Origin of the sequence: Polaribacter sp. Z014, assembly GCF_023555435.1 — a bacterium.
Taxonomy (GTDB): domain Bacteria; phylum Bacteroidota; class Bacteroidia; order Flavobacteriales; family Flavobacteriaceae; genus Polaribacter.
Window position 1 is genome coordinate 1 of sequence record NZ_JALCZP010000006.1, and the last position, 57,671, is coordinate 57,671.

Below are 57,671 nucleotides of genomic sequence, written 5' to 3' on the forward strand. Positions count from 1 at the left end.
TAAAACCATATTTATTTATAGATATGGTTTTTTGTTTTTTTAGATTCTTTATAAGGCTTCATATCTAAAAATTGAACTTCCATTTTTTATTGTTATTTCTATTCGTTTATGTGCTGCTGCAGCTGTTAAAAAGTGATAGATCTAATGAATTTTGAATAAATAAAAGAGGTGTTTTTTTTACTAATTATTTGTTATCCAATTGTAGGTGAGTGTGTTGAGTTCTGGTTTAATGGTTTTTATCTAAGGTTAAAATGTTTTTTGTTATTTAATATGTTAATTAACGAATTAGAACCGCCGTTTATCTTTAGTTAATGTTTAATGGTCTGTCTTGGTAGGTTTTAGGTTTTAATCCGTTGTATCTTTGAAGTAACAAAAGAAAAAAGAATAATACATAGAATTTATATAGTCCCCCAATTTTCCCCCTAATTTAATCCCCCAACTTTTCTAAAACCATATTTATTTATAGATATGGTTTTTTTTGTTTTTAGATTCTTTACAAGGATTCATATCTTAAAAATAAATTTCTATTAGTTAAGAAGTGATTCGGGATAGTTTTAAAGGATTATTCTGATGTTTATCTTGTAATTTGGAAGCAAACAAGCTTGCGTGAAGGATTGAAGCAATTGTTTGAGCTCTCACGCTTTTTAGCGTGAAGCGAGTGCGGAAAGCCTGACCTTTAGGGCACGCCCAAACAAAAAAAAATCCACCTAAAAAAGATGGATTTTAATATTGATAAATAACGATCTTGTCAATCTGAACTTGTTTGAGATTCTGAAATAAATTAAGAATGACAGTTTAAGTTTAGCTTAACGCTTCTTTAATTCTTTTGATTGCTTCTCTAATTTGTAATTCTGATGCTGCATAAGAAATTCTAATACAGTTTGGTGTACCAAAAGCATCTCCAGTTACTGTTGCAACGTTTGCTTTTTCTAAAATAAATAAAGAAAAATCACTTGCAGTTTCAATTTTCATTCCTTTAATAGTTTTACCAAAGAAAGCAGAAACATCAGGAAAAACGTAAAATGCACCTTCAGGAACATTTACTTTAAATCCGTCTATTTCTCTTAACAATCCAATAATGATATCTCTACGAGTTTTAAACTCGTCTACCATAAATTGAATTTTAGAAACCGGTGCTAAAACTGCTGTAATTGCAGCTCTTTGTGCAATACAGTTAGTACCAGAAGTAATTTGCCCTTGCATTTTTGTACATGCTTTTGCAATCCATTCTGGAGCACCTATGTAACCAATTCTCCAACCTGTCATAGCAAATGCTTTTGCCAAACCGTTTACAGTAATGGTTCTGTCGTACATGCTTTCAATTGCTGCAAAACTAAATGGTTTTGTATCGTAATTGATATGTTCATAGATTTCATCTGATAAGATAAAAATCTGTGGGTGTTTTTCTAAAACTGCTGCCAACGCTCTATATTCTGCTTCACTATAAATAGTTCCGCTAGGGTTGTTTGGAGAGTTAAAGAAAATCATTTTTGTTTTTGGCGTAATTGCCGCTTCTAATTGCTCTGGAGTGATTTTAAAATCGGTCTCTATAGAAGAAGGAATTTCTACATATTTAGCTTCACATAAAATTGCAATTGCAGAGTAGCTTACCCAATATGGTGCTGGTAATAAAACTTCATCACCAGGGTTTAACAATACTTGTGCAATGTTTGCAATAGATTGTTTTGCTCCTGTAGAAACTACAACTTGACTTGGTTTGTAAACTAAGTCGTTATCGCGTTTAAACTTGGTGCAAATAGCTTCTTTTAAATCAGCATATCCATCTACTGGAGAATACGAATTATAATTTTGATTGATAGCTTCAATGGCAGCGTCTTTAATAAAATCTGGTGTATTAAAGTCTGGTTCTCCCAAACTTAAACCAATAATATCTTTTCCTTCTGCTCTTAGTTCTCTTGCTTTAGCAGCCATTGCTAAAGTTTGAGATACAGGTAAACTGTTAATTCTGTCCGATAATGGATGTTTCATCTTACTGATAGTTGTTGTTGTGTTACTTATGCTATTTCAGGGTTTTTACCCAAAACTCCCAAATGTCTAAAATGTTCTATAATTGCTTTACGCATGGTAGCGTATTCATTATAAGGCAAATTAAATTCCTTGGCGGTTTCTTTTACAATTTTAGCTAATTTATCATAATGTACATGAGAAATATGAGGAAAAATATGATGTTCAACTTGATGATTTAAACCTCCTGTATAGAAGTTTACCAATGAATTAGTAGGTGCAAAGTTAGATGTTGTGTATAATTGGTGGACTGCCCAAGTGTGTTCTAAATTTCCTTCTTTATCTGGTAAAGGCATTTCTGTATTTGGTACAATGTGTGCTAATTGAAAAACCAAACTCAAAATCATACCTGCAGTATAATGCATTACAAAAAAGCCAATTAGAACTTTCCACCAAGCAATGTCTAAAACCAATAAAGGTAAAACAATCCAAAGTGCATAATATGCAATTTTAGAAATGACTAATTTGGTCCATTCGGTTGTAGGGTTTGGAAACTTACCATAAGATAGTTTACGTTTTAAATAACGGTGCATTTGCTTAATATCTGTGGTAATTGCCCAGTTAATGGTTAATAATCCGTACAAAAAGATAGAATAATATTTCTGAATTTTATGAATAGGTAACCATGTAGAATGTTCAGAGAAACGAATAATTCGTCCAGCGTCAATATCTTCATCATGTCCTTCTACGTTTGTAAATGTATGGTGTAAAACGTTGTGTTGTACTTTCCAATTATACACGTTTCCGGCAAGAATATAAATACTGCTTCCCATTAATTTATTAACCCATTTTCTTTTAGAAAAAGAATCGTGATTGGCATCGTGCATTACATTCATACCAACACCGGCCATTCCTATTCCTGTAACCACCATTAAAAGTGCCATTACCCATTGAGGCATAGAAACTGTTAAGATTAAAATAAAAGGAACCAGGAAAAGAGAAAACATTATAATTGCTTTTGTGTACAATTTCCAGTTTCCTGTTTTTCTTAATTCGTTTTCTTTAAAATAGGTATTTACTCTTTTGTTTAGAGTTCTAAAGAATTTTGCTTTATCTACTCTCGAAAAGTTTATTGTTTTCATTAATTTTATATATAGTTTACAAAAATAAGATTTTTAAAATATCTTTGTGTAACAAAGGTTGCATTTTGTTGCTAATTGTTTGTTGACAATAACTATTTTTGCATCATATACTTTTTTATGGAAATAATACACAAATATTTTAAAGACTTAACAGCAACTCAAATAGAACAATTTTCTAAACTTCAAGAATTATACCAAGATTGGAATTTAAAAATTAACGTTGTTTCTAGAAAAGATATAGACGAATTGTATCTGCGCCATGTGTTGCATTCTTTAGCAATTGCAAAAGTGATTCAATTTAAACCAGGTTCTAAGGTAATGGATGTTGGTACAGGTGGAGGTTTTCCTGGTATACCATTGGCAATTTTGTTTCCAGAAACACAATTTCATTTGGTAGATTCTATCGGAAAAAAAATTAAAGTGGTTGATGAAGTTGTAGCTGGTTTAGGTTTAGAAAACGTAAAAACTACAAACGGTAGAGTAGAAGAAGTAAAGGATACGTATGATTTTATTGTGAGTAGAGCAGTAGCACAAATGGAAACTTTTGTGGGGTGGACCAAAGGTAGAATTTCTAAAAAACAAAATCACGATATAAAAAATGGAATTTTATATTTAAAAGGTGGCGATTTAACAGAAGAATTAAAACTCTATACGTCTGCAACGATTTATGATTTACCAGATTATTTTGAAGAAGATTTTTACGAAACCAAAAAAATTGTTCATTTAGGAATGAAGTTTAAGGGGTAAATCTCTTTAAGAAATAAAAAATTATTAATTATTTAGATTTTAAAGGTTGCTATTTTTAGCAGCCTTTTTTGTTGCCACAATACTAATTATTAAAATTTGAGTAGCGTGAAATAACATAAGTGGTAATAGCATAATACCAATAGTTGACATGTTTCCAAAAAGTATTTTAGAAAATACGGTGCCGTGTACTAATGACTTTTTTGTACCACAAAATTGTGCTGTAATTTGATCTTCAGTATTTAGTTGTAGTTTTTTTGATAAAAAACCAGTGAGATAAAAAGCGGTAGCAAACAAGAGTAGCACACCAACTAAAATTAATGCCAAATCTAAAAAAGAAACAGCACTAAAAATGTTTCCTTCAAAAGATGCTGAAAAACTTTTGTAGATAATTAAAAGGATAATAGATTTATCAAAAAGGGTGAGTTTACTATTATGCTTCTGCGCAAAATCACCTAAAAAACGTTGTAAAAAAAGTCCAATAACAACGGGTACAATTATTTGAAGAATTAGTTTTAGATAGATTTCTGTAAAATCGAAATCTGATTGTACTTCATTTACAAATAATCCCATCCATAATGGAGTTATGGCAATACCTATAATGCCAGAAATACTGGCATTAAAAATTGCTCCTGGGATATTTCCTTTAGCTAAAGATACCATTACAACCGAAGAAGATACGGTAGATGGTAAGGCAGCCAAGAAAAAGAAAGCCAACCAAATGGTTTCTTGTTCTGAATTTTGAATAAAAGGATGTAATAATAAAACGAGGATTGGAAAAATTAAAAAAGTAGATAGTTGTACTAAAACATGTAATTTCCAGTTTTTAAGTCCTGCTTTTAACTTACTCGGACTTAATTTTAGTCCGTAAAAAAAGAAGATAAGTGAAATACCAATGCTACTGATAGTGTTAATTGGAAATTTACTTTCTTGTGTTCCCCATTGCGGAAATATATAGGCTATTAGTATTACGATTATTATAGATACTACAAACTTATCAATCTTTATTTTCATTTATTTTTATTGAATTAGCAGATCATCATTAAGCGTGGTTCCCCTGTGTTTTCTTTGGGAGCGCGATGTAAACAAGGTAAAACGTTGCTTTCTGGATGATCAATGGCTAGTTTCCATAAGTTTCCAATACCTAAATTAATTGGATATGCTTCTGGCTTTGCTTGATAATGTAAATCGAAGAAATATTCGGTTAAAAAAGATTCAAAACCATCTTCTGGTCCATCATAAAGTTTTTTGAGTTCAGTTCTTATTTTTGGAATTAATATTTTTTGAGTGCCTTGTAAATTTGGCAAAATATCGCTCGAAGCTCCATGATAGGTGCATAAAAAAGTGTCAGCAGGTATTGGTGAACGATCTACGTGAAAAGAATATACATCGGTAGGGAAAAAAGGAAATGCATCATCTCTCTCATAGTTTTTAATGATATTTAGCGTTGGAATTTTACCATTTTCTTTTAATATTTTAAAGTCATTTAAGAGAATTTCTCGGGCAAGTTGACCTTGTTCACTTAACTGAAGTTCTAGAAGTTTCTCAGGAAGAAGTTCAATCATATTTCCACTGAGTGCAACCTTTTTAATAATTTCAGAAAAATCACCTTTTAATTCACGATTCCAACAAAGAGCATTCACTTCTCCCTGAAAAGGAGTAGAAAGTAAGTCTTTAAAATTAGCAACACATTTAATTTGATGCTCAGTGGCAGATAAATTGACCATAATTATTTATACTTTTTTCTGATGTTACATATTTATGATAGCAATAAATACATCTAGATCAAAATTCTGCTTTTTAATTCAATCTAGACATTTCTTTTAGAAAAAATAATAGAAATTTTTCTAAAGAAGCATTTTTTTTAGTTTTAACTGTAAGAAAGTAAGAAGATTTAAGTTCAATAGATTTGTTAGTAAGGGCTGCTTTTGTATTTAATTCATGCCATAAGGCATCCCAAGTATCAATCACTTCTTTCGGGTTATACTCAGTTTTTGAAGCCAAATAAGCCGATTTTAGTTTTTCTTCACAATTTAAAAACCTACTTCTAGCATCTCCCGTTTCAATAAAAAGTTTTTCTATCAAGCCCAAAAGTTGTTCCTTATAATATTTTACGTTGGCATTCATTTTTTTCTGAAACAATACCATCATAGAAATAGGAGGTACAATTACATTGTCGGTAACACTTTCTTTTCCTTCAAAATCAAAGTTGTCTTTTAGGACTGCAATTTTCCAGGTTTGGTCTAACTCATAATTTATCTCATGGGTTTGTGCATTAAAAATCACTAATATTTTAGACCAAGAATCAAAATTTGCATTGTTCCTTAGTTGATAAGAAACCAAACCATCATCTATTTTTTTAAACCTTAAGTTGTCTTGAACTTCTTTTGCTGTTGGCATTCTAAAAGCAGGGTGCTCTTTTCTTAACTTAATTAGGTTTTTATAATAATCCAAAACATCACTGTTTTTTACTTTTAAATTCCAATCAATTTCATTGATGGAATCTGGAGATTTGTATGAATTATGATCTCCTTTTTTAGTACTCATCATTTCTGAACCTTCATGTAAAAAAGGTGTTCCTTGAGATGTAAGTACAATTGCTGTAGACAATTTATGCATTGCCTTAATTTCATAAGAAGAGGCATCTGGTCTAGATATTTTTAATTTATCATATAAAGTAAAATTATCATGACAAGAAACATAGTTTATCGCTTGCCAAGGTTCTTTTGCCCAAGCATCATTTGAATAATTTACGTATTGGTAGTTTACTTGCGGGTGTTGTATGGCACCTACGATTCCGCACTTTATAGACTCTTCGGTAAATTTTGCACCACTAACAAAACCAGTACTGGTATCATGAAAAACGGCTCCTTTTATGGCATCTCTTATATTGTCTGAAAAAGCAGCAATTTTTGGCATTTGAGGGATGTGCTTTTTTAAGGCACGTTTTTCTTCTGGTAACGGAGAATCTCCTCCAACCCAACCTTCTCCATAAATAATTGCATTAGGATTTATTTTATTAACCTCGTCGGCAATTAAATTCATGGTTTCAATATCGTGAATAGCCATTAAATCGAAACGAAAACCATCTAAATGATATTCCTCAGTCCAATATTTTACAGACTCAATCATAAATTTTTGAGTCATTTTTCTTTCGGATGCAGTTTCATTACCACAACCAGAAGCGTTAGAGTAACTACCGTCCTCATTAAAACGATAATAATAACCAGGATTTTCTAGATTAAAATTAGAAGTTTCTTTTACGCCTGTATGATTATATACTACATCTAAAACAACACCAATTCCGGCATCATGAAAAGCTTGTACCATGGTTTTAAATTCTTTGATACGAACTTCTGCTTTAAAAGGATTGGTAGAAAAAGAGCCTTCCGGAACATTGTAGTTTTGCGGATCGTAACCCCAATTGAATTGAGGCGTGCCTAAATCTGTTTCATCAATAGAATACTGATCGAAAGTAGGTAGTAAATGCACATGAGTAATTCCTAATCTTATGATGTGATCGATAGCAGTAGGAACATTTTGGGTGCTTTTTACGCCTTTTTCTATCAATCCTAAATATTTACCTGGATAAGATGAGTTTGCTTCTTTTTGAATGGTAATATTTCGGATATGTAGTTCGTAAATAATGGCATTATTTGCTACGTCTAGTTGCACATATGTATCTTGTTCCCAATTTTTAGGATTTGTATTTTCGGCATTAAAAACCATGGCTCTGTTACCGTTTACACCTACTGCTTTTGCATAAATACCAGGAGTTTCGGTCAACCAATTATCATCTATATAGGTTTGATATGTGTAGTAAATTCCGTCTAAGTCCTTTTCAATAGTTTTAAACCAAACACCGTTTTCTTCAGGGGATAAATCTAAAGTTTCAAAAACTTCAGAATCATTTCCTGTTTTATATAAGTTTAGTTTTACTGCAGTTGCTCTTGGAGACCAAATTTTAAAAGTAGTTTGTTCTTTAGAATAGTCTAACCAAAGACTTTTATCTGTTGTTGGGTATTCTTCAAAAGAAGAAAAAGTGTGAGGATTTTGTTCCATTTAATTCTGATTGAAAGTAGTAGAAAGTTCCTCATTTTTATTGAAATACGCAACAGAATTATTAAAAATATTTAATAGGAAATAAATAGGTTATTCAGGTAAATCGAAAGGATGTTGAAAACCTGTTTTTGTTAAATCAACGCTGTATAAATTTTTAGTGGCAGTTACAAATAATGTTTTTTTATCAGGTTTTCCAAAAGTACAATTGGTGGTTTGTTCTGGAAATAAGATAGACCCCGTTTTAGTTCCTTGTTTATCGAAAATTTGAATTGTTAATTTAGAACATACATATAAGTTTTCTTCTGTGTCTAAAGCCATTCCGTCTGCTTGAGATTTTGGTTCACCATCTTTAGCATTGGTTAAAGTAGCAAAAACGGTTTTGTTTGTAATTGTTCCGTCTGTTTGGTTGATGTCAAACTTATAAATATCATGTGTATCAGAATCGTTTACAAAAAGATGTTTTCCATCAATAGAAATTAAGACACCATTTGGGAATGTAAATCCTGATTCGGCTGCAACTGTTAGTTTTCCTTCTGGAGTGATGTAATACACTCTTCTCTTTGACTGAAAAGGAGGGTTTCTTCTTGTTGGGTCTGTAAAGTAAATTCCGCCTTTTTTATCAATACAAACCTCATTTGGGTTGTCAAAACGTTTTCCTTTATATTCTGTAAATAAGGTTTCAATTAAAGTTCCATCTACTTTTCTTCTAGCTATATTTCCTGCTCTAAATCCGCAGACTACTAAATTAAAATCTTGGTCAAACATCAATCCATTGCAACCATCTGTATTATTATCAAAAGCAAGAGAAAAAGTATTATTGGCTACAGCATATTTGTATACTTTCTTAGCAGGAATATCTGAAAAATAAATAAATTCAGAACCATCCCAAGCCGGACCTTCAATAAATCGAAATTGATCTGTACTTAATTTTACAGGCGTTTGTGCTTTGCTTTGGTAAGAAAAAGCAATGATAAGTAGAAGTGATAAGATTCTTGATTTCATAAGACGTTTTTAGAATTACGAAAATAGGAACTAAGAGAAGTTATAAAAGGATTCTTATTATCCTTTAATTGGCTGAAATTACCTTTAGGTATCGGTTTTACTGTTTTATAATTTTAAAAGTATAGGTGTCTAGTGGGCTATTTCCGGGAATCGTTAAAATATAAAGTCCATTTTGTAGATTAGAAAAATCGAAAGTACTATTTTCAGAAATACCTTTTTTTACGAGTATTGATTTAAAATTATAAATTCTGAATTGATAATTTTTTTTAGACAAATTTTTAATATATACTAAGTCCCTTGTTGGGTTTGGATAAGCATACGGTTTCGCTTTTAATGTAATTATTGGGGTAGCATCTTTTTTTGAACAAGCGCTTTCTAGGTAATATTCTATGTCATTTCTATCATGCTTTTTTACATAATTTAATGCTGCAGATTTTGTTAAATAAGTACATGATTTTTCAAAATTTTCTAGATCATATTGTATTATTCCTAAATATTTATAAGCAAAAGAATTATTTGGGTTTAATTCTAACGCTTCATTTAAATCGTTAATTCCGAGTGCTGTTTCGCCTAATTTGTGATATAAAAAACCACGAATTGTTCTTAAGTCATTCTCGCTGCCAGCAAATCCAAATTTATACAATGCTTCTTCTCTGTCAAAAGCCAAGTTAACTAACTCAAATGCTTTTTCGTACTCTTCAAATTCAGTATATATGGCCGCTAATGCTCTGTTTGAAAAAGCATGTTTTTTCCATTCAGATTTAACTTCTTCTAAATAATTGATAGCTAATCTATATTCTTTAATACCAAATAAATAAGATCCCATATTATATTTGTAAATATTGTTTTTAGGATCTTTTTCAATGGCTAAATTTCTATAATGTATGGCTAAATTTTCTTTTTGATAATATGCATTAATACCACCTAAGCGGTTGTAAAGACCTGCTTTTATTTTGTCTGGTACCGGTTTTTTCTGTTTTTCTGTATATTTAAAATAGCGTTCAACTTTTTTGAAGTTTTCTCTAGCTAAAAAGTGCTCACCAATTAGATGTCTTAAAATACCTTGTTGATAGATGTCTTGTATACTCTTTACATTGTAGTTGGTTTTTGAGTAAAGATCCTGAAGTATTTGTTTTTTTTCTTGAATATAAGGAGCGTTCTTTTTATTTATTTGGGTTTTATAGTCTATTCTTTTGGTAAGTTTACCATTGTCAAAAATATAACTAACAACCTTTTCACCTAGATCATTATATTTATAGCATTCACCATGCATGCGTTTATTTTTAAAGAAAAAGGTTTCATTTTTATTCCCAGATCGGTGATACGTTTTAATACTATCGATAGCCTTATCATTTCCATACCATCTTTCTATAGAGACAACTTTATTTTTAAAGTAACTCTTCAAAACCCTATTTTCTCCCTCTTGACTTATTAATTGATTGTAACTAAGTAAGGAAGTGAAGGTAAGTAGGGTAAATAGAATCTTTTTCATTTTATAAATTTACAGATAAAAATATAAAATAGAAGATTTTTTTTTAACTTATAAAACTTAAAAGATTGAAGAAGTTGTTTTAGAGGTAAACTTCTCTAAGAACAACATTCCTTTATAAGAATTTCCTTTAATATTTAATTTAGGACTCCAAACTGCAATGCAATATTTATCTGGGTGAATGGCAACAATTCCTCCGCCAACACCACTTTTTCCAGGCAAACCAACACGAAATGCAAACTCGCCAGATTCATCATAAAAACCACAAGTAAGCATAATGGCGTTTACTCTTTTTGCTTGACTCATAGTAAGTACTCTATTTCCTTTAACGGTAGTAAAATTGTCATCCGTTAGGTATAAAAATATTTGCGAAAGTTCTTTGCAGGTCATTTCTAAAGAACACATGTAGAAATAAAAATCCAATACGTTATCTACATCATTTTTAATGTTTCCAAAAGATTTTATAAAGTTACATAAGGCTACATTTCTATAGCCAGAAGCTTTTTCCGATAGCGCTACTTCCTCGTTATATGCTAAAGTAGGAATGTTAGAAACTTCTTTACAGAAGTCTAAAAAGTCTTCTTTTGGGTTTTTAAGATGACTAAGTAAAACATCACAAATAACAATGGCACCGGCATTTATAAAAGGATTTCTAGGTTTTCCTAAATCTGCTTCTAATTGTAATAAAGAGTTAAACGGATTTCCAGAGGGTTCTACATCCACTCTTTCCCATAATTTGGCACCTTCAAATTTGTAAGCTAAGGTTAAAGAAAGAATTTTGGTAATACTTTGTACAGAGAATTTTTTATTAAAATCGCCAACTCCAAAAGAGTTCTTATCGATGGTGGTAATACTAATGCCAAAATTATTTGGATCTACAAATGCCAATTCCGGAATATAACTGGCCACTTTACCAATATCATCTACATTTTTAACGTCGTTATAAACGCATTCAATTACTTCTTTATAATTTTCCATAGATTTTTGCTGATATTAGGTATCGCAAACTTATTCGAAAATTCTTTAAGAAACAACAAAAGGGTATAAAGTATAAAAGGAACCACGATACTGTAATTCCTTTTTAGTTATCGATGTCATTCCGAAATGAGACTTTTTTATGATTGAGAAATCTCATGATTTAGATCTAGAAAAAATGAAAAAAAAATAAGATGTTGAAACAAGTTTAGGATGTTAAGGTTTAGTCTTTTTAGATCTTTGTGCAACTTGTAGGTAATCACTCAAGAGTACACGTTATAGTTCTGGAAGTAATTTTTTTCCTTATTGAAATATTCTTGTATCAAAAGGAAAATTCTGTATTTTAGTTATTTTTATCTTTTTAAAGTCTTTATGATATGGGTTTATCAAATAATTAAAATCTCCTTGTACCACTGCAGACGGAACTTTTAAGAGACAAGCTTCCATGGCATCTATAAAGTCATCTCCAATTTTTTTTGTAACGGAATTAAAAGGATTACTGTTCCAATTTTCAATTAGTTTTTTCACATCAATTTTTTGGATAGAAACAGCATCCGGAACATCAATAGTAATCATCACATAGTCTTTAGGCAAAGTAGCAATTGTTAAATGTACGGCAACTTCTGCCATTGCCAAAGCTCTGCTTTCTGCTGTATAAATAATTTCAGTTCCTTTAGAATTCCATCTATTGTTAGATTTTTCGGCTCCTTTTCCGTTAAATTCCGTAGCGTATTTTCGTTTAGATAGTCTAAAGATATTCATTAGGCAAAAACTCCGTGCTCTATTCTATTTAATTCTTCCATCACCAATTCTTTACCGTAAGAATCTTTTATGAGTTCTGCAGGTTTTAAATTATGAAGCGCATAAGAGGGTGTATTTAACCATAAATAAAATTGTTCTTTAGAATCGAAAACCTCTTTACCAAGGTTATTAACTTCTGCTAATTCTATTATTTTTTCTGTATGTATTGGTTTAAAAACAAAAGTAGCATCGTTACTATATCTTTGTAAAGACTTTGTAGAAATATTTAAATAGCTAGCCCAATCTTCTTCAGTAAACGGAATAATACTTTTTATAGTATTAAATATTTTAAAAGGTAAACCGTTTTTAATAACCTGAATAATAAGCATTTTGTTTTCAAAGAATTCTGAAAATGTGATGTTTTCTTTGTTAAAACTAAAGGGAGAATTTAATACATAACTACTTATTGCTTCGTTAACAGCGGTAAAATCTGATGCGTTTTCTTTATAAACCATAACTTAATACATTTGACTACTAATTTAAGACTTTTGTCTTTATTTAAAAAACATTTTTACACTTTTTTTCTTTAATAAATATTATTTAAAAGGATTTTACTATTGATTTACAGTGTGGTATGAGATATTTTAACATAAAAAAAGGAACTACATTGCTGTAATTCCTTTTATTTATCGATGTCATTTCGAAATGAGACTTTTTTGTTCTTTCGACTTCGCTCAAGATAAACTAATGAGAAATCTCAGTATTTTTATCTAAAAATTACTATTATTTGGACTATTTTTAATAGAATCTACACAAATTTAATTTCAATTTACTTTTGATGTTTCACCAATTTTCAAAGGGCTACAATCAGCGATAAAGCAACTGAAATAGAATCATTTTTAAACGAATTTTATTTTGAGTATAAAATATTTAAGTTTTAATACTAAATAACAGCGAGTGTATTTAGTGTCGTTTTTTAAGTAATTGAAGCTTTATAAATACTGTCTATAGCACTGTCTAAAGTCAATGAAAACTCATCTGTACTTTGTTGAAATTTTAAATTGTTTAAAAGAGCTCTAGAAAAACTAGCTATTACGCCTTTATTTTTAGCTAACAATGTGTTTGCTGTTTCAATATCATACCCTCCAGAAAGTGCAAATACTCTAATAACTTTAGGGTGGTTTACTAAGTCTTTATAAAAATCTGGAACTGTTGGTAATGTTAATTTTAAAATAACAGATTGATTTTCGTCTAACTTATCTAATTCTAACAGAATATTTTGCTTTAAAAGGGCTTCAATTTCAACTTTGTCTTTCGCATGAATGTCAACTTCTGGTTCTAGAATAGGAATTAAACCACATTCAAGAATATCTAAACCAAAAGCAAATTGTTGTTTTACAATATCTCTAATTCCGTTTAAATTGTTTTCATAAATTACAGAACGCATTTTTGTTCCGAATATGCCTAATTTCTTAGCTTCAGATAAACGAGACTTCATGTTTGGTATGGGTTTCATTAATTTAGCACCCTCTTTAAGATTTTCCAATCCTTTATCAATTTTTAAAAAAGGGACAATATGTTTTTCTAATAAATAAGAAGGTACGGGCTTTTTATCTATTAAACCATTCATTGTTCTTTCAAAAAGAATAACACCTAAAATTTTATTTGGAGTAAAGTTTTTATCAGAAATTACTCGAGTACGCATATCATGAATGAGTTGGAACATCTCTGTTTCATCTTTATATTGATCCTCTTCAATACCGTAACCTAATAGTGCTTTTGGTGTACTTCCTCCACTCTGATCTAAAGCGGCAATAAATCCTTTACCTTCCTTAATACTTTTTAATTGCTCTTGAAATGTGTACATAAGATTATAGTTTTTTAGCTATATAAAGGTCTAAAAAGTTAATTCATTCAACAACAAAAAGAACATAAAAAAACCGTTAAATTTTATTTAAAAATTTGCTGTTTTTATTTGCTGACATGATTACTTTATTTTGATAGTGTGTGTGTTATAGGTAATAAAAATGATGAAGGTAATAGAATTATATTAGAGGCTGTAGTATCTTATATTGTAAATAATTTTATTCAAATTATATTTATTAAATAACGGTCTTAGTTCTAATTTTTTTATGTAAATAACTATAATTCAGATAGTTGTTATATGTAATGGGAGTTTCTTATAAAAAAAGAGCAATAAAAAAAGGAACTACATTGCTGTAATTCCTTTTGTGATTTATAAGATTCCTCAATCGCCTAAAAGGGCTCATTTCGGAATGACATATGTATATTGTAGTTAAACAATCTCTACAAACAAACCTTCGTCTGTTTTAGAAACTTTAGCTACTTTATGTTTTGTTAAACCTTTAATGGTTTTATCCCATTTTTTGTTAGACAAGCCAGATTTTACTTTTAAATCATTTAAATCTATTTTTTCTACTTTGATAATAATTGCCAAAAGTGCTTTTTCATCATCATTCAATTCAACAGAAGCCGCCTTTTTCTCTGGTCTCATTTGAGGGAAGAAAAGTACTTCTTGTATCGATTGATTGTTAGTTAAAAACATAATTAAACGGTCCATTCCAATTCCCATTCCAGACGTTGGTGGCATTCCATATTCCAGCGCTCTTAAGAAATCTTCATCAATAAATTCGGTAGCTTCATCATCACCTTTCTGAGCCAATTTAAGTTGATGCTCAAAACGTTCACGTTGGTCAATTGGGTCATTTAATTCAGAATATGCATTTGCAATTTCTTTACCACAAACCATTAATTCAAAACGCTCTGTTAATTCTGGGTTGTCTCTGTGTTCTTTACAAAGAGGAGACATTTCTTTCGGGTAATCTGTAATAAAAGTTGGCTGAATGTAATTTGCTTCACATTTTTCACCAAAAATTTCATCAATTAATTTTCCTTTCCCCATGGTTTCATCAACAGGAATATTCATTCCTTTTGCAGCCGTTCTAATTTCATCTTCAGTTTTTCCAGTAATGTCAAAACCAGTAAAATGTTTAATAGAATCTGCCATTGTAACTCTGGCGTACGGTGCTTTAAAATCTATTTTATGTTCACCAAAAGTAGCTTCAGAAGTGCCGTTTACAGCTATTGCACAATGCTCTAAAAGTTTTTCAGAAAAGTCCATCATCCAATTGTAATCTTTGTAAGAAACATAGATTTCCATGGCTGTAAATTCAGGATTATGAGTTCTGTCCATTCCTTCATTTCTAAAGTTTTTAGAGAATTCATACACACCATCAAAACCACCAACAATTAGTCTTTTTAAATACAATTCATTAGCTATTCTCATGTATAAGGGAATGTCTAATGAGTTATGGTGTGTCATAAAAGGTCTTGCTGCAGCTCCTCCAGGAATTGGTTGTAAAACCGGAGTTTCAACTTCAAAATAACCAGCATCATTAAAGAAAGAACGCATGGCATTAAACAATTTTGTTCTTTTAATAAACACCTCTTTTACATGAGGGTTTACAACTAAATCTGCATAACGCTGTCTGTATCTTAATTCTGGATCTGTAAAAGCATCATACGTAACACCATCTTTTACTTTAGGTAAAGGCAATGGTTTTAAAGACTTACTTAACAACGTAAAATTCTTAACACGCACTGTTTTTTCTCCCACTTTAGTGGTAAACAATTCACCTTCAATTCCTACAAAATCACCTAAATCTAGTAATTTTTTAAAAACATCATTGTACAAGGTTTTATCTTCACCAGTACAAATTTCATCTCTGTTAAAATACACTTGTATTCTACCTTCTCCATCTTGCAATTGCGCAAAAGAAGCCTTTCCTTGTATGTTGATAGACATTAATCTACCAGCAATAATTACCTTTTTTCCCTCAACATAATCCTTCTTTATTTCTTTAGAATTAGAATCTACAGGATATAAATCTGCAGGATATGGATTGATGCCTAAAGCGCGTAATTTTACAAGCTTTTCTCTACGTACAACTTCTTGTTCTGATAATTGCATTTGCTGTTTAGTTTTCTGATGTTTATTTAAGAACGCAAAGATACAATCAAATGCATTAATAGCCAATTGAGAATAAAATAAAAAACAGCAACTTTATTTGAGAATATTTAAAAACATCGTATATTTGTCGGCTGCTTTTTGTTAGGGCAGCATTAGTTGTGTTGTTTTGGCGCTTTAGTAAAAGCGTCGTGGTTTTGTTAACCAATGGAAAGCTTCCCTGAAACGGGACGCTTTTTTTTTACCCTGAATTTATTTCAGGGGCTCACTTTTTTATGTGATGTGGCAATTTTACTATTAAGTGTAATTCTTTTTTTTGTAGCTATTTCCAGCTTTCCGTTATATCTTTTTTCTGAAAAAGAAAAAAGGATGCCACTTCAATCTGGGCTAGACTTGTTTGCAAACTTATTGTATTAGAATCATTTTATTCGGAATCTATGTTTTCTATGTTTCTATTTGTTCGTTGTTGTATATGGTTTGTTGCGTGTTTCAAGCAACTAATTTAGTAAATAATTACCAACCAAGAAAGTCCGCGAGGACTTTCGTAAGTAGGGAAGAAGCCAGCAATAAATTATATACGGTGTTGTAACCAGTTATTTTATTTCTTTTTCAAAACAAATACTATTTTCAGCGTTTTTATATTCGCCAAAATTAGGGATTTCTTTATATTTATTCTTTTCGTAAAATGCAATTGCGTAAGGTTTTTCCTTCAGTGTTTCTAAAATACATTTTTCAAATTCCAAATCTTTACTCCAATTTTCCAATTCCTTCAATACTATTGTCGCAATTCCTTTCCCACGATATGCTGTAGGAACAAATATTCGTTTAATTTCTACTTCATTTTTAGAGTATTTTTTAATTCCTCCACAACCGACTGGTTTTTCGTTTTCATTGTAAGCAACAACTGCGTATTTTATTTTGTCAATATTATTTAATTCTTCATAAAATGATTTTTCATCCTTATAATATACTCCTAAACTTTTATCTAATTCTTTAACTAATTTTATAAAATCTATATTGTCGGAATTTGTTCTTTTGATTGTTATCATTTTCTGTTTTTCTTCTGAAGTGAGATGTTTTTTTAATTGGTTACAAAGGTTTTTAAAAGAAGTTTTCTTTAAACTCCCAAAACTGAATAACAAATAGCACAAAATAAATAACAGAAATAGAGAATTTAATCGTCGTAGAAGCTAAAAATCCAATAAAGGCCCCAAATGATGCTTTTAAAGCTCGGTTGGTGTCTTTGCTATCATAAAGCAATTCCCCAATTAGCGCACCCAAAAAAGTACCAATCAACATACCAAACGGAATGGGAGAGAGTAGGCCAACAATTAATCCAATAGTAGTTCCGTAAACGCCATATTTAGTGCCGCCAAACCGTTTCGTTCCCATAGCAGGAATAAAGTAATCGAGAATCCAAATTAGAATGGCTAATCCTAAAGTAATACCTAAGAAAGTCCAATCCATTGGAATAATCTTGGTAAAATGTAATAAAAGTAAGCCTATCCAACTTGTTAAAGGTCCGGGTAAAACCGGTAAAAATGAGCCGATAATTCCAAGACAAACAAAAAGAAAGCCTAGAAGTAATAAAAATATATCCATAGTTTTTTAAATAGTTATACTGGCCTAAAGTCAATAATCGCGCCAGTTTTCTAATTATAAGACGATTCAAAATAAACTTTGTTACCATTATTTAGCTATAAACCTTGTTTTAATAATGACTAAAATATTAACAGAAGTAGAATAGCAGATTATTGAAGTGATTTGGTATTTGTAAGAAGCTTCTTTAAAAGAAGTAATCGATAGATTACCTATACGAAAACTTGTATATAATACCATTTCTATAATTATTGGAATTTTAAAAAATTGTTATTGAGGAGTTTTCTGTTTGGGGTAATATAAATCTACAGCAACCAAAGTTTATATAAATTATAGATTGGTTATTTTTATGGGTTTAAATGAGGAGTTTTTTGAGTGTTAAATCTTTAGAATAAAAGTCGTTAAAGTTTTGTAAATTCACACTTTAATTAAAAGTATGTATTTAAGGTTTTTATCTTTTTTAATAATGATGGTTTTTATCACTTCGTGTGATTTATTTTGTCCTTCGAAAAGCAATAATACTGTAGCTTTAGATACGATTGTAGATTTTTCTTCTGTAGATACTTTTCCCTCTTTTAAAGGTTGTGATGCTATTATTGATAAACAACAAAAAGCAGATTGTTTTAGAACAACCATTCATCAGAAAATAGGAGAGGAGTTACAACAGCATAACTTGTCTGTTAAAGACTCTATTAACGAAATAGTATATGTAGACGTACTTATTAATTCTGAAGGAGTTTTTAGTTTAGATACCATTCAGTCTTCAGAAAACCTTAAAAAGGAATTACCAGAATTAGATAGTTTACTAAAAGCCAGTGTAGAGAAACTTCCAAAAATCTATCCAGCAAACAAACGAGGCATTCCAGTAACTACAAAATATAGATTACCAATTAGAATTCAATTAACTGAATAACTTTGCTACCGCAAAACTTAGCAACAACAATTGTCATTTCGACGAAAGGAGAAATCTCATAACAGTGATCACAAAATCCCAATCAAACTTTATTTGGTTTCTCTCTCTGTTTGAATAGACAAAACCGAACGTTAAAAACACAACCGTGTAATTTTGACGAGAGGAGAAATCACATAACAGTGATCACAAAATCCCAATCAAACTTTATTTGGTTTCTCTCTCTGTTTGAATAGATAAAACCGAACGTTAAAAACACAACCGTGTAATTTTGACGAGAGGAGAAATCACATAACAGTGATCACAAAATCCCAATCAAACTTTATGAGATTTCTTTCTACGTTCGAAATGACAAAACTGTATGTTATCCTTTTTTTTTGCATAAAAAAAACTCAAACAATTGAATGTTTGAGTTTCTATTTTTTAATAAATATTAAAAGAATACAAATGGTAACTTGGTTGCCGTTGCCTTAATTCAACATTTTCCAAAGTTTGTCTTTCAATTCTTGTAATCCTTTTTGAGCAACAGAAGATATAAATATAGCTTCGACACCTTTTGGTAAATCTGCTTTTATTTCTGCCTCTAATTCCTCATCTAACATATCTGTTTTAGAAATGGCTAATAAACGGTCTTTATCTAACAATTCTGGATTGTGTTGTTTTAGCTCGTTTAAAAGAATTTGATATTCTTTATTAATGTCATCACTATCCGCAGGAACTAAGAATAACAACGCCGAATTACGTTCTATATGACGTAAAAAACGATGTCCTAAACCTTTTCCTTCTGCAGCACCTTCTATAATTCCTGGAATATCTGCAATTACAAATGTTTGATGATTTCTATGTTCTACAATTCCTAAATTAGGTTTTAAAGTAGTAAAAGCATAATCTGCAATTTTTGGTTTTGCAGAAGTCAATACTGATAATAAAGTAGATTTTCCTGCATTAGGGAAACCAACCAAACCAACATCTGCCAATAGTTTTAATTCCATTCTAAACCAGCCATCAAAACCATCCATTCCAGGTTGTGCATATCTTGGTGTCTGATTTGTAGAAGATTTAAAGTTCCAGTTTCCTAGTCCTCCTTTTCCTCCACGTAATAAAATTACTTCTTTTTGATGTTCTGTAATTTCTATAATTACTTCATCTGTATCTGCATCTTTAATAATGGTACCTAAAGGCACATCAATATAAATGTCTTCTGCATCTGCACCAGAACTTCTACTAGCACTTCCGCCACCACCACTTTCGGCTCTAAAGTGACGTTTGAATTTTAGGTGAAATAAGGTCCACATGTTTTTATCACCTCGTAAAATAATGTGTCCTCCACGTCCACCATCTCCTCCGTCAGGTCCACCTTTGGTAATATACTTTTCTCTATGTAAGTGCATAGAACCTTGTCCGCCTTTACCAGAAGAAGCGTATATTTTTATGTAATCGACAAAATTTCCTTCAGTCATTTTTGTTGTGTAATTGTGTAAATGTTTAAATGTGTAATTGTTCGTGTTTGTTTAAACAATTAAACGCTTAAACAGTTACACTTTTTATAAAGTATCAAATACTTTTGCAATTCGTTGCGTAATTTCTTCAATAGAACCCAAACCATTAACGCCATAGTATTTATTTTGAGCATCAAAATAATCTTTTAAAACAGCTGTTTTTGTGTTGTATTCGTTAAAACGGTTTCTAATTTTACTTTCATCAGTATCGTCTGTTCTACCACTTGTTTTTCCTCTTTCTAATAAACGAGTTACTAAAGCATCTTCAGGTACCTCTAAAGCTACCATTCCGTTTATTTGTTCCCCTTTTTCAGCTAAAAAAGCATCTAAAGCTTCTGCTTGAGACTCTGTTCTTGGAAAACCATCAAAAATAAAACCGTTGGCATCTGCATTTTTTTCTACTTCTGCTTTTAGCATATTAATAGTTACTTCATCCGGAACTAAATCTCCTTCATCCATATATTTTTTAGCTAACAAACCTAATTCTGTTTGGTTTTTAATGTTAAAACGGAATACATCTCCTGTAGAGATATGTACTAAGTTGTACATGTCCTTTAAAAAATCTGCTTGTGTTCCTTTTCCTGCTCCTGGAGGGCCAAATAATACGATGTTTTTCATTTTAGGTTGTGTTGATAGTTGATAAATTGCTGGGTAATTTCTACCTAAACCATTATAATCTAATCCGTAACCAACAATAAATTTATCTTCAATTCCTTTTCCGATATAATCTATTGGTAATTCTTTTCTAAATACGTCTGGTTTAAAAAATAACGTTGCAATTTTTAATTGTTTTAAATTTTTATCCCTAAAGATATTATAAATTTCTTGAAGTGTGTTTCCTGTATCAATAATATCTTCTAAAATAATTACAGTTCTTCCTGTTAAATCTTCATTAATACCTACCAACTGTTTTACGTTTTCTGTAGAAGACGTACCATTATACGAAGCTAATTTTACAAATGAAACTTCACAATCTCCATTAAACTCCCTTATAAAGTCGGCAGCAAATAAAAAGCAACCATTTAAAATACCTACAAAAATAGGAACTTCTCCTTTAGGTAAGTCTGCTTTTACTTGAACGGCTAATGTTTTTACTATTACTGCTATTTCTTCCTTGTTGATAAAAGGTTTAAAATATAGATCTTGAAGTTTAATAATGCTCATTAGAATGTAAATTTTATATCTATTTGTGTAATGAAAAAACCGTTTTTAATCTGATAGTTACAAATTAAAAACGGTTTCAATATATCTAAAAATTAGTTTAATTATTTTTTTCTTCTTTTTTAGAAGTATCAAACATAATTGGTGTTGCTACAAATAATGATGAATATGTACCAACTACTACTCCAATAATTAAGGCAAACATAAATCCTTTAATAGAATCTCCTCCAAATAAGAAGATAGATAACATTACAAGTAATGTTGTTAAAGAGGTGTTTATGGTTCTACCTAATGTAGAGCTTAATGCTTTGTCTACAACCTCGCTATATTTCCAGTTTGGGTGTGTTCCTGTAAATTCTCTAACTCTATCAAAAATTACTACCGTATCATTCAGGGAGTATCCAACCACCGTTAGTATGGCGGCAATAAATGATTGACCTATTTCCATATCAAAAGGCATAAATTTATATAAGATAGAAAACAAACCTAATACAATTAATACATCATGAAAAACGGCAACTACTGCACCAATACTAAATGATATTTTTCTGAATCTTAATAAGATGTATAAGAAAACTACTAATAAAGAACCAAAAACGGCATATAATGCTGATGTTTTAATATCATCTGCAATAGTTGGTTCTACTTTCATATAACTCATTACACCAGAACCTTCTTTTTCGAAACCTGGTTTAAAGTTTTCGTAAGTAGTAGTTCCTAAATAAGGTTTTAAACCTGTAAATAAAACGGTCTGAACTTGATCATCTACATCTTGTCCTTCTTCATCAATTTTATAAACTGTTGTAATTTTTAATTGATGATCAGAACCATACGTTTTTACTTCTGGAGCTGTGCCAAATGCATCTTTTAAGGTAGAAGCAACTTCTGTAGCGTTCATTGTTTGATCGAAACGAACAACATAAGAACGTCCTCCTTTAAAGTCTACACCTTGTTTTAATCCAATAGAGAAAATAGAAATGATACCTGCAATAATTACAGTACCAGACACGATGTAAGCAATTTTACGTTTTCTTAAGAACTCTACATTTATATTTTGGAACCATCCTTTAGAGATAGAAGTATTAAAAGTTAAGCTATTTCCTTTATTAATAGATCTGTCAATTAACAAACGAGTAATAAATACCGCTGTAAATAATGAAGTTAAAATACCAATCATTAATGTTAAAGCAAAACCTTTAATTGGTCCTGTTCCAAAAACATATAAGATAATACCAGTTAATAAAGTTGTAATATTTGCATCAATAATTGCAGATAAAGCTCCTTTAATAGAGAAACCTTCATCTACAGATTGTTTTAATCCTTTTTTAATAGATAAACTTTCTTTAATCCTCTCAAAGATAATAACGTTTGCATCTACAGACATACCAATAGTTAAGATAATACCTGCAATACCAGGTAATGTTAACACGGCGTTGAAAGAAGCTAAAATTCCGAAGATAAATAAGATGTTTACAGCTAAAGCGATGTCTGCATATAAACCAGCTTTACCATAGTATAAAATCATCCAAACTAATACTAATAAAATAGCTAAACCAAAAGATTGAATACTGTGATCTATAGATTCTTGTCCTAAAGATGGTCCAACAACTTCTGCTTGAATTATTCTAGCTGCAGCTGGTAATTTACCTGCTTTTAAAACGGTAGCAATATCTTCTGCTTCTGTAATAGTCATACTTCCACCAGAAATACTAGACATACTTCCAAGTTTTTGATTAATTGATGGTGCAGTATATACATAATCATCTAAAACTATGGCAACAAACTTACCAATATTTTCTCCTGTTAGTTTTCCCCATTGTTTAGTACCAGAACTATTCATAGTCATACTAACCTCTGGTTTATTCATTTGGTCAAATACTTGAGAAGCATCTAAAATAACATCACCTTCAATATTCGCTTTACCACTACGGGTTCCTTTAATGGCATATAAACCAATTAATTCTGTTCCGTCTGTACCTTTATTAGATTTATAATCCCATAAGAATTTAACGTATTTTAATTCTTTAGGTAATAATGCTTTAACTTCTTTTCTTTTTAATAAACTATTTACAGTAGCAGTATCTAAAACCCTAGCTTGTGCAACTAAAGAACTCATTTGTTGTTGAGATTGTGCTACGTTAGGAAATAAATAAGAAAAAAGATTTTTTTGATTTACACTTGTAGAATCTTTTGTTTCTCCTAATAAATCATCAATATCATCTGTTTTAGTAGAATCTACAGCTTTTTTTAGAACGGTGTTGTCTTTTAAAAGTTCTGCAACTTTAGCATTTGCAGTAAAAAAGTAATTTTGAACTTCTGCATTGGTATATACTTCCCAAAACTGTAATTCTGCTTTACTAGTAATTAAACGAGTAACACGCTCAATATCTTTAGCACCTGGCAATTCAATCTGAATTCTACCAGAGTTTCCAATTCTTTGAATGTTTGGTTGTGTAACACCAAATTTATCAATTCTACTTCTTAATACTTCAAAAGCAGTACCAATAGAACTGTTAATTTCTTCTTGTAATGTTTCTTTTACAGTAGCATTTGCTTCATTAAAAGTTATTTTTTCGCTTAAAGCTTTTGTTCCAAATATAGAAGGATCACTTAATTTAGTATCACCAGCAACTTTTTCAAATTCTTCAAAGAATAAGTCTAAATATGTAGCATTACTGTTTTTTTGAGCTTCGTCTGCAGCGTCTAAGGCTTTGTTAAAAGCAACGTTTTTAGAATCGTTAGCTAAGCTTTTTAAAACTTCTTTTACAGATACTTGTAAAATAGCGTTAATACCACCTTTTAGATCTAGACCAAGATTCATCTCTTTGTCTTTAACATCATTGTAGCTGTAAGATGTAATACCTAAATTAATAATGTCTTTGTTTGCAACACTGTCTAAGTACTTTCTTTCAAAAGCAGCTTTCTGTCTTGCATCAATATTATCACCTTTACTTTCGGCATAACTAATTGCATTATCTTCTACTTTGGTAGCTAAGAATGTAAATGATAATTGGTATAAACTCACTAATCCAAAAAGGATAGCAAATAACTTTATAAGTCCTTTATTCTGCATTTTATATGTATTTTATAATCAAATTTTTAAAAACGAGCAAATATATAGTTTCTCGTAAAACCTGACAATTATTTTTGTTGATTGTTTTTTGTTATTATGAGTTTGGTACTCATGATTTTAAAGTAGTATTTTAAAAATGTAAATGAATACATTTTTTTTAGCTATAGAAGCTTTGCGGACCTGCTCTAACTTCAGGTTCATTGTAAGAAGTTCTATCCTTTATAAAAGGATGATTTTTATGAATTTTATAAGAAGTTTTAAAGAGTTGATTTTCTTTATCTTGTGTTGTTTTTTTTACAAAAGCAACATAATTAAAAGTGCTAATTTTATCAGAATAATATTTAACATCAAGAACAAAATTGAAATCAGAATTAGAAATATCACTTTGGTTGGTTAACTCATGAATATCAATATTGTAATTAGAAGAATGCTTGTTTTTTTCTTTATGATCAGAACTTTGATTTAAAACTAAGTTATGATCCTTGTAAAGCTCTTCTTTAATGTTGTTAATATGAGAAGTACTATAGTACGAAATTTTTAAGGTACCGTTGTGCGTTTTATTAATTTGAATATTTGCAACACCGATTTCTAGTAGTTTTTCTTTTACTTCGGCTATTGTGTTATCTATGTCTTTTTTGTTGATTTTTACATCAACAAATTCAAGAACAATTTCTTGATTAGGTAAAGTAACCTCTTCGTGAAACGCTCCGAAACAAATAAATAGTAAGAATAAAGTACAGAGGTACCATTTTGCTTTCATACGTCAAATATATAAAAAAGATTGCGTTATGGTTGTGCGATCATACATCTTATTCATTTTTTAAAATTAATGTAATACTTAACCTTATTTCCCCATAAGAAATTTCTTCGTTTAGTTTGTCGTAAATGGGTTTCAATTCTATTTTTCTTTCCAATTCATTAAAAGCAATTCGTACTTTATCTACAACTTCTTTATCTACAAGTTCTTCTAAATCCACTTCTTTGCCTTCCATATATAATTGTGATAGATGTGAAAAAATGGTGGTAATAGATAAACTTCTTTCTTGGGCAATTTCGGCTGGTTTTAAACCTTTTTTAAATAAATTAAATGTGTTTTGAATGGTGCTAATTTTTCTCGGTTTCGCTACATTTTTAAAGGTACGAATCACACTCATAAATTCTTCACCATATTTTTCCATTTTATTCATTCCAACTCCGGAAATTGCTAAAAATTCATTTTCTGTTGTAGGAAGTTCGCTAGCCATTAATTTTAGAGATTTGTCATTAAAAATAATATAAGCAGGCATTTTCTCTTCCTTGGCTATGGCGTATCGTATTTTTTTGAGCTCTGTAAATAAGTCCTTATTTACTGCTCCTTCTGTTGCTGTCTTTACTACTTTTTCTTTTTTCTTTTTATCTTTAGAGGCAATAGGAGTTGTTAAGCGAATTGTTTTTTCTCCTTTTAAAACTTTCCACCCAATGGGTGATATTTTTAGAGCAGAATTTTCGCTGTACATAATTTCTATCAATCCTTGATTTGCCATTTGAATCACATAATCTCGCCAATCGAAAAAACTGACATCTTTTCCTATGCCGTACGTTTTTAGATTAAAATATTGTTTAGAATGGATGTCTGCATTATTACTTCCTCTTAACACGTTTATTAACATGGTAATTCCATCTTTTTCACCCATTCTTGCAATTCCAGAAAGTGCTTTTTGTGTTAAAATAGTGCCTTCAAAGTCTTTTGGCGGATTTTCGCAAACATCACAATTGCCACAGTTTTCAGAAAGGTGTTCTCCAAAATAAGATAATAGTATTTTTCTTCTACACGATTTAGCTTCTGCAAATTGAAGCATTCTATTTAATTTTTCTTTTTGCATGGCGGTATTTGCTCCGTCGTCGGCAAATTGACTATACAATACAAAATCTCTCATATTGTAATACAGTATGGTTTCTGATGGCAATCCATCTCTTCCTGCTCTTCCTATTTCTTGATAATAGCCTTCTAAGTTTTTTGGTAAATTGTAATGAATTACAAAACGAACATTAGATTTGTCAATTCCCATTCCGAAAGCAATGGTAGCAACCACTATTTTTATATCATCATTTATAAAATCAGTTTGTGTACTTTCTCTTTCTTCATGATTCATTCCTGCATGATAAAATGCTACAGAATGTCCTTCTGCTTTAAGATAACTGGCTACTTCTTCTGTATTTTTTCTACTTAAACAGTAAATAATACCACTTTCGTTTTTTCTTCGTTGTATAAAATTGGCAATTTCTTGTAGTTTTTTCTTTTTAGCGACTTGTCCTCTAACTTCTATGCTTAAATTTTTTCGATCAAAAGAAGAGATAAATAATTTAGAATTTTTTAAACCTAATTGTTCTTCAATATCTTTTCTAGCAGATTTATCCGCGGTAGCGGTTAATGCCATAAAAGGTATTTCTGGTAAAGAGTTTCTAAAATGTTTTAATTGTGTGTATTCTGGTCTAAAATCATGTCCCCACATACTAACACAATGTGCTTCGTCAATAGCTACTAATTTTATGTTTAATTCTTTTAACCAAGTATTGCTTACGGATATTAATTTTTCTGGGGATAAATAAAGTAGTTGTAATTCTCCATTAATTGCTCTGCCAATTACATCGTTTTCTTCTTGTGGAGAAATAGAACTGTTAAAAAAATCGGCTTTTATTCCGTTAGATTTTAACGCTTGTACTTGATCTTTCATTAAAGATATAAGCGGTGAAACTACAATGGTAATTCCATCAAAAATTAATGCTGGAATTTGGAAGCAAATAGATTTTCCTCCTCCAGTTGGCATTAAAACAAAACTGTCTTTTCCGTCTATAGTTCTGGTGATAATTTCTTCCTGTAAAGGACGGAAATTTTCATAACCATATACATTTTTTAATAGTGTATGTATTTGTTTTTTCAATTTTTAAGCAATTAGGTAACAAATATACGTGTTTTACATTTTTGAAAATAGATAAGATGTTTATTTGAATTACAGAAAATAGGACGTAAAAAAGCCTCAAAGAAGATCTTTGAGGCTTTTTGCATTTTAGAAAATATATTGAGTAAGCTTTTAAGGCTTATTACAATTCTAATAATCCGTTTGTTTTAGAAACACCTTCTGCAGATTTTTGCATGTGAGCTTTTTCAGCATCAGTTAAGCTAATCTCTACAATGCTTTCAATTCCGTTTTTACCTAAAACAACAGGTACACCAATACAAAGGTCATTTAAACCATATTCACCTTCTAATAAAGTAGAACAAGGGAAAACTTTCTTTTGGTCGCAAGCAATTGCTTGTACTAAAGCGCTTACTGCAGCACCTGGAGCATACCAAGCAGAAGTACCTAATAAACCAGTTAATGTTGCACCACCAACTTTAGTGTCTTGCATAACTTGTTCTAATCTTTCTTCAGAAATAAATTCTGAAACAGGAACAGAGTTACGAGTAGCTAAACGAGTTAAAGGAACCATACCTACATCAGAGTGACCACCAATTACCATACCATCAACATCAGAAATAGGTGCTCCTAAAGCTTCTGCTAATCTGTATTTAAAACGAGCTGAGTCTAATGCACCACCCATTCCAATAATTCTGTTTTTAGGTAATCCTGTAGTTTTATGAACTAAATAAGTCATAGTATCCATAGGATTAGAAACCACAATAATAATTGTGTTTGGAGAGTGTTCTATTAAATTAGATGAAACTGTTTTTACAATTCCTGCGTTTATTCCAATTAATTCTTCACGAGTCATTCCTGGCTTACGTGGAATACCAGAGGTAATTACACAAACATCAGAATTTGCTGTTTTAGAATAATCATTTGTACTTCCAGAGATTTTGGTATCAAAACCATTTAAAGAAGCTGTTTGCATTAAGTCCATTGCTTTTCCTTCTGCAAAACCTTCTTTAATGTCTAAGATAACAACTTCTGAAGCGAAGTCTTTAATTGCGATGTATTCTGCACAACTTGCACCTACTGCACCTGCTCCTACTACGGTAACTTTCATATTTATTATTTTTAGATTTATAATCAATTTTAACTCTAACAAAAGTACGAAATTTACTTAAGTTTTAATTGCTAAAAAAGCAAAAAGACACCTTAATAAGGTGTCTTTTTACGAAATGGATTTCGAACTATTTTATCTGAAGCTAAATGCAATACCTGCAGAAACAGCATTGTATTCTTGTAATGTATAATCTGCAAATATTTTAAAGAAACCTAAGCTTATTCTTGCTCCTACAGTAGTTTTAAAACCTCCTGCAGTAAATTTTAAATTAGGTGTTGTCAAAGGTTCTCCATTGTAAGTGTAGCTACCATTCATTTTAAAGTCGCTATTTCCAGAACCGTATCCAAAACCACCATAAACGTTTATGAAAGGAAAGTTTAAAGAAGCTAAAGCTTGTACATTAAATGCTTTTAAATCAAATTCTGCAGATCCGTTTTCTACATCGAAACCGGAGTTGTTAGCGTCGTTTTCAAAACCGTAATTTACGTTTAAGGTAGTATAAGAAGCTAATAAAGAAACATGTAAAGGTAATTTGTCTAAAGGGCCAAACCAACTAGTAATTTCTTTTTTTAATCCTAAACCAAGCATTTTAGCACTTCCTCCATCGTCTCCGAAATCTGTATCTGGGAAAAAACGAACCATTGCTTCTAATTTGTAAGGTAAACCTACGTTTAATTGTAATGTTGGTGCAGGTACAGCGTTTATTGGTAAATCTTCTGTAATTCCTCCTGGCATTTCTATTTCAATAGTGTTTCCGTCTTTCTGTATCGTATACGTATTACCATCTCCTTCTCCCATAATAGTTGGTCCTTCGTATGAGCCTCCGTTATGAGTAAGTCCAGTAACCTTAAAAATTTCTTTTGATGATGGTACTAGTGCTCCACTTGCTCCAATGGTTATATCGAAACCAAATTTTTTGTGCACTTCCGCTGTATGCGCCCATCCGTTATTCATGGCATAAATAAAACCTTCCATTGCTGGGGTAAAATAGCCTTCTAGAAGTAATTTTGAATCGTTTTCTCCTCCTTGAATAATTTCTTCAAAACCGCTTTGAGCTTTTGCGTTAAATGTTAAGGCGAATACGCCGATAAAAATTAAAATACTCTTTTTCATGGTAATGGGGATTTAGTTGGTAATTGGTTAAATGTTTGTTAATTTTTTTGCTAAAATAGATAAATAAATCAATAATAAAAGTTTAGAGTCATTATATTGGTTGTAAGAAGTCAAATTTCACTATATCTAGGTATTGATTTTTTTTAGTTTGATGAGGAATTTATAAGCATAATTTTAAAAAGACTTAGGTCTGCAATGCTAAAAAGATATAAGGTTTTATAAACTCATTTTATTTTATTCAGAATTTTAATCGACTCAAAATAAATTCTATGTAAAGAAATAAGGTAATTTAATTTTAGAATGTTGTGAAAATAGATTGAATTATTTTTAATGAAAAGTAATCGGAAAAGTAACGATTTATTGACTTGTAAAATGGTTAAATCAGTATTGCGTGGTTAACTACAGTATTTGATGATTATAGTGGGGCTTGTGGCGAACTTTATCAAAAAAAATACACATTCCTATTACTAGAAATGTGTATCATATAAATTTATTTAGATAAAAATACTATACGTCTATGTTAGCGTATTTAGCGTTTCTTTCTATAAAGTCTCTACGTGGTGGTACATCGTCTCCCATCAACATAGAGAAAACTCTATCTGCTTCTGCAGGACTGTCTATAATCACTTTTCTAAGAGTTCTAAATTCAGGATTCATGGTAGTATCCCATAGTTGTTCTGCGTTCATCTCTCCAAGACCTTTATAACGTTGGATTGCTGCAGATCCACCCATTTTTTGAACGATTAAATCACGTTGATTGTCATCCCAAGCATATTCTCTTTTTTGTCCTTTTTTAACTAAGTATAAAGGAGGTGTTGCAATATAAATATAACCTTGCTCTACCATCTCTCTCATATATCTAAAAAAGAAGGTTAATATTAAGGTAGCAATATGCGATCCATCTACATCGGCATCACACATAATAACTACTTTATGATAACGAATTTTAGAAAGGTTTAAAGCTCTTGGGTCTTCTTCTGTACCAATAGAAACACCTAAGGCAGTAAACATGTTTTTGATCTCTTCGTTTTCAAAAACTTTATGTTGCATTGCTTTTTCCACGTTCAAAATCTTTCCACGTAGTGGTAAAATTGCTTGAAAGTTTCTATCTCTACCTTGTTTAGCTGTTCCACCTGCAGAATCTCCCTCAACTAAGAAAATTTCACATTGTTCTGGGTCTGTTTCTGAACAGTCAGATAATTTACCAGGTAAACCACCAATAGACATTACTGTTTTACGCTGTACCATTTCTCTGGCTTTACGTGCAGCGTGTCTTGCGGTTGCAGCTAATATTACTTTCTGAACAATTGTTTTAGCATCATTTGGGTTTTCTTCTAAATAATCAGTTAACATTTCTGAAACTGCTTGCGAAACTGCAGCAGAAACTTCTCTGTTCCCTAATTTTGTTTTTGTTTGCCCTTCAAATTGTGGTTCTGCCACTTTTACAGAAACGATTGCCGTTAATCCTTCACGGAAATCATCACCAGCAATATCAAATTTTACATTTTTTAATAAACCAGATTCATCAGCATACTTTTTTAAAGTTCCTGTTAATCCACGTCTAAAACCAGATAAATGCGTTCCTCCTTCGTGTGTATTAATGTTGTTTACATAAGAATGTAAGTTCTCTGCATACGAAGTATTATATACCATGGCAACTTCAACAGGAATTCCGTTTTTCTCGCCTTCCATAGAAATTACTTGCGATGTTAATTGTTCGCGAGTAGAATCTAAATATTTAATAAATTCTGGTAAACCTTCATCAGAATGAAAAATTTCAGAAATAAAGTTTCCTTCATCATCTGTTTCACGTTTGTCTGTTAAAGTAATGGTAATCCCTTTATTTAAAAACGCTAACTCGCGCATACGAGTTGCAAGTGTTTCGTAGTTAAATATTGTAGTTTGTTTAAAGATAGATTTGTCTGGTAAAAAAGTAACAATTGTACCTGTAAAATCAGTTTCTCCAATGGTTTTAACTGGGTATAATGCTTTACCTTGAGAGTACTCTTGTCTCCAAACTTTACCATCTTTATGCACTGTTGCTACTAAAAGGTCAGAAAGTGCGTTTACACAAGAAACACCAACACCGTGTAAACCACCAGAAACTTTATAAGAATCTTTATCGAATTTACCACCAGCACCAATTTTTGTCATTACTACTTGTAATGCAGAAACGCCTTCTTTTTCGTGCATTCCAACCGGAATTCCACGTCCGTTATCTTTGGTTGTAACAGAATTGTCTTCGTTTATGGTAACATCAATTGTATCACAATAACCACCCATTGCTTCATCAATAGAGTTATCTACAACTTCGTATACTAAATGGTGTAAACCACGTACACCAACATCTCCAATATACATGGAAGGACGCATTCTTACATGCTCCATTCCTTCCAGTGCCTGAATACTGGAAGCATCATATTCTTTTTTAATTTCTTCGCTCATTATATAAAAGTAAATTAATGTTTTTTAGATTGATGAAATTCAGCTTTGAAAAGCGAAATTCACAATCTCAAATTTACAATTAATAAAGCGCTTTTAAAAGCTTTTTAGTGATTTTAGTCTAAAATTATCAACATTTATTAATTTCATAAAAGTGCTTTAAATCGCTTAAAAATGATGTTAAATTTAATTTTGATGTTTTTTGTTTTAATGTCAAATTTAGAAAATTTTAAAATCGCTTAAAACTTTTGTTTTAAAACTATAAAATAGCAGACATTCTTCGTTTGAAGGAATATTAGTACGATATTAAGGTGTTGTTAATATGAGTAAGTTAAGTTTATGATTCTTGGTTTAAAGTAGCTTATTTCACTGTTAAATTGATTAATAATTTATAAATCAGTAATTAATGTAAAAGTGTTTTTTTGGTTAAGGCAAACAATATTAATATTCTGAAACCTTGGTGTTATTGTTTTGTAAACTATCTATATAGAATAGGTTCTAATGATTAAAAAAGTAACCATTGTATGATTTTAAGTTAACAAATGTCTCGTAGTACTAAGATAAATTTGTGTTCTAATTTAATTTTAAACTCAAATAGATGCAATTTAAATTTTTACTTACATTTTTAACACTTTTTAGTCTAATTAGTACAAACGCACAAAATACAGGCGTGTTAAAAGGAACTATTACTACAGAGCAAGGAGAACCAATAATGGGAGCTAATGTTCATATAAAAAAAATAGCAAAAGGAACAACTTCAAATGAAAATGGTGCGTTTTTATTGAATAAGATTGCAAAAGATAGTTATTTGGTAGAAGTATCTTATTTAGGTTACAATACAATCGTCAAAAAAGTAGTAATTAATAAGGTAGAAACAATATTTAATGTTGTTTTAAAAGAAAGTGCTTATCAGTTAGAAGGTGTTGTGGTAACATCTCAAAAAAGAGAACAAAAAAATAAAGATGTGCCTATTGCAATCACCTCTTATGGAACAGATTTTTTAGAAAACCAAGGTACTTTTGAATATGATGCTTTGTCGGAATATGTACCAGGTTTTCAAGTGCAAATTCAAAGTGTAAATAACCCAGGAATTGTAGTTAGAGGAATTACAAGTGATAGTGGTGATTCTAGAGTAGAACCAAGGGTCTCTATTTTTCAAGACGGAGTTTCAATTAGTAAATCTAGAGGTTCTGTTGTAGAATTATATGATATAGAACGTGTAGAGGTTTTAAAAGGACCACAAGGTACGTTGTTTGGTAGAGGAGCTCAAATTGGGGCAATGCATATTATTCAGAATAAAGCAAAAAATGAAACTTCTGGTGCTGTTAAATTAGGGTATGGTAATTTTAATCAATTTTTAGCAACAGGACATTTTAATGCTCCCTTAGTTGAAGATAAATTGTTTTTTAGAGCTGCTGCTATATATAATAAAAGAGATGGATATATAGAAAACCTTTCTGGTGGAGATTTAAACGGAAAAGAAACAGTTGCTTTTAGAACCTCATTTAGATATTTATTAAATGATGATACCTCTTTAGATGTAATTGCAAACTGGCAACAAGATACGCCTCCGGGAACTTCTTTTAAAAGTGGAACTTATGCACCTTTAGGTGGAGATACAAACCCAAATACTTTTACAGATTTAGAAAGGGGAGAAGAATTAGGTTTAGACAGAACTGTTTGGGGTGTTACTGCAATTTTAAAACATGAATTAAATGATGTTTGTAATGTAACTTCTACAACAGCTTACAGAAAATTTAATTCTGATGAAGCTTTTGATGCAGACGGAACTGCGGCTCCTGCTTTATTTTTCCATGAGATATCAGAAGGAAAGCAATTCAGTCAAGAAGTTAGATTTAATTTTGATACTGATGCTGAATTTAGAGGATTTTTTGGAGGAAACTTCTTTTATGAAAAAGGTTCTCAAAGAGTGCCTTGGGAATATAATGAGCAAAGTGTAGCAATGTTATTCTTAAATCCTGCTTTTTTGGTTTCAAACGGATTTCCAATTTTGGCGTCAAATTTACCAGATGATCCAGCTACTTTTGGACCTCTTGCGGGTGCTACTTTAAAATCTTTTAATACTGAATCCAATAAAAATTTTGGAGAAAACTATTCGGGAGATATTTTTGCTGATGCTTCTTATGATTTCACAGATAAATTATCTGTTACTTTAGGATTAAGAGCTACTTGGGAAAACATTAATGCGGGGTATCAAGTAACGGATTCAGAAAATCCTTCTGTTTTAGGTCGTTTATTAGGGAATTATCCTAATGTGTTATTTACGACTACAAACGGAGGAAAAATAGAAGCGAGCGAAAACTTTTTATCAGCAGTTGGTCGTTTTGCCGTAAATTATGATGTGAATGAGGCAATTACATTATTTGGTACCGCTTCTAGAGGGAGAAGACCAAATGTTATTAATGTAACGGCAACAGAAACAAATGTATTATCAGATGAAACTGTTTGGTCTTATGAGGTAGGTGCAAAATCATTGTTTTTAAATAATAAATTACAATTTGATATAAATGCATATATGTATGAGTATTCAAATTTTCAAACAACTATTTCTAAATTTGAAGATGGGGTACTTACGTCAACGCCAGAAGATAGTGGAAGTGCAAGTTCTTTTGGTTTTGAAACGGCTATGCAGTATGCGTTTTCAAAAACATCAAGCTTTTTTGCAAACTATAGTTATATAGACGCTTCTTTTGATGACGAAGACTCTAATGGAAATGCACAAGCTTTAGCAGGAAATACATTTAGATTAACACCTAAGAATTCTTTTTCTGCAGGATTTAATATCAATATAGATGCTACTAAAAACTTACGTTACTTTTTTAGACCCACTTATACGTATAAATCTAAAGTATTTTTTGAAGAGACTAATTTGCCAGATATTTCTCAAGACGGTTATGGTATCTTAAATTTTAAAACAGGTCTTGTAATCAACAAAGATTATGAACTTACCTTTTTTATGAATAATGCTTTAAATAAAGAATTTATTGTTGATGCAGGTAATACTGGTGGTGCTTTTGGTATTCCGACTTTTATTGCAGGTGCGCCAAGATTTTTTGGAGTACAAGTAAAAGCGAACTTTTAAGAACGCTTATAATTTAATAGAAAAGCTATCTTAATTTATTTTAACAAATATTTTTGATAGCTTTTTTAAAAACACAATTTATCATGCAAAAAACATTTTTAACTTCGCTTTTATTAATCGCCTTTAATTTTGCAGTTTTAGGTCAAGAAGTAAAAACGATAATGACCATTGAAAGTATTGTAAAAAAGAAAGAGGATAGTAATAAAAACATCAAACCCAATAATGATGCTAGAATTATTTGGGCAAATAATTATAAAAATAAACAATCTAATATAGCGTTTGTGTATTTGCATGGTTTTGGCGCAAGTAGTAGGGAAGGAGAACCAATAATGAGTATGCTTTCTAAAAAATACAATGCCAATGTTTACTTATCTCGTTTAAAAGAACACGGCATACAGAGAGACGATAGTTTTAAGAAACTAACTCCAGAAAATTACATAGAAACAGCAAAAGAAGCATTATCAATTGGTAAAATAATTGGTAGGAAAGTAATTTTAGTAAGTACGTCTACTGGCGGAACTTTAAGTCTAAAATTAGCATCAGAAGATACTTCTATTTTAGGTTTAGTAATGTATTCTCCGTTTGTAGGACTTATAAATCCTGCTTTTGCGGCCATTACTACTCCAGAAGGTAAAGCCGGATTTATCAAAATGAACGGTAGTGAAATTACAAAACAAATAAGACCCGAAGAAGAAGCGAAGTATTGGTCTACTTCGTATCATGTTAATGGTTATGAGGCTTTAATAAAAATGTTACTAGATAACATGAAACCAGCAACTTTTGCTAAAGTTAAGATTCCTGTATTTGTTGGGTATTATTATAAGAATGACAAAGAACAAGATCAAGTGGTTTCTGTTGCTGCAATTTTAAAAATGTATGATGGTTTAGGAACTCCTGCGGATAAAAAAACAAAAGTTGCTTTTCCAGAAGCAGGAAACCATGTAATTGCGTGCGATTTAAGATCTAAAGATTGGCAAGGTGTTTATAATGAAACGGTAACTTTTATTGATGAGGTGATTTTAGGGAAAGAACAAAAGTTCTATTTTGATTTACAAGGTCATCGTGGAGCAAGAGGTTTATCACCAGAAAATACAATTCAGGCTTTTGAAAAGGCATTAGAATTAGGTGTAAATACGTTGGAATTAGATGTGGTTATTAGTAAAGATCATAAAGTGGTTGTTTCTCATGAGCCTTGGTTAAATGAAAATGTTACTTTAGATGCTAAAGGAAATCGTATTACAAAAGAAGAAGCTTCTGCATTTAATATGTATAAGAATAAATACAAAAAAATTAAAAGTTATGATGTTGGTTCTATCGGAAATCCAAAATTCTTAGAGCAGAAAAAAGAGAAGGCTTACAAACCATTGTTGTCTGAGGTGATTGCTTTTGCCGAAGCTAAAAATGAGGAGATTCGTTATAATATCGAAATTAAAAGTACGCCTGATGATGAAAAAAGAGAATTTCAACCTGCTGTAGCTGAATTTTCTGATCTTGTTATAGCGGAATTGATAAAAGCAAAAATTCCTAAAAATAAAATAACGGTTCAAAGTTTTGATCCTCGTATCCTAGAATATATTCATAAGAAATACCCTGAGTTTATATTGGCGTTTTTAACGTATCAAAATGATTTTGAAACGAATATGAAAATGTTAAGTTTTGTGCCTGAGATTTACAGTCCGTATTTTGTTTTATTAAATAAAGATGAAATAAAAACGATTCACAATAATAAGATGAAAGTAATTCCTTGGACTGTAAATAAAAAAGAGGATATGGTAAATCTACTAAAAATGAGTGTTGATGGAATTATTACCGATTACCCCAATATTGCAATTCCTTTAAGAAAATAAGTTTATTTTAATAAAAACTGTAAAATCCCCCAATTTTATCGTGATGTTTATTTGAAGCTTACTATTTAATTAGTAAGTTTCTTGTAAATATGCTTTAATCTATTGCTATATCAATAAATAAATATCAATATTTTATAAATTATGTAAAGGCTGTATAAAATCTTAAAAAAGAAGAATGTATACAGTTTTTTCTATTTATATTTGTCATCAGTATAACAAAAATGACAAACAATAATAACAATCGTAATTTCAATAATCCTAATTGTTAGGATGGGAAGGTTGTTGTTTAGAAATATATAAATAAAGCCTTCCAAATTTTGGAAGGCTTTTTTTTTGAATCTAAAAATTAAAAACATGAGCAAAATAATGACGGTAGACATTTTGTCTAGCATTAAAGGAGCAAAACCATCGGAATCGGTGAATCAGTTATTTGAAGTAATTAAAAAGGCAAATACATCAAATTCTACTTTTAATACCAATCATAATAATGCGGTGTCTTTAGATGATTTAAGAGAAGATGTGGTTATTGATAGTCCGCAAGCGGAAAAACAAATCATTATCGAAAACTTCCCGAAAGAGAAAAACGGATTTTTAGTAGTTTCTAAAGTGATAGAAGAATAATTATGGAATCGCAAATACGTAAAATTCATCAGCAATTGGTGAACAAAGAAATTTCGTGTACAAAATTGGTGCAAGAAAGATTAGATTTATTAAAATCGAACACCCACAATACCGTCAATTCACTTTTAGATACGTTAGCGTTAGAATTGGCTGCAAAAGTAGATGCTAAAATAGCAGACGGACAAGAAATTGGTTTGTTGGAGGGAATTCCATTCGGAATTAAAGATGTGTACATGGTACAAGGAACTTTAACAACGGCAAGTTCAGATTTATTAAAAAAATACAAATCGCCATATACAGCAACTGCCATTCAGAAATTATTTGATGCAGGTGCCATTCCTTTAGTAAAAGAAAATTGTGATTCTTTTGGACATGGTTCTTCTTCTGAAAACACCATTTTCGGAGCTGTTAAAAATGCGATTAATACAGAGTTGGTTTCTGGAGGATCAAGTGGAGGTTCTGCAGTAAATGTAGCCAAAGACTTTACGGTATTTTCAATTGGTGGAGACACAGGAGGTTCTGTTCGTCAACCAGCAGGTTACAATAAAATATACGGATTAAAACCAACCTACGGAAGAATTTCTAGATTTGGATTAATGGCATACGCGTCGTCTACAGATTGTGTTGGTCCGATTGCAAAATCTATCGAAGATATTAGAATTGTTTTAAATGTAATGAGTGGTAAAGATATTAAAGATCTAACTACGTATCCATCAGAAGCAATATCCGAAGAAACTATTTTAAATGCTGATGGAATTAAAACTGTTGGGTATTTTAAAAATTTCATTGAAAATGATGCAATTGATGCGCAAGTAAAAGCAGATTTTTTATCAGCCATCAAAAAAATAAAAGCCAAAGGAATTGAAGTTAAAGAATTAGATTTCTTTGAATCTGATACCTTAGTTTCTACATACTATACATTGGCAATGGCAGAAACAGCATCGAATCTTTCTAGGTTAGATGGTACCAATTACGGAAATAGAATAGAAGGCGATACTTTAAAAGATACGTATTCTATTACACGATCAGAAAATTTCTCTGAAGAATCTAAACGTAGAATAGTTGGTGGGAATCAAGTATTATCGCAAGGTTTTTCTGATGAAATCTATTTAAAAGGATTGAATTTAAGAGATCAAATTGTAACTAATTTCGAAAAAGATTTTAAAGTGGTAGATATTATTTTATCACCAGTAACCCCTAATTCGCCACCAAAAATCGGTGATAGTTTAAATGATCCGTTGGCAATGTATTTGTCGGATGCGTATACGGTTGGTTTTAGTTTAGGGCAATTACCAACATTAACAGTGCCACAAGGAACGGAAACAGGATTACAAATTACGGCAGCAAAAAATAATGACGAACTTGTTTTGAAGTTTGCTAACTTCTTAAAAGATACGATATAATGGAACTGGAACAATTAAATGAGCTTATTAAAAAGCACGACTTAGAGTTAGTAATCGGTATTGAAACACACGTTCGATTAAATACAAAAACAAAGTTATTCTGTTCTTGTGCAAATCAAGAAATAGAAAAACCAAATCAGAATATATGTTCGGTTTGTACTGGGCAAATGGGCGTTTTACCATCGATAAATAAAGAAGCAATTACCAAAGCTATTTATTTTGGAAAAGCGGTAAAATCTACTTTTTCTAATGAAGTTATTTCTTGGGATCGTAAACATTACGAATATCCAGATAACCCAAAGAATATTCAAATTACACAGTTTCACAATCCTGTAATTCCAGACGGACAAGTTTCTTGTTATAGAAATGATGGTTCGCAATTTACAGTGAGTTTAACGCAAGTTCATATTGAGGAAGATGCTGCAAAATTGATGCACGAAAAGAAAATTTCTTTAGTCGATTTTAACAAAGCAGGTGTTCCGTTAATAGAAATTGTTACCGATCCTTGTATTCGTAATATTGAAGATGCTTCTACGTATGCGCAATACATTCAAAGAATTGTTCAGAATTTAAAAATCTCTGAAGCAAATCTTGAAAAAGGTGAGTTTAAATCGGATGTTTCTGTATCACTTAGAAAAAAGCGTACGTATGATTTAAACCCAAGAACAGAAATCAAAAACTTAAATTCTTTTAAGTTTATGGTAGATGCGTTAAAGGAAGAAGTTGAAAAGCAATTAAATTATTACGTAGAAAATAAAGCGTTTAGACCAGACCAAACTACGGTTTTATGGGATGCTGATTTAAAGCAAACCAAAACCATGCGTAAAAAGGAATTTGAAGCAGATTATCGTTTCATATCTGAGCCAGATTTACCTTTTGTCAACATTAAAAAAGTAGTAGAAAGTATTGATGTAGATATTAGTTCTTTGCCTTTTGCCGTAGAATCTATTTTGATAAATGGTGGCGTTTTACCACAGGATGCAAAGTTTTTTACAGCAGATTCTTTACGTTCTGCAGTATTTGTAGCTATCAATAATAAAATTAACGATGCTTCTTTTGTAGCCAAAACATTGGTGAATAATATTGGTGCAGATGAGTATGAAAATATTCATGATGTAGCCCAATTAACAGAAATTTTCCAATTATTTAAAGATGATAAAATTACGTCTGTTTTAGTACAAAACGGAATTACATCATATTTAAAAGATAGAAATTTCGATTACAATAAGTATTTTGAAGACAATACTATTTCTGAAGATAAAATTAAAGATGCCGTTAAAAAAGTAATTGCAGAAAACGATGCCATTGCAAACGATATTAAAGCAGGAAATCAAGGGAAAGCTGGTATTCTTGTTGGTAAAGTAATTGGTATTATTGGTAAAGGAGCTTCAGGGAAAGTTATCCGTGAGGAGATATTAGATGCACTTAGCAATTCGCCTTTAGCGGTTAGCGAAGAGCCAATAGCTAATAGCCAACAACAGCAAATAGCCAATAGCGAAAAGCCAAAAACGGAAGAAGAATTACCTAAAGTTCCTATAATAATCAAGGAAAACTACAGAACGCATAAAATTTCTCAGTTATCAGAAGAAACAATTAATGAAGAAGTTACTTTGTCTGGTTGGGTTTCTAGTGTGCGTGATCATGGAGAGTTGATTTTTATCGATTTAAGAGATTCTAGCAATCAAGTTTTTCAAGTACGTTTAAGTAGAGAAACTTTTCCTAATTTAGATGAACTTGTGAAGTTGAAATCAGAATCTGTTATTTCTGTAACCGGAGTAGTGGTTCAGAGAAATGAAGATGATTATAACGCAGGTTTAAGAACCGGAAAAATAGAATTAGAAACATCTGTATTAGAAATTTTAAACCTATCTAAAACCTTGCCTTTTGAGATAAAAAGAGCAATGAAAACGAATGAAACTACTCGTTTTCAATACAAGTTTTTAGATCATAGAAATGATGAGGTTCGTAAAGCAATTGTAAATAGACATAAAGTAATTAAGTTACTTCGTGATATTTTAGATGAAGAAGAGTTTTTAGAAATTGAAACTCCAATTTTAACTGCAGGTACAGACGAAGGAGCAAGAGAATTTATTGTTCCTACTAGAAAGCAAGCAGGTTCTTTTTACACATTACCACAAGCACCACAACAATTTAAGCAAATGTTAATGGTTGGTGGATTTGAAAAATATTTTCAGATAGCACGTTGTTTTAGAGATGAAGATTCTCGTGGAGACAGACAACCAGAATTTACACAATTAGATATTGAAATGGCGTACGCAAGTATGCAGCAAATCATCGATTTAAACACCAAAATGTTTAATGAAATTGTGAAGAAAATTTATGGTAAAAAATGGACTTTACGTCCGTTTGAAGTAATTACGTATAAAGAAGCGATGGATAAATATGGTTGTGATAGACCAGATTTACGTTATGGATTGCAAATGCAAGATATTACAGATATTGTAAAAGACACAACATTCCAAGTTTTTAGCAAACCAATTGAAGACGGCGGAATTGTAAAATGTATTAAAGTTTCTGCAGCAGAGCAAGGAAACAAACGTATGTCTAAAGGACAAATTGAAAACTTAACTGCCATTGCACAGCAAAATGGTTTAGGAGGTTTGGCATATATTATTGTAAATGAAAATGATTTACAATCGCCAATTATTAAGTTTTTAGGTGAAGAAATTGCTGCTAATATTATTAAAGCAACAGATGCACAAGTTGGTGATATTGTATTTTTCTCAGCAGCAGATTATGCAACTGCAAACAAAGCGTTAGATGCTGTTCGTCAAGAAATGGGGCGTATTTTAAAGTTGATCAATCCGAAAGAATTAAGACCAGCTTGGGTAGTTGATTTCCCGATGTTTGAAAAAACAGACGAAGGAAGATGGACATTTACACACAATCCTTTTTCTATGCCAGCTATCTACGATTTAGAAAAACACATGACTGGAGAAGGAGAGGAGATAGGAACTATCATCGCACAACAATACGATTTAATCTTAAACGGTTATGAGATTGGTGGAGGTTCTGTTCGTGCTCACAAAGCAGAAATTTTAGAAGCAACCTATAAAAACATGGGTTACAATAAAGAAGAAATGATGAAAAGTGTTGGAACCATGTACAAAGCTTTCCAATACGGAGCGCCACCTCACGGAGGAATTGCTTGGGGAGTAGATCGTTTAATGATGATTTTAGAAAAGAAAGCGTCTATTAGAGAAGTAATGGCTTTTCCAAAGACAGGATCTTCTGAAGATTTATTATTTAATGCGCCTTCTATTTTAAGTGATAAGAAAGTGGAGGAAATGAATGTAAAGATTATGAGGAAATAGGTTTCTAATAATTCTTAAAAATATAAAAATCTCGCGAAAGCGAGATTTTTTTTGGTTTATTCTAATTAGAAAATGCAAGAGAAACAAATGAAAAAAAACATTATTGAAACCGATTCTTTTTTAGTTTTATTCTTTGCCAAAAATTAGCTATAATTATTTTGTTCTTTTAATTTTAGGTGGACTTTGTCGAGTATCAAAAACATCACTAATTTCAATCTGATTTTCTTTACTATTTATCCAATAAATTAACTTGTAGTTTTTGTAAATTAAATATCTAAATTCTTCTTTTCGGTTTTTTAGTAATTCCTCAATTTGCCCTATTTCTGGTTGATTTTTTAAAGTAAGAGTTTCGTTATATATTCCTTTTACAAGTTTTTTAGAAATTACGATTCCAGCTTTTTCTCGATAATATTTATAAATTATTTCAAGTTCATTTTTAGCAAATTCAGTCCAAAATATGTTTAATTCCATTCTTCAATTTGGGCTTTCAATTCACTAGAACTTATTAATCTTCCGTTTTCTGAGTCGTTCATAGATTGGTCGATTCGTGAATTAAATTCCTCAATGGACATAGGTTTAAAATCCTCTTGTCCAGCTTTTAGATTCTCTTTTTTTAGTATTTTTTCAAAAAGAGAAATAACTTCCTCACTTTGTAGTTTAAGAAATTCTTGTACAAATTCTATTTTTCGAGCTTCTAAATTCATTTTATTGGACTTTTATCAAAGATACAAAATTTTCAATTTAGTTCGTATTTTTATTGATTTCACAGATTTTACAGCTGTCTTACTCAATAAAAAATAGATTCGTTTGAAGATTTATTATTTAATGCGCCTTCTATTTTGAGTGATAAGAAAGTTGAGGAGATGAATGTTAGGATTATGAGGAAGTAACAGAGTTATCTTACAAGGTTTCAAAAACCTTGCAAGTTTACTTTCAAAACAATTTCCAAATAAAATCAATCTAAACATTGCCTATTTTAAAAATCTATCTTACTTTTGTTTCACAATGAAAAATAATACAATAAATACAGGTTGGTGGAACTCTCTTAATAATTAAGTGAGAAGAAACCTATATGTATAAAATATATTAAAAAAGGCTTATCTCACGATAAGCCTTTTTTTTATGATGATTTTTTAGTCATTTAAAGAAAAAAATAAAGAAATGTCCGCTTGAGTGCAGTTAAGAGGATAAGTAAAAGTCTCGACTGCGCTCGACCAGACAAAAAGTAAAATGAAAAAATTACAATTTAAGACAATTCATAAAACAAAAATGGCTGATACAGTTACTCCCGTAGGGCTGTATTTACGTTTTAGAGATAAATTTGCCAATACCTTATTGTTAGAAGGTTCAGATTATCACAGTAAAGAAGAAAGCTTTTCTTTTATTGCTGTAGAACCTATTGTTACTATGAAAGTAGATGATTATCAGTTTACAGTTTCACATAAAGGAACGCAAATAGATACACAACCTATCAATAAAAACTTTTATGATTTATATTATAAATTTAAGGATGCGATAGATTTAGATTGTCCTGCCGAGTTAAAACCCTATAACGGATTATATGGGTATACAACCTTTGATTCTGTTCAGTATTTCGAGAATATAAAATTCACAAACCCAAAAGCACCTTCTGTAATCCCAGAAATGCAATACAGTTTTTATCGTTTTATTATTGTTATCAATCATTTTAATGATGAAATGACGCTGATAGAAAACATAGAAGAAGGTACAGAATCTCGCATAGATGAAGTTGAAACGATTATTGATGCACAAGCATTCAATACACAAAAATTCGAAATTGTAGGAGAAGAAACATCAAATACAACAGGAGAAGAATTTAAAGAATATGTAAGAAAAGCAAAATCTCATTGTAAAAGAGGAGACGTTTTTCAATTGGTTTTATCTCGCCAATTTCAACAAAAATTTAAAGGAGACGAGTTTAATGTATATAGAGCATTGCGTTCTATCAATCCGTCACCATATTTGTTTTATTTCGATTACGGGTCTTTCAAATTAATGGGTTCTTCACCAGAAGCGCAAATTAAAATATCCGCAGGTAAAGCGACGATCAATCCAATTGCAGGTACGTTTAGACGAACAGGTGATATGGCAGAAGATATCAAATTAGGTAAAAAATTATCCGCAGATAAAAAGGAAACTGCAGAACACGTAATGTTGGTAGATTTAGCACGTAACGATTTAAGCAAACATGCCGATAAAGTTACCGTTGAGGTGTTTAAAGAAGTACAATATTTTAGCCACGTAATTCATTTGGTTTCTACCGTTAGAGGAGAAATTAAAGGAAACCCAATTGAAATTGTTGGAGACACTTTTCCTGCCGGAACATTAAGTGGAGCGCCAAAATACAAGGCAATGCAGTTAATCGATAAATACGAAAACCAAACACGCGGATTTTACGGTGGAGCAGTCGGAATTATCGGTCTAGACAACTCTGTAAATTTGGCCATTGCCATTCGTTCGTTTGTAAGTAAGAACAACGTTTTATATTCGCAAGCCGGAGCAGGAATTGTAATTCATTCCGACGAAGAAAAAGAATTACAAGAAGTAAATAATAAGTTAGCAGCGTTAAAAAAAGCGTTGATTTTAGCAGAGAATATTTAAAAATAGCTTTTTGCTGTTAGCGGTTAGCTATTTGCTAATTGCCAAAAGCTAAAAGCCAAAAGCTTTATATAATGAAAATATTAATTTTAGATAATTACGATTCTTTTACCTACAATTTGGTTCATTTAGTAGAAAAAATTACAGGAGAATTTCCTGCAGTTTTTAGAAACGATGAAATCAGTATTGCAGATGTAGGAAACTACGATATGATTATGTTATCGCCAGGACCAGGAATTCCGGATGAAGCAGGCATCTTAAAAGAAGTAATTAGAACCTATGCAGGCATAAAACCAATATTCGGAGTGTGTTTGGGCTTACAAGCCATTACAGAAGTTTTTGGAGGAACCATCATCAATTTAGAAGATGTTTTTCACGGAGTAGCCACAGAAATGAAAGTTACAGACAAAAACGCAGTAATATTTAAAGATGTTCCAGAAACATTTTTAGCAGCACGTTACCATTCTTGGGCAGCAACAGACGAAGGTTTTCCAGAAGAAATTCAAGTTACTGCAAGAGATGAAGATGGATTAATTCAAGCAATTGAGCATAAGATTTTTCCAATTTCTGCAGTTCAGTTTCATCCAGAATCTATTTTAACAGATGTTGGTGAGCAGTTGGTTACGAATTTTATAAATAGTGTGAAAAAGTAAATGACAGTTCTCATAATATCCTGCAAGGTTTCAAAAACCTTGTAGGTATAATTGACAAACAGTAATAAACACCAACAAGGTTCTGAAAACCTTGCAGGAACAACAAACAAATGAAACAGATATTAAACAAATTATATAATCACGAAAGATTGTCTAAATCTGAAGCAAAACAAATCTTAAAAGATATTGCTGCAGAGAAATACAATGATGCCCATTTAGCATCATTTATGACTGTTTTTATGATGCGTCCGATAACAGCAGATGAACTTGCTGGTTTTAGAGATGCGTTAATGGAGTTGGCAATAAAAGTAGATTTATCAGATTATAACACCATAGATATTGTTGGTACTGGTGGCGATGGAAAAGATACGTTTAACATATCAACCTTAACTTCTTTTATAGTTGCCGGAACCGGACAAAAAGTAGCAAAACACGGAAATTATTCGGTGTCTTCTCAATCAGGTTCGTCTGATATGTTAGAGAGTTTTGGATACAATTTTACGAATGATGAAACCATTTTAAGAGAACATTTAGAAAAGGCAAATATTTGTTTTTTACATGCTCCAAAGTTTCATCCAGCAATGAAAGCTGTAAGTGGAACAAGAAAAGCATTGGCATTGAAAACGTTCTTTAATATGTTAGGGCCTTTGGTAAACCCAAGTTCACCTAAAAACCACATGTTGGGAACTTTTAATTTGGAAGTTGCACGTTTGTACAATTACATTTTACAAGAAGAAGATATCAATTATGGAATTATTCATGCCTTAGATGGATATGATGAAATTTCGTTAACAAGCGGATTTAAGTTCTTTACAAAGAAAGGTGAACAAATTATAAACCCAGAAGATTTAGGACAGAAAAGAATTCAGCAATCAGAAATATTTGGAGGGAATTCAGTTGCAGATGCTGCTGAAATTTTCAAAACGATTATAGGAGGAAATGGAACAGAAGCTCAGAATAACGTAGTGCTAACTAATGCCGCTTTTGCGTTAACTATTGTAGATGATACCAAGTCTTTCGAAAATGCTTTTGAAGAAGCTAAAGATTCGCTTTTTGGATTGAAAGCGAAACAAACGCTAGAGAAATTAGTTAGTATTTAAAAATAGAAAATGTCATTCCGAAGGAAGTATGACTGAAGGAATCTTTTAGTTAAAAGAACAGATTGTTTCGCTCCTCACAATGACTAAATATATTAAAATAGGTTTCGACTGTGCTCGACCTAATATAAGAAATAAGAAATGACAATACTTGATAAAATAATCGCATTTAAAAAGAAGGAAATTGCTAAGATAAAAGCAGAAGTTCCTGTACAAAATTTAGTAAAAAGTCCAAGTTTTGGAAGAACAACTTTTTCATTAAAAAAATCTTTGTTAGAAGTTGGTTCTACAGGGATTATTGCAGAGTTTAAACGTCAATCTCCATCAAAAGGAATCATTAACGACCAAGCAACTATTGCAGAGGTTACTAATGGGTATTTGGATGCGAATGTTGCTGCACAATCTATTTTAACAGACACTTCTTTCTTTGGAGGAACAATGGCAGATTTAATGGAGGCAAGAGTTATCAATCAACAAAAACCAATTCTTAGAAAAGATTTTATTGTTGATGGATTTCAGATTGTAGAAGCAAAAGCGATTGGAGCCGATGTAGTTTTATTAATAGCTTCTTGCTTAACAGAAACTGAGTTAAAAAACTACGGAAACTTAGCAACAGACCTAGGTTTAGAGGTTTTGTATGAAGTACATACGCAAGAAGATTTAGATAAAATTAACGATTTAGATAATAAGATTATCGGAATTAATAATAGAAACCTAAAGACTTTTGAAGTGGATTTAGAGCACTCAATTAAATTAGCAGGTCAAATTCCGGATACGTGTTTAAAGGTTTCAGAAAGCGGAATTTCTGACCCAAAGATTATTACTGGATTGAAAGAATTTGGTTTTCAAGGTTTCTTAATTGGAGAGAATTTTATGAAAACAGACAATCCAGGAGAAGCTTGTTTAGATTTTATCAATCAAATACGTTAAAAAAAAGAGTAACTGTGTAATTGTTGAATTGTGTAATCGGAGAGAGGAAAGATATTAAGAGTAAGAGCATTTACACAATTACACAATTACACGAATAAACAATTAAACCATTTCAATATGAAATTAAAGGTTTGCGGAATGAAATTTACAGAAAATATCCAACAAGTTGCAGCGTTGCAACCTGATTATTTGGGGTTTATTTTCTATGAAAAATCAAAAAGAAATTTTGAAGGAATTATTCCTGAATTTTCTAATTCGATAAAGAAAACAGGTGTTTTTGTAAATGAATATGTAGAGATTGTTATTTCTTTAGTTGAAGAATATAGATTAGAAGCTATTCAGTTACACGGAGATGAATCTGTTGAGTATGTTATCAATTTAAAAAAGCAATTAGCAGAAAACAGAGCTTTGTTTATTGAAGAAAACAAGACGATAAAAAAGCAAAAAAACAAGCACTACATTTCTAAAAATGAAGTTGAGATTATTAAAGTATTTGGAATTAAAGACGAATTTAATTTTGATGTTTTAAAACCATATTTAGAAGTGGTAGATTTCTTTTTGTTTGATACTAAAGGAAAAGAAAGAGGAGGAAACGGAACCAAATTTGATTGGTCTGTTTTAGAGAAATATCCTTTTGAAAAACCTTTCTTTTTAAGTGGAGGAATCGGTTTAGAAGATGTAGAAGAAGTACAAAAAATATTGAAATCTAATTTACCAATTTACGCTTTAGATGTAAATAGTAAATTTGAGAGTAAACCAGGAGTTAAGAAAATAGAAGAGTTAAAGAAATTTAAGAAAGAAATTTTTGTTTAATTGTGTAAAAGTTGAATTGTGTAAAAAAGCACATCAACAGTTACACGATTAAACAAATAAACAATTACACAATTTAAGATATGAAATCAAAATTTCACCCAGACAAAAATGGTTATTACGGACAATTTGGAGGTGCATTTATCCCAGAATTGTTATACCCGAATGTAAAGGAATTAGAAGATAATTATCTTCAAATTTTAGAATCGGAAGAGTTTCAAGAAGAATACAAAGCCTTATTAAAAGATTACGTTGGACGCCCGAGTCCGTTGTATTTGGCAAAAAGATTATCAGAAAAATATGGTGCTTTTATTTACTTAAAACGAGAAGATTTAAACCATACAGGCGCACATAAAATAAACAATACTATTGGTCAGATTTTAGTTGCTAAGAAATTAGGAAAAACGAAAATTATAGCAGAAACAGGCGCAGGACAACACGGAGTTGCAACGGCTACAGTTTGTGCTTTAATGAACTTAGAATGTACTGTCTTTATGGGAGAAAAAGACATTGAGCGTCAAGCGCCAAATGTTGCACGTATGAAAATGTTAGGCGCAAAAGTGGTACCTGCTTTAAGCGGAAGTAGAACTTTAAAAGATGCTACTAATGAAGCGATTCGTTATTGGATTCAGCATCCAGAAACGTTTTATTTAATTGGTTCTGTAGTTGGGCCGCATCCGTATCCAGATATGGTTGCGCGTTTACAAGCAGTTATTTCAGAAGAAATGAAATGGCAATTAAAAGAGAAAACCGGTAAAGAAAATCCAGATACAATTATAGCTTGTGTTGGTGGGGGTAGTAATGCAGCCGGTGCTTTTTATCATTATATGGATGATGAAGATGTAGAGTTAATTGCAGTTGAAGCTTCTGGTTTAGGAGTAAATTCTGGAGAAAGTGCTGCCACCTCTCAATTAGGTGAAGTAGGAATTATTCATGGTTCTAAAACCATTTTAATGCAAGATGAATACGGTCAAATTATTGAGCCTTATTCTATTTCTGCAGGTTTAGATTATCCTGGAGTTGGACCTTTACACGCCTATCTTTTTGATTCTAAAAGAGCAAAATTCATGGATGCGACAGATAGTGAAGCGTTAGCAGCAGCTTATGAATTAACTAGAATTGAAGGAATTATTCCTGCCTTAGAAAGTGCACATGCTTTGGCGGTTTTACCTAAAATTAAGTTTAAAAAAGACCAAGTTGTGGTGGTGAATTTATCGGGTAGAGGAGATAAAGATTTAGAAACGTATATCAACCATTTAGAAGACTAATTAGAATTAGACCCTTCAGGGTTTTAAAACCTGAAGGGTCTTCATTAATAGAATATTATGAATTCAATTCAAGAATTATTTCAGAAAAAAGATAAAAATTTATTATCTATTTATTTTACTTGTGGATATCCGAAGTTAAACGATACTACAAAAGTGATTTCGGCATTAGAAAAAAGTGGTGTAGATTTTATAGAAGTTGGTTTGCCGTATTCAGATCCTTTAGCAGACGGACCAACGATACAAGATAGTAGCCAAAAAGCATTACAAAACGGTATTAATTTAGATCTTATTTTTGATCAATTAATGACGATTAAAGGCAGTAATAAAACACCTTTGGTATTAATGGGGTATTTAAACCAGATGTTAAAATATGGTGAAGATAAATTTTGTAAGAAAGTAGTAGATTGTGGTATTGATACCGTTATTCTTCCAGATTTACCAATGATTGAGTTTGAAAATCATTATAAAGATTTATTTGAAAAATACGGAATTACAAATGTGTTTTTAATTACTCCGCATACATCCGAAGAAAGAATTAGAAAAATAGATTCTTATTCTAAAGCATTTATTTATGTAGTTGCCTCGGCTTCTATTACGGGAGCAAAAGGAGATATTTCTAACAATCAGGTTGCTTATTTCGAAAGAATAAAAAGCATGAATTTGCAGAGTAAACTAATTATTGGTTTTGGTATTTCTGACAAGCAAACTTTTACTACTGCATGCGAATATGCTAACGGAACAATTATAGGTTCTGCATTTATTAAGAATTTAGGAGCAAACGGAATTGATAAAATTGATGATTTTATACTACCAATTATTTCTTAAATTAAAGCTCATATAAATTTCATTAAAAAAAAAGCGAAACTTATTAAGTTCCGCTTTTTTTTATGTCCTTAAATATTTAGTTTAGTCATTAACACTAATTAAATTGACATCAAAAGCTAAAACAGTATATCCTGGAATAAGAACATTTCCATAAACATCAGTATATCCGTTTTCTCCATATCCTAAAGTATAAGGCACTAACAGAATACCGTCTCCACCTTCTTTAAAATATGGAATTCCTTCTGTCCAACCTGCAATTACTTGATTTAAATTAAATGTTGCTCCAGATACAGTACTTTCATCAAAAGGAGTTCCGTTTAAAAAAGTTCCTTTATAAGCAACTGTTACATTGGAAGAGTCTGTTGGTCTTGTACCTGTTCCTTCATTATTTATTACATAATACAAGCCAGAATTGGTTTTTGTTGCAGTTAAATTATTGTCTTCAATATATTTTAAAATAGCAGCTTCATTTTGTTCGTCATAATCTGTGTATGCAGCATTAATTTTTATGTCAAAAATTAATACAGCACCTGCAGGAATTGAACCAGACCCACTTTCGCCATAAGCTAATTGGTAAGGAAGTATTAAAGTTCCATCTCCACCTTCTCTAAAAAGTTGAAGGCCTTCTATAAAACCAGGAATTACTTTTGTTAAATTAAACACAGCACCTTCATATTCGTCAAAAACTGTTCCGTCTAAATAATATCCTTTATAGTCAACATCTACTATAGAGCTTTCTGAAGGATACTCTCCTGTACCTTCATTATTAATAATATAGTAAAGTCCTGTATCAGTTTTTGTTGCAGTTAAATTGTTGTCTTCAAGATATTTTAAAATATCAGCTTCTGTTTCTGGGTTGAAACTATCTTCTTTATTACAAGAAGTAAAAAGAATTAGTGATAAAAACAAATATAAATATGATTTCATGGTACGTTTTTTTAAGTTTTAGGCGAATATAAAAGAAATCCAAATCATTATATAATTTAAAAATAGAAACTATTCATTATTTTATTTATATTAAGAATCTAAAACAATATAATTATGAAATTACCAAAAAGAGCAGGAAATGCATCTATTGCAGTTGAATTAGAAGAAGGGAAAAATTATGCATGGTGTAGTTGTGGTTTGTCGGAAAACCAACCATTATGTGATGGAAAACATAAAGGCACAGGCATGAGTCCGAATGTTTTTAAAGCTGATAAAACAGAAAGCAGAAATTTATGTGCTTGTAAAGAAACTAAAAATGCACCTTTTTGTGATGGTTCTCATAGATCATAAATTGTTATTCTTAAGAAATAGTAATTAATTAAATGTATATTTCTTCTGCAAGGATTTTGAAACTACACGTGCTTTATTTTCTTATTCCTTTTAAAGAAAGAAATAATTAACTTTGGGCGTGTTTTTTCTTCTTATTTTACCGTAAAATGGGAGAGTTATATAATCCTTGTATTTTAAGTTTAAATGTCTTAAATTAATAGACGCACCTAAAAAAAACTTCTTAAATTTGATACTTAATTTTATTTATGGTTAAAAATTTAATTAGATATTTTAAGAGTGTTTATTTTATTAAAGCATTTTTAGTTGCTTTAGCAATGGCAGTTCCTGTATTTATATCAATTTATTTCTTTGACAATTTTAATATAGGATTTAGCATTGCTTTAGGAGCCATCTTTTGTGCTCCGTCGGATGTGCCAGGAAGTTTAAAACATAAATTTTTTGGGATATTAATTTCCATAATTTTAACCTTTGTAGTAACGCTATTAATAGGTTCGTTTAGTAGTTATCTCGTTTTAGGCCCTTTGCTAGTTATTCTTGTTTTTTTAATTTCTTATATTTCTGTATTTGGCTTTAGAGCCTCTTTAATTTCATTTGCGGGTTTAATTTCATTGATTTTAGCGCTTGCACATCAGAGTGCAGAAATTTCGGTTTTAGAACATGCTTTGTTTATTGCTTTAGGAGGTGTTTGGTATTTGTCTTTGGTAATTTTAAGTGATGTAGCATTGCCAAAGGTTCAAATAGATTATTTGTTTGTGGAGTTACTTGAAAAAACTTCAAAATTTATAAAAATTAGAGGAAAATTATTGGTGGAGATTGATAATAGACCAAACCTTTTAGAGGAGAATTTTAAATTGCAAACAGAAATCAATGAGCTTCACGAAACGATAAGAGAAGTTGTTTTAGTAAAAAGATCAAAGACCGTTTTTAGTAACAGAACAAGACGACAACAATTAATTTTTTCTAAAATTATTGAGATATATGAATTGGCTATATCAAACACAATCGATTACGAGAAGTTTGATACATTATTTAAAGAGCACCATGAGAAAGTAGATGAGTTTAAATTATTGATTTTTGAGGTTTCTGATAGATTAAATCATATTTCTAAAGTAATATTAAAACAAGAGAAACTTACGTTTGAAAATAATTTTAATATTTTACTTAAAAAAATTGAGAATCATATAGAAATTTATAAAGTAAATGTTGGTTTGCCAGAAGCTAGGGAAGGAGTTATCTTTTTGTTAAACTATAAAGCGTATCAAGAAAAGCAAATAGGAAACTTAATGGATATTGTTAGGGTAATAGATAATTATTCTAAAAATGATAAGATTAGGCCTATAAAAGATGCAGAACAGTTTTTAACGCCTCAAGACTATGATTTTAAAAAGTTAAAAGCCAATTTTAGTTTTAAATCGCCCATATTTAGGCATTCATTAAGATTAACACTTACCATGTTAATTGGTTTTATCATTGGTTATGCTATAGAAATGCAGCAGCCTTATTGGATATTGTTAACTATAGTGGTTATTATGAGACCTAGTTATGGTTTAACTAAGGAAAGAACCAAGAGTAGAGTAGTAGGCACATTAATTGGTGCTGCGGTAGGAGTTGGAATTGTTTTTTTAACACAAAATGTAATAATATATGCTATAATTGCTGCATTATCTTTAATAATAGGTTTTTCTTTAGTAAAACAAAACTATAGAAATGGAGCAGCATTTATTACGTTGTATGTTATTTTTATATATGCTTTAATTAATCCGAATATATTAACGGTTATAAAGTTTAGAGTTATGGATACTTTAATAGGATCTGTTTTAGCGTATGTTGCAAATTACTTTTTTTGGCCAGCTTGGGAAGCTAAAAATATAAAAGAATTTCTATCAAAATCAATAGAAAGTTTTTCAGAATTTTTAAAGCAAATAGATGTTTTATATCACCAAAAAGGTGAAGTACCTACAGCATATAGTTTGGCTAGGAAAGAAGCTTTTTTACAAGTAGGAGATCTAAATGCAGCTTATCAAAGACTGGCGCAAGAACCAAAATCTAAGCAAGAAAATAGTGAACTATTTTATGAGTTAATGACCATTTTTAACACCTATTTGTCATCACTTTCTTCTTTAGGGATGTATATAAGAACCAATGAAACTGGTAAAGTGCCAAAACAATTTGAAATTTATATAAAACATATTTTATCAAATTTAGAAAAGGCAATAGAACTCTTAAATAATTCTGAATCTTCTATTTGTTTAAAAAGGGAAGAGTTGGCTGTTGCTGCAAAAAATTATGAGGACTATTTTCAAATATTAGCAAACCAAAGAGATAAAGAAATAGAAAAAGGATTGCCTATCACAAAAGAAATGAGATCTCAACTACATGAAACACAATTAGTATCTGAACAAGTTAGGTGGCTGTTAAGTCTTTCTGAAAGTTTGATAAAAAATATCAAGAAAATTTAGTTTTTTATCAACCTTGTTTTAAAATTTGAAAGTGATTTAATACACTTTTTCTCTTCTTCAAAATTAGCATAAGCAGCGCAAATGGTCATCACTTTTAGGGTTTCTTCCCTGTTTAATGTATTTCTATCTTAAAACCATTTTCAGGGCCATTTTAGATATAATAATCTCTATCGGATTGATTTTTAATAGAAAACATCACATAAATATGCATTTTAATTTCAAGAATTTAGGTAAATGAAGTATGATAAATACATCAACAAAAATTGTAAAAGAATTCTAATAAGAGCTATTTTTTTAGAACCAATTGCAGGTCTTTCTTTAGTAAGATCCCAAATATGAATGGGTAGGAATAGAATCATTAAAACAAAAATTCCCATAGCAGCATTTTTAACAGTAGATGGAAAAAATAACCCTAATCCTAATGCAAATTCAATAATTCCTGCAATATAATTTACCAATCGTTTCGGTAAAAAATCTGGAATAAAATGTTTGAAAGCATTCGGTTTTATAACATGCATAATTCCTGCGAAGCAGAATAAAACACTAAAAAATATTTTAAGAATTAGTATAAAAATTTCCATTCAATTTTGATTTTAATAGTTAGTTGTTAAATAAATGATACTTACATTGAGTGCTACTAATTTGTAACGAAACTTGTTTATTTTGTTAAGTAATGTTCATAATCTATTTTTTAATCTGATTAAAATTGAGCGTTATCAATTGTCTTTTTAATTTTCTATTACAAGAAATTAGTAACATTGAAGATATAGATTAGAATAGTTGGTTTTTTATATTTGATAGGTTATTTGATTTTATAAAGCTACAAAAATGAAATGACTATTTATTTAATTTGAAAATGAATATGATCATCATGTCTAACAGCTCCGCAACCATGAAACCTAATTTTAGAATGATTGAGATTTAACCTGTTTTTAAGATGAGGTTCTATAAAAATTTTACTAACCGCATCTTCTTTTAAGATTAGTAGAATAAGATTTTTGGTTGCTTTTTCTGAGATTTTTAAATTTGAATTGAAGCTTCCAAACGTAAAGTACTTGGTAAAATCATATTGCAAAAAACCTTTTTTCTTGCAAATATTGGTTTGATTGATTTCATTGTTTTGAGGTGCTACAAAGATTCCGTAGCCACTATTAGAAGGTTTGTTATTTGTTTTTACACCTTTTTCGGTTTGATAAATAAAAGAAATATCAATCTTTTTACCATCATTATGACTTAAATGAGGAAGTAAAGGAAAACCATTAAAAAAAGGAAAGTTTGCATCTAAATATATAACTTTTAAAGAAGGCGATTCTTTCTTTATTTTTAAAGAAACAGCTGTTAACACTTCTTGTAATTTAGGCGTAACATAATTTCTATTAAAGAGTTTGGTTATAAAGTTATGTGCCTCTAAATTTTTATTGTTTTCAATTTTAACGCGTCCAAATAATGGAGCCATTTTTGGAACAATTAAAAAGGATGTTATTAAATATAAAGTGATGAAAAAGAATGTCCTTTTTAATCTATATTTTAACACTTTATTAGAAATTAATAAAAATGTAATAACATATAATATGCCACCAATTTGAGTTGTTACAGTTAAAAATAAGAAAATTAATAAATGTAGAATTCCTTTAAATAAATAGTTAATTCTCATTCAGAATTTTACTTGCTTCAGAAAGTATGCTTCTATGTTTTCTTGCATTTACGTTTGTCATCGCAGTTATTTCTGCAATAACTTCAGTTAAAACTTCTTTGGCTGCATCTTTTTTGTGATGTCTAATTAAGAATTTAGAAAGTTCAAGTCTTTCATTATAATGAGAATATCTGATGTCAATTTTTCTTAATTGAATTTCCGCCTTTTCTAATGCTCCTTTTTGTTCTAAAGCTAAACCATAAAAAAAGATGGTTTCTTTAAAGTCTTTTTGGAGGTCTATTTTTTGTGCATATTCAATTACTTTATCAAAATTTTGAGTGTTAAAATAACAAGTAATTAGTTTATTTAACGTGTACGGATCATCTTTAAAATTACTTTCTAGCGCTTTTTCATAAGTGTCAATAGCTTTTTTATACTCTTTGTTTTGTGCATAAGCATCTGCTAAATTAATCTTATTTTGAAATGTGTTAGAAAATTTTAGAGCTGTTTCTAAGTCTTTTATCTTTTTTGTAGGATTAATTATGGTAGTAATTTCTTCTGTTATATTAGTTACATCACTTTTATTAATTACCTGTGTTAAAAGGTAAATAATACAACCAATTAAAGGAATAAAGAATATTATAAAATACCAATACATATTGTTCCTATTCTTATAGGCATGGTATACGCAATAAATTTGAAGTCCAATTATTAAGTAGTAAAACATAAAATAAATTTAATAAAATGCTTGGTTTTTATAATTGATTTTAAAAATCAAACTTATAAGTCATTCCTCCTAATATTTGAAATCCCTGAGTGTCAAAGTTTGCAAAACGTTGGTATTCTGTGTTTAATATATTGTTTAATTTTAGAAATGCAGAAAACTTGTCGTTAAAATGATATCCTCCATTTAAGTTTACATCTGCAAAAGAATCTACAGTCTCTATACCACCTAAACTAGAAGGGTATTGGTTGTTATAGAGGGCATCTTTTCTTTCGCTTACATAGAAAATGTTGGCAGAAGCAAACCATTTAGTTGTTTTGTAATTAGCAGAAATACTTCCTTCTACAGAAGGCAAATTCCAAGCTTCTGAAGCATTTTTTAAAGTATAGTTGTTGTAGATTCCCTGAAGCCCAAATGATAAGTTTTTAGAATAATCATATTCTAATTCTGTAAATAAAGTATTTGTTTTTACATCATCATACAACACATCAAAAGAATTTCCGTACTCATATCCTTTTAAATTACTGCCATTATAAGTGTTATTACTTCCGTTAGATTTAGAAGTATTTCTTAAGAATAAAGGTTTGTCTTCTTCAGATTTAAAACTTGCTTTAATATTAAAACTTAAATCGTTGATAATTCTTCCTTTTAAACCCAAATAGATATTCGATTTTTCTAAAGTTTGAGTTATAAAAAGAGTAGGCGAAACGTAAGGGTTTTCTTCAGTGAAATTCTTGTATGTATTGGTATGTAAATCTCCAGAAAAACCACCATAGATATTTAAATATTCTTCTATTATTGGTCCTTCAACAAATACATCGGGTAATATAAAAAAGTTATTTGAGCTGTTTTCTGAATCAAAAGAAGCAATTAATTTTAAGCCTGGTTTTATAGAAAAACCTTCATATTCTATTTTATATTGAGGATTTATGTTGATGGTAGATGTTCCGTATTTTAAAGAATTAGAATTGCTGTAATCGTTTTTAAACTCCCCTTTTAAAAATTCGATGCTAGTAGCAATAGAAATATCATTTAAACTAGAAAGTAAAAAATCTAAAGGCAAATCTAATCTCGCATTAAATTTAGCTAATATTTCATTACTTTTATAACTATCTGTAAAATAGGCTGTTTTAATTTTTGCAGAATGAAGATA

Annotated in this window: 45 protein-coding genes and 1 pseudogene (1 of these 46 running past the window's edge); 16 read left to right on the forward strand and 30 right to left on the reverse strand. The window is 30.6% G+C overall.

What is annotated here, in order from left to right; all coding sequences use genetic code 11:
- Positions 1 to 801 precede the first annotated feature (801 nt).
- Both MPF19_RS09250 and MPF19_RS09255 read right to left on the reverse strand, forming a co-directional pair.
- Entirely contained in the window at positions 802 to 1,989 is a 1,188-nt protein-coding gene (locus MPF19_RS09250) for a pyridoxal phosphate-dependent aminotransferase (protein WP_203391942.1), read from the reverse strand.
- Positions 1,990 to 2,015: 26 nt separating this feature from the next.
- Positions 2,016 to 3,107: a fatty acid desaturase family protein gene (locus MPF19_RS09255; protein ID WP_249987933.1), complete on the reverse strand. Its 1,092-nt coding sequence runs from the start codon at positions 3,105 to 3,107 to the stop codon at positions 2,016 to 2,018.
- Positions 3,108 to 3,224: 117 nt separating this feature from the next.
- Here MPF19_RS09255 and rsmG point away from each other — a divergent pair, with 117 nt between their 5' ends.
- Positions 3,225 to 3,854: a 16S rRNA (guanine(527)-N(7))-methyltransferase RsmG gene (rsmG, locus tag MPF19_RS09260; RefSeq protein WP_203391944.1), complete on the forward strand. Its 630-nt coding sequence runs from the start codon at positions 3,225 to 3,227 to the stop codon at positions 3,852 to 3,854.
- Positions 3,855 to 3,893: 39 nt separating this feature from the next.
- Here rsmG and MPF19_RS09265 read toward each other — a convergent pair whose 3' ends face one another.
- From MPF19_RS09265 to MPF19_RS09320, 12 genes are all read right to left on the reverse strand, one after another.
- Positions 3,894 to 4,865 (reverse strand): bile acid:sodium symporter family protein, encoded by a 972-nt coding sequence (locus tag MPF19_RS09265; RefSeq protein WP_203391945.1) that lies wholly within the window; start codon positions 4,863 to 4,865, stop codon positions 3,894 to 3,896.
- A gap of 14 nt (positions 4,866 to 4,879) precedes the next feature.
- Positions 4,880 to 5,578, reverse strand: a complete 699-nt coding sequence (locus MPF19_RS09270) for a hypothetical protein (protein ID WP_249987934.1) — start codon at positions 5,576 to 5,578, stop codon at positions 4,880 to 4,882.
- Between the two features lie 73 nt (positions 5,579 to 5,651).
- A complete protein-coding gene (gene pulA / locus MPF19_RS09275) occupies positions 5,652 to 7,913 on the reverse strand; it encodes a type I pullulanase (protein WP_249987936.1) in 2,262 nt (753 codons plus the stop codon).
- 90 nt (positions 7,914 to 8,003) lie between these two features.
- Entirely contained in the window at positions 8,004 to 8,915 is a 912-nt protein-coding gene (locus MPF19_RS09280) for an SMP-30/gluconolactonase/LRE family protein (RefSeq protein ID WP_249987938.1), read from the reverse strand.
- 97 nt (positions 8,916 to 9,012) lie between these two features.
- Entirely contained in the window at positions 9,013 to 10,407 is a 1,395-nt protein-coding gene (locus MPF19_RS09285; protein WP_249987940.1) for a T9SS type A sorting domain-containing protein, read from the reverse strand.
- Between the two features lie 57 nt (positions 10,408 to 10,464).
- Entirely contained in the window at positions 10,465 to 11,382 is a 918-nt protein-coding gene (locus tag MPF19_RS09290; protein ID WP_203391950.1) for a glutaminase, read from the reverse strand.
- A 300-nt stretch (positions 11,383 to 11,682) separates the two neighbouring features.
- Positions 11,683 to 12,141, reverse strand: coding sequence for an RES family NAD+ phosphorylase (locus tag MPF19_RS09295; protein WP_203391951.1), 459 nt, complete (start codon positions 12,139 to 12,141; stop codon positions 11,683 to 11,685).
- Entirely contained in the window at positions 12,141 to 12,635 is a 495-nt protein-coding gene (locus tag MPF19_RS09300) for an Xre family toxin-antitoxin system antitoxin (protein WP_249987942.1), read from the reverse strand. Before MPF19_RS09300 ends, MPF19_RS09295 begins: the two co-directional genes overlap by 1 nt.
- Before the next feature lie 461 nt (positions 12,636 to 13,096).
- Positions 13,097 to 13,987, reverse strand: coding sequence for a fructose bisphosphate aldolase (locus MPF19_RS09305; protein WP_249987944.1), 891 nt, complete (start codon positions 13,985 to 13,987; stop codon positions 13,097 to 13,099).
- Positions 13,988 to 14,416: 429 nt separating this feature from the next.
- On the reverse strand, positions 14,417 to 16,111 hold the full coding sequence (gene lysS / locus MPF19_RS09310; RefSeq protein WP_249987946.1) for a lysine--tRNA ligase: 1,695 nt from the start codon (positions 16,109 to 16,111) through the stop codon (positions 14,417 to 14,419).
- A 590-nt stretch (positions 16,112 to 16,701) separates the two neighbouring features.
- Positions 16,702 to 17,157: a GNAT family N-acetyltransferase gene (locus MPF19_RS09315; RefSeq protein ID WP_249987948.1), complete on the reverse strand. Its 456-nt coding sequence runs from the start codon at positions 17,155 to 17,157 to the stop codon at positions 16,702 to 16,704.
- Positions 17,158 to 17,209: 52 nt separating this feature from the next.
- A complete protein-coding gene (locus MPF19_RS09320; RefSeq protein WP_249987950.1) occupies positions 17,210 to 17,710 on the reverse strand; it encodes a DUF456 domain-containing protein in 501 nt (166 codons plus the stop codon).
- Positions 17,711 to 18,143: 433 nt separating this feature from the next.
- On the opposite strand from MPF19_RS09320, the gene MPF19_RS09325 reads away from it, so the two are divergent.
- Positions 18,144 to 18,620, forward strand: coding sequence for an energy transducer TonB (locus MPF19_RS09325; RefSeq protein WP_249987952.1), 477 nt, complete (start codon positions 18,144 to 18,146; stop codon positions 18,618 to 18,620).
- A gap of 467 nt (positions 18,621 to 19,087) precedes the next feature.
- On the opposite strand, the gene obgE is transcribed toward MPF19_RS09325, so the two are convergent.
- The 8 genes from obgE to gyrB all read right to left on the reverse strand — a co-directional run bounded on the left by obgE (position 19,088) and on the right by gyrB (position 31,916).
- Complete coding sequence (gene obgE / locus MPF19_RS09330) at positions 19,088 to 20,077, reverse strand: GTPase ObgE (protein ID WP_203391957.1); 990 nt, start codon at positions 20,075 to 20,077, stop codon at positions 19,088 to 19,090.
- 84 nt (positions 20,078 to 20,161) lie between these two features.
- Positions 20,162 to 21,280 carry an adenylate kinase gene (locus MPF19_RS09335; RefSeq protein ID WP_203391958.1) on the reverse strand — a complete coding sequence of 373 codons (1,119 nt, stop codon included), beginning with the start codon at positions 21,278 to 21,280 and terminating at the stop codon, positions 20,162 to 20,164.
- A 97-nt stretch (positions 21,281 to 21,377) separates the two neighbouring features.
- Positions 21,378 to 24,350, reverse strand: coding sequence for a protein translocase subunit SecDF (gene secDF, locus MPF19_RS09340; protein WP_249987954.1), 2,973 nt, complete (start codon positions 24,348 to 24,350; stop codon positions 21,378 to 21,380).
- A gap of 157 nt (positions 24,351 to 24,507) precedes the next feature.
- Entirely contained in the window at positions 24,508 to 25,110 is a 603-nt protein-coding gene (locus MPF19_RS09345; RefSeq protein ID WP_249987956.1) for a hypothetical protein, read from the reverse strand.
- A 49-nt stretch (positions 25,111 to 25,159) separates the two neighbouring features.
- Positions 25,160 to 27,271 (reverse strand): DNA helicase RecQ, encoded by a 2,112-nt coding sequence (gene recQ, locus MPF19_RS09350; protein WP_203391961.1) that lies wholly within the window; start codon positions 27,269 to 27,271, stop codon positions 25,160 to 25,162.
- A 160-nt stretch (positions 27,272 to 27,431) separates the two neighbouring features.
- Positions 27,432 to 28,358 (reverse strand): malate dehydrogenase, encoded by a 927-nt coding sequence (gene mdh / locus MPF19_RS09355; RefSeq protein WP_249987957.1) that lies wholly within the window; start codon positions 28,356 to 28,358, stop codon positions 27,432 to 27,434.
- A 132-nt stretch (positions 28,359 to 28,490) separates the two neighbouring features.
- Positions 28,491 to 29,471, reverse strand: coding sequence for a DUF6588 family protein (locus MPF19_RS09360; RefSeq protein ID WP_249987959.1), 981 nt, complete (start codon positions 29,469 to 29,471; stop codon positions 28,491 to 28,493).
- Between the two features lie 507 nt (positions 29,472 to 29,978).
- Positions 29,979 to 31,916, reverse strand: coding sequence for a DNA topoisomerase (ATP-hydrolyzing) subunit B (gene gyrB, locus MPF19_RS09365; RefSeq protein WP_249987960.1), 1,938 nt, complete (start codon positions 31,914 to 31,916; stop codon positions 29,979 to 29,981).
- 595 nt (positions 31,917 to 32,511) lie between these two features.
- Here gyrB and MPF19_RS09370 point away from each other — a divergent pair.
- The 5 genes from MPF19_RS09370 to gatB/aspS all read left to right on the forward strand — a co-directional run bounded on the left by MPF19_RS09370 (position 32,512) and on the right by gatB/aspS (position 42,222).
- Positions 32,512 to 35,016 (forward strand): TonB-dependent receptor, encoded by a 2,505-nt coding sequence (locus tag MPF19_RS09370; RefSeq protein WP_249987962.1) that lies wholly within the window; start codon positions 32,512 to 32,514, stop codon positions 35,014 to 35,016.
- 83 nt (positions 35,017 to 35,099) lie between these two features.
- Positions 35,100 to 36,863 carry a glycerophosphodiester phosphodiesterase family protein gene (locus MPF19_RS09375; protein WP_249987963.1) on the forward strand — a complete coding sequence of 588 codons (1,764 nt, stop codon included), beginning with the start codon at positions 35,100 to 35,102 and terminating at the stop codon, positions 36,861 to 36,863.
- Positions 36,864 to 37,217: 354 nt separating this feature from the next.
- The gene (locus tag MPF19_RS09380) at positions 37,218 to 37,484 is read left to right on the forward strand and encodes a hypothetical protein (protein WP_166386651.1); all 267 of its coding nucleotides are present in this window, start codon (positions 37,218 to 37,220) and stop codon (positions 37,482 to 37,484) included.
- Between the two features lie 2 nt (positions 37,485 to 37,486).
- A complete protein-coding gene (locus tag MPF19_RS09385) occupies positions 37,487 to 38,887 on the forward strand; it encodes an amidase family protein (protein ID WP_249987965.1) in 1,401 nt (466 codons plus the stop codon).
- Positions 38,887 to 42,222 (forward strand): bifunctional amidotransferase subunit GatB/aspartate--tRNA ligase AspS, encoded by a 3,336-nt coding sequence (gene gatB/aspS, locus MPF19_RS09390; RefSeq protein WP_249987967.1) that lies wholly within the window; start codon positions 38,887 to 38,889, stop codon positions 42,220 to 42,222. Before MPF19_RS09385 ends, gatB/aspS begins: the two co-directional genes overlap by 1 nt.
- Before the next feature lie 153 nt (positions 42,223 to 42,375).
- Here the strand turns inward: gatB/aspS and MPF19_RS09395 are convergent, their stop codons facing one another.
- Together MPF19_RS09395 and MPF19_RS09400 are read right to left on the reverse strand one after the other, a co-directional pair.
- Complete coding sequence (locus tag MPF19_RS09395; RefSeq protein ID WP_249987968.1) at positions 42,376 to 42,693, reverse strand: type II toxin-antitoxin system RelE/ParE family toxin; 318 nt, start codon at positions 42,691 to 42,693, stop codon at positions 42,376 to 42,378.
- Positions 42,684 to 42,926 (reverse strand): hypothetical protein, encoded by a 243-nt coding sequence (locus tag MPF19_RS09400; RefSeq protein ID WP_203391970.1) that lies wholly within the window; start codon positions 42,924 to 42,926, stop codon positions 42,684 to 42,686. The genes MPF19_RS09395 and MPF19_RS09400 overlap by 10 nt, the downstream gene beginning before the upstream one ends.
- Before the next feature lie 526 nt (positions 42,927 to 43,452).
- Here MPF19_RS09400 and MPF19_RS09405 point away from each other — a divergent pair.
- From MPF19_RS09405 to trpA, 7 genes are all read left to right on the forward strand, one after another.
- Positions 43,453 to 44,844: an anthranilate synthase component I family protein gene (locus MPF19_RS09405; protein ID WP_249987970.1), complete on the forward strand. Its 1,392-nt coding sequence runs from the start codon at positions 43,453 to 43,455 to the stop codon at positions 44,842 to 44,844.
- A gap of 71 nt (positions 44,845 to 44,915) precedes the next feature.
- A complete protein-coding gene (locus tag MPF19_RS09410; RefSeq protein ID WP_249987972.1) occupies positions 44,916 to 45,494 on the forward strand; it encodes an anthranilate synthase component II in 579 nt (192 codons plus the stop codon).
- A 110-nt stretch (positions 45,495 to 45,604) separates the two neighbouring features.
- The gene (gene trpD / locus MPF19_RS09415; RefSeq protein WP_249987974.1) at positions 45,605 to 46,594 is read left to right on the forward strand and encodes an anthranilate phosphoribosyltransferase; all 990 of its coding nucleotides are present in this window, start codon (positions 45,605 to 45,607) and stop codon (positions 46,592 to 46,594) included.
- A gap of 138 nt (positions 46,595 to 46,732) precedes the next feature.
- The gene (trpC, locus tag MPF19_RS09420; protein WP_249987975.1) at positions 46,733 to 47,521 is read left to right on the forward strand and encodes an indole-3-glycerol phosphate synthase TrpC; all 789 of its coding nucleotides are present in this window, start codon (positions 46,733 to 46,735) and stop codon (positions 47,519 to 47,521) included.
- A 117-nt stretch (positions 47,522 to 47,638) separates the two neighbouring features.
- On the forward strand, positions 47,639 to 48,334 hold the full coding sequence (locus MPF19_RS09425) for a phosphoribosylanthranilate isomerase (RefSeq protein ID WP_249987977.1): 696 nt from the start codon (positions 47,639 to 47,641) through the stop codon (positions 48,332 to 48,334).
- Positions 48,335 to 48,414: 80 nt separating this feature from the next.
- On the forward strand, positions 48,415 to 49,599 hold the full coding sequence (gene trpB / locus MPF19_RS09430; RefSeq protein WP_249987979.1) for a tryptophan synthase subunit beta: 1,185 nt from the start codon (positions 48,415 to 48,417) through the stop codon (positions 49,597 to 49,599).
- A gap of 57 nt (positions 49,600 to 49,656) precedes the next feature.
- A complete protein-coding gene (gene trpA, locus MPF19_RS09435) occupies positions 49,657 to 50,424 on the forward strand; it encodes a tryptophan synthase subunit alpha (protein ID WP_249987981.1) in 768 nt (255 codons plus the stop codon).
- 81 nt (positions 50,425 to 50,505) lie between these two features.
- Here trpA and MPF19_RS19495 read toward each other — a convergent pair whose 3' ends face one another.
- Together MPF19_RS19495 and MPF19_RS19500 are read right to left on the reverse strand one after the other, a co-directional pair.
- Positions 50,506 to 50,943 carry an FKBP-type peptidyl-prolyl cis-trans isomerase gene (locus MPF19_RS19495; protein WP_249988132.1) on the reverse strand — a complete coding sequence of 146 codons (438 nt, stop codon included), beginning with the start codon at positions 50,941 to 50,943 and terminating at the stop codon, positions 50,506 to 50,508.
- A pseudogene (locus tag MPF19_RS19500) lies at positions 50,938 to 51,351 on the reverse strand (FKBP-type peptidyl-prolyl cis-trans isomerase); the annotation flags it as partial. The pseudogene MPF19_RS19500 and the gene MPF19_RS19495, both read right to left, overlap by 6 nt.
- Before the next feature lie 114 nt (positions 51,352 to 51,465).
- Here MPF19_RS19500 and MPF19_RS09450 point away from each other — a divergent pair.
- Entirely contained in the window at positions 51,466 to 51,702 is a 237-nt protein-coding gene (locus MPF19_RS09450; protein ID WP_203391980.1) for a CDGSH iron-sulfur domain-containing protein, read from the forward strand.
- Positions 51,703 to 51,947: 245 nt separating this feature from the next.
- A complete protein-coding gene (locus MPF19_RS09455; protein ID WP_249987983.1) occupies positions 51,948 to 54,161 on the forward strand; it encodes an FUSC family protein in 2,214 nt (737 codons plus the stop codon).
- Positions 54,162 to 54,379: 218 nt separating this feature from the next.
- Here MPF19_RS09455 and MPF19_RS09460 read toward each other — a convergent pair whose 3' ends face one another.
- From MPF19_RS09460 to MPF19_RS09475, 4 genes are all read right to left on the reverse strand, one after another.
- Entirely contained in the window at positions 54,380 to 54,742 is a 363-nt protein-coding gene (locus tag MPF19_RS09460) for a DoxX family protein (RefSeq protein WP_249987985.1), read from the reverse strand.
- A 260-nt stretch (positions 54,743 to 55,002) separates the two neighbouring features.
- On the reverse strand, positions 55,003 to 55,815 hold the full coding sequence (locus MPF19_RS09465) for a hypothetical protein (RefSeq protein WP_249987987.1): 813 nt from the start codon (positions 55,813 to 55,815) through the stop codon (positions 55,003 to 55,005).
- A complete protein-coding gene (locus tag MPF19_RS09470; RefSeq protein WP_203391984.1) occupies positions 55,805 to 56,452 on the reverse strand; it encodes a tetratricopeptide repeat protein in 648 nt (215 codons plus the stop codon). The genes MPF19_RS09465 and MPF19_RS09470 overlap by 11 nt, the downstream gene beginning before the upstream one ends.
- A gap of 109 nt (positions 56,453 to 56,561) precedes the next feature.
- A protein-coding gene (locus MPF19_RS09475) for a TonB-dependent receptor (protein ID WP_249987989.1) crosses the window boundary here: on the reverse strand, positions 56,562 to 57,671 show its 3' portion. 654 nt of this gene lie beyond the right edge of the window; the window shows 1,110 of its 1,764 coding nt (coding positions 655–1,764); the start codon falls outside the window, past its right edge; its stop codon occupies positions 56,562 to 56,564.

What these genes read in the sequence shown, in the direction of transcription:
- secDF (WP_249987954.1), bottom strand. Translation starts at nt 24,350, where the DNA reads ATGCAGAATAAAGGACTTATAAAGTTATTTGCTATCCTTTTTGGATTA.
- obgE (WP_203391957.1), bottom strand. Translation starts at nt 20,077, where the DNA reads ATGACTGAAGGAAATTTTGTCGATTACATAAAAATATACGCTTCTTCT.
- MPF19_RS09385 (WP_249987965.1), top strand. Translation starts at nt 37,487, where the DNA reads ATGGAATCGCAAATACGTAAAATTCATCAGCAATTGGTGAACAAAGAA.
- MPF19_RS09305 (WP_249987944.1), bottom strand. Translation starts at nt 13,987, where the DNA reads ATGTACACATTTCAAGAGCAATTAAAAAGTATTAAGGAAGGTAAAGGA.
- MPF19_RS09405 (WP_249987970.1), top strand. Translation starts at nt 43,453, where the DNA reads ATGAAAAAATTACAATTTAAGACAATTCATAAAACAAAAATGGCTGAT.
- MPF19_RS09470 (WP_203391984.1), bottom strand. Translation starts at nt 56,452, where the DNA reads ATGTATTGGTATTTTATAATATTCTTTATTCCTTTAATTGGTTGTATT.
- MPF19_RS09320 (WP_249987950.1), bottom strand. Translation starts at nt 17,710, where the DNA reads ATGGATATATTTTTATTACTTCTAGGCTTTCTTTTTGTTTGTCTTGGA.
- MPF19_RS09425 (WP_249987977.1), top strand. Translation starts at nt 47,639, where the DNA reads ATGAAATTAAAGGTTTGCGGAATGAAATTTACAGAAAATATCCAACAA.
- MPF19_RS09460 (WP_249987985.1), bottom strand. Translation starts at nt 54,742, where the DNA reads ATGGAAATTTTTATACTAATTCTTAAAATATTTTTTAGTGTTTTATTC.
- MPF19_RS09270 (WP_249987934.1), bottom strand. Translation starts at nt 5,578, where the DNA reads ATGGTCAATTTATCTGCCACTGAGCATCAAATTAAATGTGTTGCTAAT.
- MPF19_RS09380 (WP_166386651.1), top strand. Translation starts at nt 37,218, where the DNA reads ATGAGCAAAATAATGACGGTAGACATTTTGTCTAGCATTAAAGGAGCA.
- MPF19_RS09395 (WP_249987968.1), bottom strand. Translation starts at nt 42,693, where the DNA reads ATGGAATTAAACATATTTTGGACTGAATTTGCTAAAAATGAACTTGAA.
- MPF19_RS09400 (WP_203391970.1), bottom strand. Translation starts at nt 42,926, where the DNA reads ATGAATTTAGAAGCTCGAAAAATAGAATTTGTACAAGAATTTCTTAAA.
- rsmG (WP_203391944.1), top strand. Translation starts at nt 3,225, where the DNA reads ATGGAAATAATACACAAATATTTTAAAGACTTAACAGCAACTCAAATA.
- MPF19_RS09370 (WP_249987962.1), top strand. Translation starts at nt 32,512, where the DNA reads ATGCAATTTAAATTTTTACTTACATTTTTAACACTTTTTAGTCTAATT.
- MPF19_RS09375 (WP_249987963.1), top strand. Translation starts at nt 35,100, where the DNA reads ATGCAAAAAACATTTTTAACTTCGCTTTTATTAATCGCCTTTAATTTT.
- MPF19_RS09410 (WP_249987972.1), top strand. Translation starts at nt 44,916, where the DNA reads ATGAAAATATTAATTTTAGATAATTACGATTCTTTTACCTACAATTTG.
- MPF19_RS09465 (WP_249987987.1), bottom strand. Translation starts at nt 55,815, where the DNA reads ATGAGAATTAACTATTTATTTAAAGGAATTCTACATTTATTAATTTTC.
- mdh (WP_249987957.1), bottom strand. Translation starts at nt 28,358, where the DNA reads ATGAAAGTTACCGTAGTAGGAGCAGGTGCAGTAGGTGCAAGTTGTGCA.
- MPF19_RS09300 (WP_249987942.1), bottom strand. Translation starts at nt 12,635, where the DNA reads ATGGTTTATAAAGAAAACGCATCAGATTTTACCGCTGTTAACGAAGCA.
- lysS (WP_249987946.1), bottom strand. Translation starts at nt 16,111, where the DNA reads ATGCAATTATCAGAACAAGAAGTTGTACGTAGAGAAAAGCTTGTAAAA.
- trpC (WP_249987975.1), top strand. Translation starts at nt 46,733, where the DNA reads ATGACAATACTTGATAAAATAATCGCATTTAAAAAGAAGGAAATTGCT.
- MPF19_RS09255 (WP_249987933.1), bottom strand. Translation starts at nt 3,107, where the DNA reads ATGAAAACAATAAACTTTTCGAGAGTAGATAAAGCAAAATTCTTTAGA.
- MPF19_RS09315 (WP_249987948.1), bottom strand. Translation starts at nt 17,157, where the DNA reads ATGATAACAATCAAAAGAACAAATTCCGACAATATAGATTTTATAAAA.
- MPF19_RS09290 (WP_203391950.1), bottom strand. Translation starts at nt 11,382, where the DNA reads ATGGAAAATTATAAAGAAGTAATTGAATGCGTTTATAACGACGTTAAA.
- trpB (WP_249987979.1), top strand. Translation starts at nt 48,415, where the DNA reads ATGAAATCAAAATTTCACCCAGACAAAAATGGTTATTACGGACAATTT.
- MPF19_RS09450 (WP_203391980.1), top strand. Translation starts at nt 51,466, where the DNA reads ATGAAATTACCAAAAAGAGCAGGAAATGCATCTATTGCAGTTGAATTA.
- pulA (WP_249987936.1), bottom strand. Translation starts at nt 7,913, where the DNA reads ATGGAACAAAATCCTCACACTTTTTCTTCTTTTGAAGAATACCCAACA.
- MPF19_RS09280 (WP_249987938.1), bottom strand. Translation starts at nt 8,915, where the DNA reads ATGAAATCAAGAATCTTATCACTTCTACTTATCATTGCTTTTTCTTAC.
- gatB/aspS (WP_249987967.1), top strand. Translation starts at nt 38,887, where the DNA reads ATGGAACTGGAACAATTAAATGAGCTTATTAAAAAGCACGACTTAGAG.
- MPF19_RS09325 (WP_249987952.1), top strand. Translation starts at nt 18,144, where the DNA reads ATGTATTTAAGGTTTTTATCTTTTTTAATAATGATGGTTTTTATCACT.
- MPF19_RS09360 (WP_249987959.1), bottom strand. Translation starts at nt 29,471, where the DNA reads ATGAAAAAGAGTATTTTAATTTTTATCGGCGTATTCGCCTTAACATTT.
- gyrB (WP_249987960.1), bottom strand. Translation starts at nt 31,916, where the DNA reads ATGAGCGAAGAAATTAAAAAAGAATATGATGCTTCCAGTATTCAGGCA.
- MPF19_RS09335 (WP_203391958.1), bottom strand. Translation starts at nt 21,280, where the DNA reads ATGAGCATTATTAAACTTCAAGATCTATATTTTAAACCTTTTATCAAC.
- MPF19_RS09250 (WP_203391942.1), bottom strand. Translation starts at nt 1,989, where the DNA reads ATGAAACATCCATTATCGGACAGAATTAACAGTTTACCTGTATCTCAA.
- MPF19_RS09295 (WP_203391951.1), bottom strand. Translation starts at nt 12,141, where the DNA reads ATGAATATCTTTAGACTATCTAAACGAAAATACGCTACGGAATTTAAC.
- MPF19_RS09265 (WP_203391945.1), bottom strand. Translation starts at nt 4,865, where the DNA reads ATGAAAATAAAGATTGATAAGTTTGTAGTATCTATAATAATCGTAATA.
- MPF19_RS09285 (WP_249987940.1), bottom strand. Translation starts at nt 10,407, where the DNA reads ATGAAAAAGATTCTATTTACCCTACTTACCTTCACTTCCTTACTTAGT.
- MPF19_RS09345 (WP_249987956.1), bottom strand. Translation starts at nt 25,110, where the DNA reads ATGAAAGCAAAATGGTACCTCTGTACTTTATTCTTACTATTTATTTGT.
- trpD (WP_249987974.1), top strand. Translation starts at nt 45,605, where the DNA reads ATGAAACAGATATTAAACAAATTATATAATCACGAAAGATTGTCTAAA.
- MPF19_RS09455 (WP_249987983.1), top strand. Translation starts at nt 51,948, where the DNA reads ATGGTTAAAAATTTAATTAGATATTTTAAGAGTGTTTATTTTATTAAA.
- trpA (WP_249987981.1), top strand. Translation starts at nt 49,657, where the DNA reads ATGAATTCAATTCAAGAATTATTTCAGAAAAAAGATAAAAATTTATTA.